Origin of the sequence: Enterobacter sp. 725m/11, from assembly GCF_011683705.1 — a bacterium.
In the GTDB taxonomy this organism is placed as follows: Bacteria; Pseudomonadota; Gammaproteobacteria; order Enterobacterales; family Enterobacteriaceae; genus Enterobacter; species Enterobacter bugandensis.
This window is the reverse complement of record NZ_JAAQOK010000034.1, coordinates 1-57,498: the sequence shown is the minus strand read 5'-3', so window position 1 is coordinate 57,498 and position 57,498 is coordinate 1. Positions and strand designations below refer to the sequence as shown.

The 57,498-nt window shown below is 55.8% G+C and carries 46 protein-coding genes; 23 read left to right on the top strand and 23 right to left on the bottom strand.

Annotation, left to right across the window (positions count from 1 at the left end):
* Nucleotides 1–191 precede the first annotated feature (191 nt).
* Nucleotides 192–1,220, top strand: a complete 1,029-nt coding sequence (gene murB / locus HBA26_RS15485; RefSeq protein ID WP_028014766.1) for a UDP-N-acetylmuramate dehydrogenase — start codon at nt 192–194, stop codon at nt 1,218–1,220.
* The gene (birA, locus tag HBA26_RS15480; protein ID WP_126345968.1) at nt 1,217–2,179 is read left to right on the top strand and encodes a bifunctional biotin--[acetyl-CoA-carboxylase] ligase/biotin operon repressor BirA; all 963 of its coding nucleotides are present in this window, start codon (nt 1,217–1,219) and stop codon (nt 2,177–2,179) included. The genes murB and birA overlap by 4 nt, the downstream gene beginning before the upstream one ends.
* A 191-nt stretch (nt 2,180–2,370) precedes the next feature.
* Here birA and bcsG read toward each other — a convergent pair whose 3' ends face one another.
* The 3 genes from bcsG to bcsE are packed head-to-tail and all read right to left on the bottom strand — an operon-like array spanning nt 2,371 to nt 5,796.
* Complete coding sequence (gene bcsG / locus HBA26_RS15475; protein WP_126345967.1) at nt 2,371–4,050, bottom strand: cellulose biosynthesis protein BcsG; 1,680 nt, start codon at nt 4,048–4,050, stop codon at nt 2,371–2,373.
* Nucleotides 4,043–4,237, bottom strand: a complete 195-nt coding sequence (gene bcsF, locus HBA26_RS15470; RefSeq protein ID WP_072201618.1) for a cellulose biosynthesis protein BcsF — start codon at nt 4,235–4,237, stop codon at nt 4,043–4,045. The genes bcsG and bcsF overlap by 8 nt, the downstream gene beginning before the upstream one ends.
* Complete coding sequence (gene bcsE, locus HBA26_RS15465; protein ID WP_126345966.1) at nt 4,234–5,796, bottom strand: cellulose biosynthesis c-di-GMP-binding protein BcsE; 1,563 nt, start codon at nt 5,794–5,796, stop codon at nt 4,234–4,236. The genes bcsF and bcsE overlap by 4 nt, the downstream gene beginning before the upstream one ends.
* 174 nt (nt 5,797–5,970) lie before the next feature.
* Here bcsE and bcsR point away from each other — a divergent pair, with 174 nt between their 5' ends.
* The 9 genes from bcsR (at nt 5,971) to HBA26_RS15420 (ending at nt 21,805) form a co-directional block, all read left to right on the top strand.
* Complete coding sequence (gene bcsR / locus HBA26_RS15460; protein WP_028014761.1) at nt 5,971–6,159, top strand: cellulose biosynthesis protein BcsR; 189 nt, start codon at nt 5,971–5,973, stop codon at nt 6,157–6,159.
* Between the two features lie 11 nt (nt 6,160–6,170).
* The gene (gene bcsQ, locus HBA26_RS15455) at nt 6,171–6,923 is read left to right on the top strand and encodes a cellulose biosynthesis protein BcsQ (RefSeq protein ID WP_028014760.1); all 753 of its coding nucleotides are present in this window, start codon (nt 6,171–6,173) and stop codon (nt 6,921–6,923) included.
* Nucleotides 6,920–9,535, top strand: coding sequence for a UDP-forming cellulose synthase catalytic subunit (gene bcsA, locus HBA26_RS15450; protein ID WP_028014759.1), 2,616 nt, complete (start codon nt 6,920–6,922; stop codon nt 9,533–9,535). Before bcsQ ends, bcsA begins: the two co-directional genes overlap by 4 nt.
* A gap of 10 nt (nt 9,536–9,545) precedes the next feature.
* A complete protein-coding gene (bcsB, locus tag HBA26_RS15445) occupies nt 9,546–11,966 on the top strand; it encodes a cellulose biosynthesis cyclic di-GMP-binding regulatory protein BcsB (protein WP_126345965.1) in 2,421 nt (806 codons plus the stop codon).
* Between the two features lie 6 nt (nt 11,967–11,972).
* Nucleotides 11,973–13,079, top strand: coding sequence for a cellulose synthase complex periplasmic endoglucanase BcsZ (gene bcsZ / locus HBA26_RS15440; RefSeq protein ID WP_048960028.1), 1,107 nt, complete (start codon nt 11,973–11,975; stop codon nt 13,077–13,079).
* Nucleotides 13,061–16,543, top strand: a complete 3,483-nt coding sequence (gene bcsC / locus HBA26_RS15435; RefSeq protein ID WP_126345964.1) for a cellulose synthase complex outer membrane protein BcsC — start codon at nt 13,061–13,063, stop codon at nt 16,541–16,543. The genes bcsZ and bcsC overlap by 19 nt, the downstream gene beginning before the upstream one ends.
* 119 nt (nt 16,544–16,662) lie before the next feature.
* The gene (gene hmsP, locus HBA26_RS15430) at nt 16,663–18,669 is read left to right on the top strand and encodes a biofilm formation regulator HmsP (protein WP_126345963.1); all 2,007 of its coding nucleotides are present in this window, start codon (nt 16,663–16,665) and stop codon (nt 18,667–18,669) included.
* Between the two features lie 159 nt (nt 18,670–18,828).
* Nucleotides 18,829–20,115 carry a dicarboxylate/amino acid:cation symporter gene (locus HBA26_RS15425; protein ID WP_028014754.1) on the top strand — a complete coding sequence of 429 codons (1,287 nt, stop codon included), beginning with the start codon at nt 18,829–18,831 and terminating at the stop codon, nt 20,113–20,115.
* Nucleotides 20,116–20,341: 226 nt separating this feature from the next.
* A complete protein-coding gene (locus HBA26_RS15420; protein ID WP_166720950.1) occupies nt 20,342–21,805 on the top strand; it encodes a pitrilysin family protein in 1,464 nt (487 codons plus the stop codon).
* A 76-nt stretch (nt 21,806–21,881) separates the two neighbouring features.
* Here HBA26_RS15420 and HBA26_RS15415 read toward each other — a convergent pair whose 3' ends face one another.
* A complete protein-coding gene (locus HBA26_RS15415; RefSeq protein ID WP_126345962.1) occupies nt 21,882–22,811 on the bottom strand; it encodes a sugar kinase in 930 nt (309 codons plus the stop codon).
* A gap of 229 nt (nt 22,812–23,040) precedes the next feature.
* On the opposite strand from HBA26_RS15415, the gene pdeH reads away from it, so the two are divergent.
* Nucleotides 23,041–23,814 (top strand): cyclic-guanylate-specific phosphodiesterase, encoded by a 774-nt coding sequence (gene pdeH, locus HBA26_RS15410; protein WP_041911854.1) that lies wholly within the window; start codon nt 23,041–23,043, stop codon nt 23,812–23,814.
* Nucleotides 23,815–23,879: 65 nt separating this feature from the next.
* Nucleotides 23,880–25,922 (top strand): AsmA family protein, encoded by a 2,043-nt coding sequence (locus HBA26_RS15405; RefSeq protein ID WP_166720949.1) that lies wholly within the window; start codon nt 23,880–23,882, stop codon nt 25,920–25,922.
* 59 nt (nt 25,923–25,981) lie between these two features.
* Here the strand turns inward: HBA26_RS15405 and HBA26_RS15400 are convergent, their stop codons facing one another.
* From HBA26_RS15400 to HBA26_RS15390, 3 genes are all read right to left on the bottom strand, one after another.
* On the bottom strand, nt 25,982–27,304 hold the full coding sequence (locus tag HBA26_RS15400) for an MFS transporter (RefSeq protein ID WP_028014749.1): 1,323 nt from the start codon (nt 27,302–27,304) through the stop codon (nt 25,982–25,984).
* 261 nt (nt 27,305–27,565) lie between these two features.
* Complete coding sequence (yhjD, locus tag HBA26_RS15395; RefSeq protein WP_048960793.1) at nt 27,566–28,591, bottom strand: inner membrane protein YhjD; 1,026 nt, start codon at nt 28,589–28,591, stop codon at nt 27,566–27,568.
* A gap of 51 nt (nt 28,592–28,642) precedes the next feature.
* Nucleotides 28,643–29,542 (bottom strand): LysR family transcriptional regulator, encoded by a 900-nt coding sequence (locus tag HBA26_RS15390; RefSeq protein WP_028014747.1) that lies wholly within the window; start codon nt 29,540–29,542, stop codon nt 28,643–28,645.
* Between the two features lie 119 nt (nt 29,543–29,661).
* On the opposite strand from HBA26_RS15390, the gene HBA26_RS15385 reads away from it, so the two are divergent.
* Both HBA26_RS15385 and HBA26_RS15380 read left to right on the top strand, forming a co-directional pair.
* On the top strand, nt 29,662–30,420 hold the full coding sequence (locus HBA26_RS15385) for an SDR family oxidoreductase (protein ID WP_126345971.1): 759 nt from the start codon (nt 29,662–29,664) through the stop codon (nt 30,418–30,420).
* Between the two features lie 173 nt (nt 30,421–30,593).
* Nucleotides 30,594–31,196: a response regulator transcription factor gene (locus HBA26_RS15380; RefSeq protein WP_045259401.1), complete on the top strand. Its 603-nt coding sequence runs from the start codon at nt 30,594–30,596 to the stop codon at nt 31,194–31,196.
* On the opposite strand, the gene HBA26_RS15375 is transcribed toward HBA26_RS15380, so the two are convergent.
* Together HBA26_RS15375 and HBA26_RS15370 are read right to left on the bottom strand one after the other, a co-directional pair.
* Nucleotides 31,175–31,513 (bottom strand): lysozyme, encoded by a 339-nt coding sequence (locus tag HBA26_RS15375; RefSeq protein ID WP_028014744.1) that lies wholly within the window; start codon nt 31,511–31,513, stop codon nt 31,175–31,177. The genes HBA26_RS15380 and HBA26_RS15375 overlap by 22 nt on opposite strands.
* A gap of 71 nt (nt 31,514–31,584) precedes the next feature.
* Nucleotides 31,585–32,124 carry a GNAT family protein gene (locus tag HBA26_RS15370; RefSeq protein ID WP_028014743.1) on the bottom strand — a complete coding sequence of 180 codons (540 nt, stop codon included), beginning with the start codon at nt 32,122–32,124 and terminating at the stop codon, nt 31,585–31,587.
* Nucleotides 32,125–32,271: 147 nt separating this feature from the next.
* Between HBA26_RS15370 and HBA26_RS15365 the strand changes: the two genes are divergently transcribed.
* A complete protein-coding gene (locus HBA26_RS15365; RefSeq protein ID WP_126345961.1) occupies nt 32,272–33,864 on the top strand; it encodes an STY4199 family HEPN domain-containing protein in 1,593 nt (530 codons plus the stop codon).
* 48 nt (nt 33,865–33,912) lie between these two features.
* On the opposite strand, the gene HBA26_RS15360 is transcribed toward HBA26_RS15365, so the two are convergent.
* The 3 genes from HBA26_RS15360 to HBA26_RS15350 form a co-directional block, all read right to left on the bottom strand.
* The gene (locus HBA26_RS15360; protein ID WP_126345960.1) at nt 33,913–35,562 is read right to left on the bottom strand and encodes an alpha,alpha-trehalase; all 1,650 of its coding nucleotides are present in this window, start codon (nt 35,560–35,562) and stop codon (nt 33,913–33,915) included.
* Nucleotides 35,563–35,745: 183 nt separating this feature from the next.
* Nucleotides 35,746–37,098: a glutathione-disulfide reductase gene (gene gorA / locus HBA26_RS15355; RefSeq protein WP_041911861.1), complete on the bottom strand. Its 1,353-nt coding sequence runs from the start codon at nt 37,096–37,098 to the stop codon at nt 35,746–35,748.
* A gap of 71 nt (nt 37,099–37,169) precedes the next feature.
* Nucleotides 37,170–38,012, bottom strand: a complete 843-nt coding sequence (locus HBA26_RS15350; protein WP_046889498.1) for a 23S rRNA (adenine(2030)-N(6))-methyltransferase RlmJ — start codon at nt 38,010–38,012, stop codon at nt 37,170–37,172.
* Nucleotides 38,013–38,191: 179 nt separating this feature from the next.
* On the opposite strand from HBA26_RS15350, the gene prlC reads away from it, so the two are divergent.
* Entirely contained in the window at nt 38,192–40,234 is a 2,043-nt protein-coding gene (gene prlC, locus HBA26_RS15345) for an oligopeptidase A (protein WP_166720948.1), read from the top strand.
* 7 nt (nt 40,235–40,241) lie between these two features.
* Entirely contained in the window at nt 40,242–40,994 is a 753-nt protein-coding gene (gene rsmJ / locus HBA26_RS15340; protein WP_088205122.1) for a 16S rRNA (guanine(1516)-N(2))-methyltransferase RsmJ, read from the top strand.
* 60 nt (nt 40,995–41,054) lie between these two features.
* Here the strand turns inward: rsmJ and uspA are convergent, their stop codons facing one another.
* Nucleotides 41,055–41,492 carry a universal stress protein UspA gene (uspA, locus tag HBA26_RS15335; RefSeq protein WP_003861223.1) on the bottom strand — a complete coding sequence of 146 codons (438 nt, stop codon included), beginning with the start codon at nt 41,490–41,492 and terminating at the stop codon, nt 41,055–41,057.
* 283 nt (nt 41,493–41,775) lie between these two features.
* Here uspA and uspB point away from each other — a divergent pair, with 283 nt between their 5' ends.
* The gene (gene uspB / locus HBA26_RS15330; RefSeq protein ID WP_003861224.1) at nt 41,776–42,111 is read left to right on the top strand and encodes a universal stress protein UspB; all 336 of its coding nucleotides are present in this window, start codon (nt 41,776–41,778) and stop codon (nt 42,109–42,111) included.
* A 53-nt stretch (nt 42,112–42,164) separates the two neighbouring features.
* Here uspB and pitA read toward each other — a convergent pair whose 3' ends face one another.
* Nucleotides 42,165–43,664 carry an inorganic phosphate transporter PitA gene (pitA, locus tag HBA26_RS15325; RefSeq protein ID WP_028014734.1) on the bottom strand — a complete coding sequence of 500 codons (1,500 nt, stop codon included), beginning with the start codon at nt 43,662–43,664 and terminating at the stop codon, nt 42,165–42,167.
* A gap of 228 nt (nt 43,665–43,892) precedes the next feature.
* On the opposite strand from pitA, the gene HBA26_RS15320 reads away from it, so the two are divergent.
* Complete coding sequence (locus tag HBA26_RS15320) at nt 43,893–45,089, top strand: NAD(P)/FAD-dependent oxidoreductase (protein WP_126345958.1); 1,197 nt, start codon at nt 43,893–43,895, stop codon at nt 45,087–45,089.
* A gap of 53 nt (nt 45,090–45,142) precedes the next feature.
* On the opposite strand, the gene HBA26_RS15315 is transcribed toward HBA26_RS15320, so the two are convergent.
* From HBA26_RS15315 to HBA26_RS15290, 6 genes are all read right to left on the bottom strand, one after another.
* Complete coding sequence (locus tag HBA26_RS15315) at nt 45,143–46,966, bottom strand: integrin alpha (RefSeq protein ID WP_063944074.1); 1,824 nt, start codon at nt 46,964–46,966, stop codon at nt 45,143–45,145.
* A gap of 107 nt (nt 46,967–47,073) precedes the next feature.
* On the bottom strand, nt 47,074–48,117 hold the full coding sequence (locus HBA26_RS15310; protein WP_126345957.1) for a fimbrial protein: 1,044 nt from the start codon (nt 48,115–48,117) through the stop codon (nt 47,074–47,076).
* 11 nt (nt 48,118–48,128) lie between these two features.
* Entirely contained in the window at nt 48,129–50,636 is a 2,508-nt protein-coding gene (locus tag HBA26_RS15305) for a fimbria/pilus outer membrane usher protein (RefSeq protein WP_126345956.1), read from the bottom strand.
* 36 nt (nt 50,637–50,672) lie between these two features.
* Nucleotides 50,673–51,356, bottom strand: coding sequence for a molecular chaperone (locus HBA26_RS15300; protein WP_041911869.1), 684 nt, complete (start codon nt 51,354–51,356; stop codon nt 50,673–50,675).
* Between the two features lie 55 nt (nt 51,357–51,411).
* Entirely contained in the window at nt 51,412–51,966 is a 555-nt protein-coding gene (locus tag HBA26_RS15295; RefSeq protein ID WP_028014728.1) for a fimbrial protein, read from the bottom strand.
* A gap of 364 nt (nt 51,967–52,330) precedes the next feature.
* Nucleotides 52,331–52,543 (bottom strand): hypothetical protein, encoded by a 213-nt coding sequence (locus HBA26_RS15290; RefSeq protein WP_126345955.1) that lies wholly within the window; start codon nt 52,541–52,543, stop codon nt 52,331–52,333.
* Here HBA26_RS15290 and HBA26_RS15285 point away from each other — a divergent pair.
* Complete coding sequence (locus HBA26_RS15285; RefSeq protein ID WP_028014727.1) at nt 52,542–53,567, top strand: TerC/Alx family metal homeostasis membrane protein; 1,026 nt, start codon at nt 52,542–52,544, stop codon at nt 53,565–53,567. The genes HBA26_RS15290 and HBA26_RS15285 overlap by 2 nt on opposite strands.
* Nucleotides 53,568–53,627: 60 nt before the next feature.
* On the opposite strand, the gene HBA26_RS15280 is transcribed toward HBA26_RS15285, so the two are convergent.
* Nucleotides 53,628–54,290 carry an HAD family hydrolase gene (locus HBA26_RS15280; RefSeq protein ID WP_028014726.1) on the bottom strand — a complete coding sequence of 221 codons (663 nt, stop codon included), beginning with the start codon at nt 54,288–54,290 and terminating at the stop codon, nt 53,628–53,630.
* A gap of 240 nt (nt 54,291–54,530) precedes the next feature.
* On the opposite strand from HBA26_RS15280, the gene HBA26_RS15275 reads away from it, so the two are divergent.
* Complete coding sequence (locus tag HBA26_RS15275) at nt 54,531–55,058, top strand: NlpC/P60 family protein (RefSeq protein ID WP_048960803.1); 528 nt, start codon at nt 54,531–54,533, stop codon at nt 55,056–55,058.
* 5 nt (nt 55,059–55,063) lie between these two features.
* Here HBA26_RS15275 and HBA26_RS15270 read toward each other — a convergent pair whose 3' ends face one another.
* Together HBA26_RS15270 and HBA26_RS15265 are read right to left on the bottom strand one after the other, a co-directional pair.
* Complete coding sequence (locus tag HBA26_RS15270; protein ID WP_028014724.1) at nt 55,064–55,858, bottom strand: SDR family NAD(P)-dependent oxidoreductase; 795 nt, start codon at nt 55,856–55,858, stop codon at nt 55,064–55,066.
* 32 nt (nt 55,859–55,890) lie between these two features.
* Nucleotides 55,891–56,772, bottom strand: a complete 882-nt coding sequence (locus HBA26_RS15265) for a LysR family transcriptional regulator (protein ID WP_126345954.1) — start codon at nt 56,770–56,772, stop codon at nt 55,891–55,893.
* Between the two features lie 99 nt (nt 56,773–56,871).
* Between HBA26_RS15265 and HBA26_RS15260 the strand changes: the two genes are divergently transcribed.
* A complete protein-coding gene (locus HBA26_RS15260; protein WP_028014722.1) occupies nt 56,872–57,378 on the top strand; it encodes a phenolic acid decarboxylase in 507 nt (168 codons plus the stop codon).
* Nucleotides 57,379–57,498 lie beyond the last annotated feature (120 nt).

The window sequence follows — 57,498 nt, the reverse complement described above, 5'->3', positions numbered from 1 at the left end:
AAGTGAAACGCCGTAGCGCCGATGGTAGTGTGGGGTCTCCCCATGTGAGAGTAGGGAACTGCCAGGCATCAATTAAGTGAAGAGGCCATCCGAAAGGATGGCCTTTTTGCGTTTCTGCGCTGCACAAACTAATCCCCCAACGCCCTGCTTATACGGTAAACTACCTGCGTTTTTGCATCAGGATAGCGTCTATGAACCACTCCCTTAAGCCCTGGAATACCTTTGGCATTCAACGTAATGCTAATCAAATTGTACGTGCCGATACTGCACAGCAGCTGCTGGATGCATGGCAAAGCGCAACAGAAAATAACGAACCCGTACTGATTCTGGGCGAAGGAAGCAATGTCCTGTTTCTTGACGATTTCGCGGGAACGGTGATCGTTAACCGCATCATGGGCATTGGTGTGGAAGAGCATGCCGATAGCTGGCATCTGCACGTGGGGGCCGGAGAAAACTGGCATCAGCTGGTGCAATTTACCCTCGAAAAAGGGATGCCGGGTCTGGAAAACCTGGCGCTGATCCCAGGCTGCGCCGGATCGTCACCCATCCAAAACATCGGTGCCTACGGCATCGAACTGAAACATGTCTGTGAATATGTCGACTGCATCGAACTGGCGACCGGAACGGCTAAGCGCTTAACGGCAGAACAGTGTCGGTTTGGCTATCGTGACAGTATCTTCAAGCATGAATATCAGGATCGCTACGTGATTGTCGCCGTGGGCCTGCGTCTGCCAAAGAACTGGCAGCCGGTGCTGACCTATGGCGATTTAACGCGTCTCGATCCGGCAACTGTCACTCCCCGCGACGTATTTGACTCAGTTTGCCATATGCGAATGACCAAACTTCCCGATCCGAAAGTAAACGGAAATGCAGGAAGCTTCTTCAAAAATCCGGTTATTAGCAGCGAAAATGCAAAAGCCTTTCTTGAAGGATGGCCCACTGCGCCACATTATCCTCAGGCAGATGGCAGCGTGAAGCTGGCCGCTGGCTGGCTGATCGATCAATGCCAGTTAAAAGGCACGTCCGTAGGTGGCGCTGCCGTTCACCAGCAGCAGGCTCTGGTACTGATTAATCAACGCGATGCGACCAGCGATGATGTTGTACAGCTGGCGCATTATGTTCGTCAACGTGTGGGCGAAAAGTTTAACGTCTGGCTGGAGCCAGAAGTCCGCTTCATTGGCCGCACAGGTGAAGTGAATGCCGTGGAGACCATTGCGTGAAGGACAATACCATTCCGTTAACCCTGATTAGCATCCTTGCTGACGGGGAGTTTCACTCTGGCGAACAGCTGGGCGAGCAGCTGGGCATGAGCCGTGCCGGCATTAACAAGCATATCCAGACGCTTCGCGACTGGGGCGTCGATGTGTTCACTGTGCCGGGAAAAGGCTACAGCCTGCCGGAGCCAATTCAATTGCTGAATGAAGACGTCATCCGCAGCCAGCTTGGATACGGCAACGTTGCGGTGCTGCCGGTGATTGATTCGACGAACCAGTACCTTATGGACCGGCTGAGCGAACTCTCATCCGGCGATGCCTGTGTTGCTGAATACCAGCAGGCCGGTCGTGGCCGTCGCGGTCGCAAATGGTTCTCGCCATTTGGCGCCAATCTCTATCTGTCCATGTACTGGCGTCTGGAGCAGGGGCCTGCCGCAGCCATTGGCCTGAGTCTGGTCATTGGTATCGTCATGGCGGAAGTGCTGCACGATTTGGGTGCCGATCGGGTCCGCGTTAAGTGGCCAAACGATCTGTACCTTAACGATCGGAAACTTGCCGGTATTCTGGTCGAACTGACGGGTAAAACCGGTGATGCGGCGCAAATTGTTATTGGCGCGGGCCTCAATATGGTGATGCGTACTGTCCAGGATGATGTGGTGAATCAGGCCTGGACCAATCTCCAGGAAGCGGGGATCGTCATCGATCGTAACACCCTTGCCGTGCGCATGATTAAAGAGCTGCGCAGTTCACTCACGCTTTTTGAACAGGAAGGCCTGGCACCGTTCCTGTCTCGTTGGGAAAAGCTGGATAACTTCATCAACCGTCCGGTGAAGCTGCTGATTGGTGATAAAGAGATTTACGGCATTTCCCGCGGTATTGACGCACAGGGCGCGCTGCTTCTGGAGCAGGATGGCGCGATCAAGCCCTGGGTGGGCGGTGAGATTTCCCTGCGAAGCGCCGAATAACCGGATGGAGTAAACGATGCGAAAATCCGTCTGCGCTACCCTGGCATTTAACGATGGGGCAGCCTTCCGGAGAGCCCGAAATCACCTCTAAAGACGACGATTCGGCAAGTCTGAAAATGCGGGTGTGGATTTCAGCGCAACAATGACGCACTGACTATCCCCTCTCCCCTGTGGGAAGAGGGGGAAATCAGTTACTGCGGATACGGTACCCAGTCCCCGCCGTTCAGGCGAACGTACGGTTTGTTCTGATACTGAATCACCACCGCGTTGGCGTTCTCGGAGACTTCTGCCGTTTGCGGCAGGTTGCTGGTGAGCTGATCCCAGTTCACGCTATCTTCCACAAACAGCTTCCCGTCAACGGCGCGGGCAACCAGTTCTGAAATCGCCAGATAGCTGCTTGGCTGGGTAATCTCAATTGGTGTGCCCTGGTGCGGTGCCTTCATACCAAAGAATTTAATGCCTGCAGGCACGTTGGTAATGGACGGGCTTGGGATATCGCGCAGGCCGGATACCTGCATTCTGTCGCCTTTCAGCGCGCCACCGTGCTCAGGTACCACGACCACCATCACTTTACGGCCAGATTTTTCCAGCTCCGTGAAGAACGCGTCCAGCTCGTCGAAGAATTTCTGCGCCCGCACTTTGTAATCCGCCGTTTTACTCACCCCCGGGAAGTGGTTACCGTCGTGAAGCGGCAGGGTGTTATAGAACGTTGCACTGCGCGGATTACTGTCTTTTTCGATGGTCTGCAGCCAGCGCTGCAGCACGGCGGTATCGTCATAAACCGGCGAGCCATCGAAGCCCAGCAGCGTAACGGGAAGACCGGTTTGATCCATCAGTGGCGCCTGCATGCCACCCTGTTCACGTACCTCTTTCAGGAAGTTACCGAACTGACCGTTATGCCCCAGCATCAGGTGCTGCGTAAAGCCCAGCTTCGCGAGATTATCGAACAAATAACACTGGTTGCCAGCGGGTTGATACAGGTTTTTATGCGATGCCTGACCGCAGCTTGCTCGCAGCAGGCGGATTGCCGCCGGGCCGCTGTATGAGGTGGCAGAGTTAAAATCTTTAAACTGGATGTCAAAGTGGGACCACAGCGGGTGAGACATCAAACCGGCGGCATCCACGTCAGCCCAGGAGAGGGAACAGATGTTAATCACCAGCAGCTCAAACGGCTGCGCATCGGCTGGCAGCGCATCCGGGAATTTCGTCTGTCGCTTATCTTCAGCGGTATAGAAGCTGGAGAGCCAGGCATTAAGATTGGTGGAGGTCGGCGGTGCAGTCTGCGTTGGAATATCGCCCACCACCGGCGTATCGCCTGCCGTTGTAACGGTAGCCGCTGCGCTTCCTCCCGTCGTGGTCACCGTTGTCGTCGGCTGGCCGGCAGGCCACAGGGAAAAGCTTGGCCCCGCCAGCGTCAGCACGTTAAGCCAGATCATAATGGCGACGACAAACACCGTGACGCGGATCCACTGAGACAGGAACAGCCAGGCAACCAGCAGGACAAAGACGGCGCCAATCATCTGCCAGTTAATGAAACGCTCAACCAGGTCAAGCATATAGTCTGCGCTGAAGCCCGCGACCTGCGATCCCTGGCTCATTATGCTTTCCGGACCAGGCAGCCAGGTATCGTGCCAGAACAGCGCAAAGCCGATGGGGATGGCCACCCAATGGCGTAAACGATGCAGCCTGATGTTCGGCAGAGGCATCAGCAGGAAGGCCATAAACACCAGGTTAAGCAGGGGATGGAAATTCAGATAACCTGCCCAAAGCAGGCCAAACTTCACCAGAAAGTAGAAGTTCCAGCCGGAAAGGCCGCGCCAGTATTGCCAGAGCGGCGAGGGTGACGAAGCGGTATAGGATGAATTAGTCATGTTTACGGTCTGCCTTGACGTGTGATGCCCGTGTCAGTGTTCCGGCTGGTTTTACATAGCGAGGTTTTACAAACATCACTCTGGCCGTATCACGGATACGGCGTATGGAATGGCGTGCATAGTAGCCAAGCGGGAAAAAGATCAGCGCGCAGAATACGACCAGTTGGATGATATCGCTGATATTCATGATGGTGCGTTCTCCCCGTTCTCAGTTAATAAGCGAAGGGGTTCCGGAACCCGACGCCAGACATGTCCGTCATGTCTGGCATTGAGGAGCGGTTTTACATCGCTCGTGATTGCGAGCGGTTTAACCCATTGTTCAGGCTGGAGAGCGCGCATTTGCACCAGCTCTGCGCTGATAGCATTATCTTCGAACCAAATCATACGGTTCGAGAAAATATCCCCGGTTGGCAGGGGGAAGATGTGGTTAAGCGCAGTATCAAGATCGTTGACCCGGCAAAACGACAAAAATAGCACCAGGCGATTGTCGCCAATGGTCATGATGTCCCCTGTACGGTTCGGGCGACACAGGGTGAGCGCCTGCTCAACGCGAATGCCCGGGACCGGCCGCAGGGCAACCATAACCCCTTTCCCGTCCGCCGGAAGTAACGTGTTGCTCATCATGTTGCCGACGGCATCGCAGAACGTATCCCATTTCTGGTAGCCACGCAGCTTCATCGGCTGGGTCATGGAGAGCAGCGTGGAGATATCTTCCGGGACATGGCGGCTGAACTGCTGACCCTGAACGCTTTCAATAAGCGTCAGGCAGCGTGACAGTGGCGCATTCCAGGGGATAACCATATTTGCCCCGCAGCCCAGAAGCAGACGCTCATCGGTAGCACGCAGGCTGGTATTATTTTCGCGCACCACAATTTTTAACGCGCTGCCGCGCTGGCGGCGCAGGGTATGAATTTGTCTCGCCAGCGTTTCAATCTGATTATTCTGCATCAACGAGAAAACGAGGGTGGCTGCCTGGGTGGTGCGGGCTTCATGAAAAAGCGCTTCGTTAGACTCAAACAGTGACCAGTTTTCCGAAAGCGCGGGCGCGCCCTCTAAAACCGCAATATGGCTCAGGATGCGCTTTTCATCGCTGCGCGGCTGCACCACGGTTTCTTCCTGCTGTGCCAGGTGCCATTTCCCCTCAATAGGTTTAAGAGTCAGCTGTTGCCTGGCGCTCACGCCCTTTTCATTGCACCAGAAGGCAATATCGTAGAGATAGCTGCCTGCCTGGTCACGAAGACTTGCCAGCCCGAACAGGGAGCGATATTCGCCCATCAAAAGTGAGAACAGCTTGTCATTATTACTGCCGGGGTTGACGACCAATAGCGTGCAATTTTGAAACTTTGCCCATTTATTGATTTTTTCCAGCCACGACAGCAGTTTTTCAGCAGGAATATTTTGCAGTATGTTATTTGCACATTTAAGAATCACTAAATAGTGATCCGGATCTATAGAGCACTGAACGTCGCGGGACAAAAAGTATAGACTATCCGCTTCCGCTGACATAGAAAACAAACGTACTTTCTGGGGGCCGCTGTCGCTTTCCAGCGTAATTATTTTCTTCGGCTCTTCGCCCATGCTAATGACGGCCACGCGGGAATCCTTATCCTGAGCGGCAATTGTCTGGTTTACCAGGCTGATAGCGTCTTCATTACGATCCGTATTAATCCACCAGACTCCACCGACTGGCATGTGGCTCAATTCGTCCCATAATGACTGGATGCCAATAGAAAATATGGAGTCCACGATGTCCCTCTTTTCGTCTAATTTGCCTGTATCTCAGTTTACTAGCGAAAGCGTAGAAATAAACCTAACATTGAAATTAAAGAACATCAGATTTAGCATGTAAATGAAATTTGTCAGGGCAGGATGCCCCGCAACTTCCGAGCGTGCGATTTTCCTCAAAGGGATGGAATAAGAATGGATAATAACGAACCTGCAACCCCAGTCGACTCGACTCTGGGTTACACATTCCAAAACGATTTTCTGGCGCTGGCGCAGGCCTTTTCTCTACCTGAAATAGATTACACCGATATTTCCCAGCGGGAACAGTTGGCTGCTGCTATTAAACGCTGGCCGTTATTAGCTGAATTCGCCCATCAACATTAAGGGAGCCATTGATGGCCATACTCGGATTACAGGGCGTCCGTGGCGGTGTGGGTACCACATCTGTTACCGCGGCGCTGGCGTGGTCATTACAGCTTTTAGGTGAATCGGTGCTGGTGATTGACGCCTGCGCCGATAATTTGCTGCGTATGTCGTTCAACGTCGATTTCACTCGCGAAGAGGGCTGGGCCCGCGCGCTGCTTGATGACAAAGACTGGCGGGATGCGGGGCTACGCTATACCTCCCAGCTGGATTTACTGCCTTTTGGCCAACTGACCACCACAGAACGCGAGAATGAAGCCGCCTATCAGCGTCTGTTTTCGCAGTTCACGCTTGCGCTGCAGAGCCTGAAAGAAAAGGGGCACTACCAGTGGATCCTGCTGGATCTGCCGCACGGCGCCGGGACGCTGACCCGGCAGCTCATCGCCCAGTGCGATCATGTACTTTCCGTGGTGAACGTCGATGCGAACTGCCATATTCGCCTGCATCAGCAGGGACTGCCTCAGAACGCGCACCTCCTGATTAACGATTTACGTATCGGTAGCCAAATCCAGGACGATCTCTATCAGGTGTGGCTGCAAAGCCAGCGCCGCCTGCTTCCCATTGTGATTCATCGGGATGAGGGGATGGCGGAATGCCTCGCCTCCAAGCAGCCGCTGGGCGAATACCGCAGCGACTCGCTGGCAGCAGAAGAGATCCTGACGCTGGCGAACTGGTGTCTGCTGAACTTCGCCAGCAAGGCGGAGCCTGCCGGGAGTTCGGTATGAGTCGACTCGCCAGCTGGCTTCTCATCCCGCCGGTCAGTTCGCGTTTGAGCGACCATTACCGGCACTTTCGCCGGCATGGTGCTCCGGCATTCAGCGCCGCGCTCGGCTGTTTCTGGCTGATTCTGGCCTGGACGTTCATTCCGCTCGAGCACCCGCGCTGGCAGCGCATCCGTGCGCGTCACGGCGAATTATACCCACACATTAACCCCGACCGACCACGGCCTTTGGACCCGGCGCGCTATCTTATTCAGGCCGTCTGGCTGGCAATATCGTCATCCCGAACGGAGAAAATAACGCCGCACTGGCGCAGCTATTCCCGCGTACAGCAGTTACGTGAACGCTATCATCAGTGGCTGGATAAACTGCCCGCTAGCGTCAGCGATAAGACCAGCCATCTGGATAACCATAAAGAGCTTGGGCATCTCCACCCAGGCTTGCGGCGTTTTATTCTCGGCGTGATTGTCGTGTTCTCGCTCATTCTGGCGCTGGTCTGTATTACGCAACCTTTCAACCCGCTGGCGCAGTTCATCTTCCTGATCCTGCTGTGGGGCGTGGCGTTGCTGGTTCGCCGTATTCCGGGCCGTTTCTCGGCGCTGATGCTGATTGTGCTGTCGTTGACGGTTTCCTGCCGCTACATCTGGTGGCGTTACACCTCAACGCTGAACTGGGACGACCCGGTCAGCCTGGTGTGTGGTCTGGTGCTGCTGTTTGCTGAGACCTACGCGTGGATTGTGCTGGTGCTAGGCTATTTCCAGGTGATCTGGCCGCTCAACCGCCAGCCGGTTCCGCTGCCTAAAGACACCACGCAGTGGCCGACCGTCGATCTCTTCGTCCCGACCTATAACGAAGACCTGAGCGTGGTGAAAAACACCATCTATGCCGCGCTGGGCATCGACTGGCCGAAAGATAAGCTCAAAGTCTGGATCCTGGATGACGGCAACCGTCCGGCGTTTCGCCAGTTTGCGGAAGAGGTCGGCGTTGAGTACATCGCCCGCCCGACTCACGAGCACGCGAAGGCCGGGAATATCAACAACGCCCTGAAGTATGCCTCCGGGGAGTTCGTCTCGATTTTTGACTGTGACCACGTGCCGACGCGCTCGTTCCTGCAGATGACCATGGGCTGGTTCCTGAAAGAGAAAGAGCTGGCGATGATGCAGACGCCGCACCACTTCTTCTCGCCGGACCCGTTTGAACGTAACCTTGGCCGCTTCCGCAAAACCCCGAACGAAGGCACGCTGTTCTATGGGCTGGTGCAGGACGGGAACGACATGTGGGATGCCACCTTCTTCTGCGGCTCCTGCGCGGTTATCCGCCGTAAGCCGCTGGATGAAATTGGCGGAATTGCTGTTGAAACGGTAACGGAAGATGCGCATACCTCGCTGCGCCTGCACCGCCGCGGCTATACCTCTGCCTATATGCGTATCCCTCAGGCCGCCGGTCTGGCGACGGAATCACTCTCGGCGCACATTGGTCAGCGTATTCGCTGGGCACGCGGCATGGTGCAGATTTTCCGCCTCGATAACCCGCTGATAGGCAAAGGGCTCAAGCTGGCGCAACGTCTCTGCTACGTCAACGCCATGTTCCACTTCTTGTCCGGCATCCCGCGGCTGATCTTCCTGACCGCGCCGCTGGCGTTCCTGCTCCTTCACGCCTATATCATTTACGCCCCCGCGCTGATGATTGCGCTGTTCGTTCTGCCGCACATGATCCACGCGAGCCTGACGAACTCGAAGATTCAGGGCAAATACCGGCACTCCTTCTGGAGTGAAATCTACGAAACGGTGCTGGCGTGGTACATCGCGCCGCCGACGATGGTCGCGCTGATTAACCCGCACAAAGGGAAATTCAACGTCACCGCGAAGGGCGGTCTGGTGGAAGAGGAGTACGTCGACTGGGTGATCTCCCGCCCGTATATCTTCCTCGTGCTGCTGAATATTGTCGGCGTGATAGCCGGTATCTGGCGCTACTTCTACGGCCCGGAAAACGAAATCCTGACCGTCTTTGTCAGTATGGCCTGGGTGTTCTACAACCTGATTATCCTCGGCGGCGCGGTGGCGGTGTCGGTAGAGAGTAAACAGGTTCGTCGCGCGCATCGCGTTGAAATCTGCATGCCTGCGGCGATCGCCCGTGAAGATGGTCACCTCTTCTCCTGTACGGTGCACGACTTCTCTGACGGTGGCCTGGGGATCAAAATCAACGGCCAGGCGAAAGTGCTGGAAGGGCAGAAGGTTAACCTGCTGCTTAAGCGCGGACAGCAGGAGTATGTCTTCCCGACGCAGGTTGTGCGTGTGGCAGGCAGTGAAGTGGGTCTGCAGCTGATGCCGTTGACCAAAAAGCAACACATTGATTTTGTGCAGTGTACGTTTGCCCGTGCGGATACATGGGCTCTCTGGCAGGACAGCTTCCCGGAAGATAAACCACTGGAAAGCCTGCTGGATATTCTGAAGCTGGGGTTCCGTGGCTATCGTCACCTTGCAGAATTTGCCCCGTCGTCGGTGAAATTAATTTTCCGGTCACTTACTTCGCTGGTTTCCTGGGTCGTGTCGTTCATTCCTCGTCGTCCCGAGCGGGATGAGACGAAGCAGGCGGACCCGGTTATGGCTCAACAATGATGATAACGCGATGAAAACAAAACTTTCCTGGTTATGTGCAGTGGCAATGGGAGTGAGTGCACTTCCCGCAACAATGGCTAACGCAGCACCCGGTAACGCAGCGGCGACGCCTGCGCCGACGGTACCTGTCGTCGCGCAGGCAACCGATCCGGTTGTTACGGCGGCACCCGGTCAAACAGAAAACATCATTCCGAACCAGCCAACGGAGGGGAACACCCTGCCGGCCGTGAATCCGGTCATCGGGCAGGTGATGCCGGGCGTGCGGGGGGCTAACGCGCCCGTTGTCGCAGATAATGTGCCGTCGCGGGACGTGAAGCTGACCTTCGCGCAAATTGCGCCGCCGCCGGGTAGCATGGTGCTTCGCGGCGTCAACCCTAACGGCAGCATTGAATTTGGTATGCGCAGCGATGAGGTTGTTTCAAATGCGGTACTGAACCTTGAATACACCCCGTCGCCATCCCTGCTGCCGACGCAGTCTCAACTGAAGGTCTACCTGAACGATGAACTGATGGACGTTCTGCCGGTGACCAAAGAGCAGCTGGGTAAGAAAACACAGGCGCAGGTGCCGATTAACCCGCTCTTCATCACCGACTTTAACCGTATCCGTCTGGAGTTTGTTGGTCACTACCGCGATGTCTGCGAAAACCCCGCCAGCAATACGCTGTGGCTGGACGTCGGGCGTAACTCCTCGCTGCAGATGACCTACCAGCCGCTGGCGCTGAAAAACGATCTGTCGGCGTTCCCGGTTCCGTTCTTCGACCCGCGTGATAACCGTCCGCTCACGCTGCCGATGGTGTTTGCATCGTCCCCTGACGTGACCGAGCAGCTGGCGGCGACCATTGTGGCCTCCTGGTTTGGCTCCCGCTCCGGCTGGCGCGGTCAGAACTTCCCGGTGATGTATGACAAAATGCCGGACAGGAACGCGATTGTCTTTGCAACCAACGCGAAGCGTCCGGGCTTCCTGCGCGACCACCCGGAAGTCAAAGCGCCAACCATTGAGATGGTAAGCCACCCGGATAACCCGTACGTGAAGCTGCTGGTGGTCTTTGGTCGTGATGATAAAGATCTGGTCCAGGCCGCGAAGGCGATTGCTCAGGGCAACGTCCTTTTCCGCGGCAACAGCGTGGTGGTGGACGAAGTTAAGCCGCTGCTGGCGCGTAAACCTTATGACGCGCCAAACTGGGTGCGTACCGACCGCGCCGTGACGTTTGGTGAACTAAAAACCTATGAAGAGCAGCTGCAGGCCTCCGGCCTTGAGCCATCGCCGATTAGCCTGTCGCTGAACCTGCCGCCGGATCTGTACCTGCTGCGCACCAACGGCATTGATATCAATCTCAACTACCGCTATACCGCGCCGGCGACGAAAGACAGCTCGCGCATGGATATCAGCCTGAACAACCAGTTCCTGCAATCGTTCAGTCTGCAAAGTACCCAGGACACCAACCGTCTGATGCTCCGCCTGCCGGTGCTGCAGGGGCTGCTGGACGGAAAAACGGACGTCTCTATTCCGGCGCTGAAGCTTGGCGCGATCAACCAGCTGCGTTTTGATTTCCAGTACATGAACCCGATGCCTGGCGGTTCGGTGGATAACTGCATCACCTTCCAGCCGGTACAAAACCACGTTGTGATCGGCGATGAGTCGACCATCGACTTCTCGAAGTACTACCATTTCCTGGCGATGCCGGATCTGCGTGCCTTTGCTAACGCGGGCTTCCCGTTCAGCCGCATGGCCGATCTCTCTGAATCCATTGTGGTGATGCCAAAAGCGCCAAACGAAGGTCAGGTGACGACCCTGCTCGACACCATGGCAACCGTAGGCGCGCAAACCGGATTACCGGCAGTTAACGTCACGTTGACGGACGATGGCAGTCAGATCCAGAACAAAGATGCGGATATCATGGTGATCGGCACCATCCCGGACAAGCTGAAGGATGAAAAACGTATCGACCTGCTGGTGAAAGCCACCGAGTCGTGGGTTAACACGCCGCTTCGCCAGACCGAGTTCCCAAGCATTATGCCGGACGTGAACGACCGTAAGGCCAGCGCGCAGACGGCCGTAACCTCTCAGGGGGCGATGGCTGCGGTGGTGGGCTTCCAGTCTCCTTACAACGATCAGCGTAGCGTGATAGCCCTGCTGGCGGACAGCCCGCGCGGCTATGAGCTGCTGAATACCGCGATGAACGACAGCGGCAAACGTGCCGCGATGTTTGGTTCTGTGTCGGTGATCCGCGAGTCCGGCGTCAACAGCCTGCGCGTGGGTGATGTGTATTACGTCGGCCATCTGCCGTGGTTCGAGCGCCTGTGGTATGCGCTGTCGAACCATCCGGTTCTGCTCGCCATCCTGGCTGCGGTCAGCGTGGTCTTGCTGGCATGGGTGCTGTGGCGTCTGCTGCGCATCATCAGCCGTCGTCGCCTTAACCCGGATGAGTAAGACGTGATGAAAGCCTTTCGCTGGTGTGTAGTCGCAGCGTTGATGCTGGCGGCGATCCCTCTTCGCGCCGCCTGTACCTGGCCTGCCTGGGAACAGTTTAAAAAGGATTACATCAGCGAGGGCGGGCGCGTCATCGATCCGAGCGACACGCGCAAAATTACAACGTCGGAAGGGCAAAGCTATGCGTTGTTCTTTGCCCTGGCCGCTAACGATCGCAAGGCGTTTGACCAGCTGCTGACGTGGACGCGCGATAACCTCGCCAGCGGCAATCTCAACGATCGTCTACCCGCCTGGCTCTGGGGACAGAAAGACAAAGAAAACTGGGGGGTGATTGACACCAACTCCGCCTCAGATGCCGATGTCTGGATTGCCTGGTCGCTGCTCGAAGCGGGCCGGTTATGGAAAGACCCGGACTATACCCAAACGGGCAAGGCACTGCTAAAACGCATTGCCAGCGAGGAAGTGGTGAAAGTGCCGGGGCTCGGCTCAATGCTGCTTCCCGGTAAAGTCGGTTTTGCCGAAGAAAACGCCTGGCGCTTTAACCCCAGCTACCTTCCTCCACAGTTAGCGAGCTATTTCACCCGCTACGGTGCCCCGTGGACCACGCTGCGTGAAACCAATCTGCGGCTGCTGCTGGAAAGCGCGCCGAAGGGATTCTCGCCGAACTGGGTGCAGTATCAGAAAAACAAAGGCTGGCAGCTACAGCAGGATAAAACGCTGGAAGGGGGGTATGACGCCATCCGTGTCTACCTTTGGGTGGGCATGATGAGCGATAAAGATCCTCAAAAAGCCCGGCTGCTGACGCGCTTCCAGCCGATGGCGGCAAAGACAATCAAACAGGGCGTGCCGCCGGAGAAAGTGGATGTGGCGACGGGTAAACACAACGGCAATGGCCCGGTCGGGTTCTCTGCCGCGATGCTGCCGTTTTTACAGCAGCGCGATGCCCAGGCGGTTCAGCGCCAGCGCGTGGCAGATCATTTTCCCGATAACAATGCCTACTACAGCTATGTATTGACTCTTTTTGGTCAGGGATGGGATCAGCATCGTTTTCGCTTCACCGCTAAGGGTGAATTAATACCGGATTGGGGCCAGGAATGCGCAAGTTCACAGTAAATCTACTCACTCTAACGCTTGGGCTGGCACTGATGCCGCTGGCGCAGGCCGTTAACTCTCCGCAGCAGAAACAGCTGCTGGAGCAGGTTCGGCTGGGCGAATCGACCCATCGCGAGGATTTGGTTCGTCAGTCGCTCTACCGTCTTGAGCTGATCGATCCGAACAACCCTGACGTCATTGCCGCCCGCTTTCGCTACCTGCTGCGCCAGGGCGATAACGCCGGAGCGCAAAAAGAGCTGGACCGCCTGAAGGGGATCGCCCCTGACTCCGGCGCGTACCAGTCCTCACGCAATACCATGCTGCTTTCCACCCCGGATGGTCGCCAGCAGCTTCAGCAGGCGCGCTTACTCGCTACGACAGGGCACACGCAGGAGGCGATTGCCGCCTATGACAAGCTCTTTGACGGTAACCCGCCGGGCGGCGACGTGGCGACGGAATACTGGAATGTGGTGGCGAAAGATCCTGCCCGTCGCGCTTCGGCCATCAACCAGCTGAAAAAAATAAACAGCAGCAGCCCCGGGAATACCCAGCTCCAGACGACGCTGGCCCAGCTTCTGTTCCAGAGCGGACGCCGTGATGAAGGCTTTGCGGTGCTGCAGGAGATGGCTAAATCCACCGGCGGCCGCGGCCAGGCCTCTGACATGTGGTATGAGCAGATCAAAGACCAGCCTGCCAGCAGCGCCAGCGTCACCGCGCTGCAAAAATACCTGACCGTCTTCAGCGACGGCGATAGCGTCGCGGCGGCGCGCGCCCAGCTTGAGGCGCAGCAAAAGCAGCTCGCTGACCCGGCGTTCCGCGCGAAAGCGGAAGGGCTGGCGGCGGTGGATGCCGGGCAGGGGAGTAAGGCGGTGGCGGAGCTGCAAAAAGCCGTCAGCGCCAACCATGCCGACAGTGAAGCGGTGGGGGCTCTGGGGCAGGCCTATTCCCAGAAAGGCGACCGCGCCCGCGCGGTGGCACAGTTTGAAAAGGCGATTGCCCTCGATCCGCAGAGCGATAACCGCGGGAAATGGGACAGCTTGCTGAAGGTTAACCGCTACTGGCTGCTGATCCAGCAGGGGGATGCGGCGCTGAAGGCGAATAACCCGGCGCAGGCGGAGCGTTACTATCAGCAGGCGCGCAACGTCGACAATACCGACAGCTATGCGGTGCTGGGGCTGGGAGATGCCGCTGCGGCGCGTAAAGATAACGACGCGGCGGAGCGTTATTACCGCCAGGCGTTACGTATGGACAGCAGCAACAGCAATGCGGTTCGCGGCCTTGCCAATGTTTACCGCGCGCAGTCCCCGGAGAAAGCCTCGCAGTTTATCCAGTCGCTCTCTGCCAGCCAGCGCCGGAGTATTGATGATATTGAGCGTAGCCTGACTAACGAGCAGCTTTCCGCCCAGGCAGAACAGCTGGAGAGTCAGGGGAAATACGCTCAGGCGGCAGAAATTCAGCGTCGCCGTCTGGCACTCTCGCCCGGTGACGTCTGGATAACGTATCGTCTCTCGCGCGATCTCTACAGCGCGGGCCAGCGCAGCCAGGCGGATACCCTGATGCGCCAGCTTGCCAGCCAGAAACCGTCTGACCCGGAGCAGGTGTATGCCAACGGGCTCTACCTGTCCGGAAACGATCAGGACCGGGCCGCGCTGGCGCATCTGAATACCCTGCCGCGCAGCCAGTGGAACGGCAATATTCAGGAGCTTGCCGACCGTCTGCAAAGCAATCAGGTGCTGGAAACCGCCAACCGCCTGCGCGACAGCGGCAAAGAGCAGGAGGCGGAAAATCTTCTGCGTCAACAGCCTGCCTCTACCCGCATAGACCTGACGCTGGCGGACTGGGCGCAGCAGCGTGGCGATCTGAACGCGGCGAAAACGACGTACAGCGCCGTCCTGCAGCGTGAGCCGCAGAACGAAGATGCGATCCTCGGTCTGACCGAAATTTACAGCGCGGAAGGTAACAAAGATGCCGCCCGTGCGGAGCTCGCGAAACTGCCCGCCGCGCAAAACGGCCAGCCGCTGTCGCTCAACATGCAGCGCCGGATCGCGATGGCGCAGGCAGGACTGGGCGATTCCGCTGCCGCAGAACAGACCTTCAGCAAAATCATTCCGCAGGCTAAATCGCAGCCCGCCTCCATGGAAAGCGCGCTGGTGCTGCGTGACGCTGCCCGCTTCCAGACGCAAAACGGCCAGCCGCAGCAGGCGCTGGAGACGTATAAAGATGCGATGGTGTCGTCCGGCATCACCACGACGCGTCCGGTGGACAATGACAGTTTCACCCGTCTGACGCGTAACGATGAAAAAGATGACTGGCTGAAGCGCGGCGTGCGCAGTGACGCCGGTGATTTGTACCGTCAGCAGGATGTTAACGTCACGCTGCAGCACGACTACTGGGGCTCCAGCGGTACGGGCGGCTATTCTGACCTGAAAGCGCATACCACCATGCTCCAGGTGGACGCCCCGCTCTCTGACGGGCGCATGTTCTTCAGAAGCGATCTGGTCAACATGGACGCCGGCACCTTTGATAACAATAACGGAACTTACGACCCTAAATGGGGGACCTGCTACGACACGCCGTGTAGCGGCAACACCAGCCAGAGCGACAGCGGCGCCAGCGTCGCCGTTGGCTGGCAGAATAAAACCTGGGCGATGGATATTGGTACCACGCCAATGGGCTTTGACGTCGTCGACGTGGTGGGCGGTATCAGCTACAGCAGCGATTTAGGCCCCATCGGCTACACCGTCAACGCCCATCGTCGGCCTATCTCCAGCTCTCTGCTGGCGTTCGCCGGGCAAAAAGATACCAATACCGGCACCACCTGGGGCGGCGTGCGCGCGACGGGCGGCGGGGTAAGCATCAGCTATGACAAAGGCGAGGCGAACGGCATCTGGTCAAGCCTGAACGCGGAAACGCTGACCGGTAAAAATGTGGAAGATAACTGGCGCGTCCGCTGGATGACGGGTTATTACTACAAGCTCATTAATAAAAACAACGAGCGCCTGACGGTCGGCGTCTCCAATATGCTCTGGCACTACGATAAGGATCTGAGCGGCTATTCCCTCGGTCAGGGCGGCTACTACAGCCCGCAGGAGTATGTCTCCTTCGCGCTGCCGGTGACCTGGCGTAAGCGTACGGAAAACTGGTCCTGGGAGCTGGGTGGCTCGGTGTCCTGGTCCCACTCCAAAACCAAAGACGAGCTGCGTTACCCGATCCAGAGCCTGATCCCGACCGATGAGCCAGGCCGCTATACCGACCGTGGCGCGATGGAAACCGGCAGCTCCTCCTCCGGGACGGGTTATACCGCGCGGGCAATTATCGAACGCCGGGTCACCTCCAACTGGTTTGTGGGTATGGGCGTGGATATTCAGGAAGCGAAAGATTACACCCCAAGCCATGCGCTAATTTATGTGCGCTACTCTGCTGCAGGCTGGCAGGGCGATATGGACTTACCGCCGCAGCCGCTTATTCCTTATGCGGACTGGTAATCGGATTTTCCTTAATCCATTTGTAAGTCTCTCTTAATAGCGCGGCAATCGGGTATACTCAGGCGCGCCAGGTTTACACCCTGGCGCGCCCTGCGCTTCGAGTTTTGTGGAGAGTCATTTTGCGTGTCAGCCGTTCCTTAACGATCAAACAAATGGCGATGGTCTCTGCCGTCACTATGCTGTTTGTACTGCTCTTCTGCGTAATTTTGCTGTTTCATTCCGTACAGCAGAATCGCTATAACACGGCTTCGCAGTTAGAAAGTATCGCCCGCTCGGTGCGCGGCCCGCTCTCCGCCTCGATCCTGAAAGGGGACATTCCCGAAGCGGAAACCATCTTAAAGCGCATTCAGCCTGCCGGGGTCGTTAGCCGCGCCGATGTCGTCTTACCCAACCAGTTCCAGGCGTTGCGGATGAGTTTTATCCCGGAGCGTCCCGTCCCGATGATGGTGATGCGCCTGTTTGAGCTGCCGGTGCAAATTTCTCTGCCTCTCTATTCGCTGGAACGTCCTGCCAATCCGCAGCCACTGGCCTACCTGGTTCTGCAGGCGGACTCGTACCGGATGTATAAATTCGTCATGAGTTGGGTGGTTACGTTAGTGACCACTTGCTTACTTATGACCCTGATCATCAGCGTAGCGCTGACGTGGTGTATAAACCGCCTCATTGTCCACCCGCTGCGCCGTATCGCCCGCGAGCTGAATGGGATTTCGCCGCAGGATCAACTGGGGCACCAGCTTGAGCTGCCGCGTCTGCACCAGGACGATGAGATCGGTATGCTGGTGCGCAGCTACAACCTCAACCAGCAGCGCATTCAGCGTCATCAGGATGAGCTAAACAACAGCGCCACGCGCTTCCCGGTGTCGGAGCTACCTAATAAAGCGTTTCTGATGGCAATGCTGGAGCAGACCGTTGCGCGGCAGCAAACCACGGCGCTGATGGTGATTGCCTGTGAAACCCTGCAGGACACGGCGGGCGTGCTCAAGGAGAGCCAGCGTGAAATGCTGCTGCTGACGCTGGTGGAAAAGGTGAAGTCTGTTCTTGCCCCGCGCATGGTGCTGACCCAGGTCAGCGGTTACGACCTGGTGGTGATTGCCAACGGCGTGAAAGAGCCGTGGCACGCTATCACATTAGGTCAGCAAGTACTTACTGTCATAAATGAGCGGCTGCCCGTGCAGGGCATCCAGCTTCGTCCGAGCGCCAGTATCGGTATCGCCATGTACTACGGTGATTTAACGGCGGAGCAGCTGTACCGCCGCGCGTTCTCGGCGGCGTTTACCGCCCGGCGCAAAGGGAAAAATCAGATCCAGTTCTTCGACCCGGAGCAGATGGAAAAGGCGCAGCAGCGCCTGACGGAAGAGAGCGATATCCTGACCGCGCTGGATAACCGTCAGTTCGCCCTCTGGCTACAGCCGCAGGTGAATTTACAGACGGGGGAAGTGAAAAGCGCCGAGGCGCTGCTCCGCCTGCAGCAGCCGGATGGCTCCTGGGAGCTGCCGGAGGGGCTGATTGAGCGCATCGAATCCTGCGGCCTGATGGTCACCGTTGGCTATTGGGTACTGGAGGAGTCCTGCCGCCAGCTTGCCGCCTGGCAGGAGCGCGGCGTAACGCTGCCGCTGTCGGTCAACTTGTCTGCCCTGCAGCTTATGCATCCGACGATGGTCTCCGAGATGCTGGAGCTGATCCACCGCTACCGGATCAAGCCTGATACGCTGACGCTGGAAGTGACGGAGAGCCGGCGCATTGACGATCCTAACGACGCGGTGGCCATCCTGAAGCCGCTGCGCAATGCCGGCATTCGCATCGCGCTGGACGATTTTGGTATGGGCTACGCCGGGCTGCGCCAGCTTCAGCACATGAAAGCCCTGCCGGTGGACGTGCTCAAAATCGATAAATCGTTTGTCGACGGGCTCCCGGAGGACAGCAGCATGGTGCAGGCCATCGTCCAGATGGCGCGCAGCCTCAAGGTGCATCTTATTGCTGAGGGGATTGAAACCGAAGCGCAACGCGTCTGGCTGGCAGAGGCGGGCGTCGAGAGCGGCCAGGGCTACCTTTTTGCCCCGGCGGTGCCGCCGGATGTCTTCGAGCAGCGATACCTTTCTGGCGCTGACCATAACGCAAAAGTGTAATTTTGTTGCTGGCTTGTGCGAGCCAGTTCAAAGTTCTTAACATTTGTGTTTCAAATTTGAACCGGGTTTATTTCTGTCCTGTTATACGGGTGTTATTTTAGAGCCGCAGGTTAACCATAACCTTACAAAGCCTGTGGTTTTTCTTCCCAAGGACACCCTATGAAAACCTCACTCTTCAAAAGTCTTTATTTCCAGGTCCTGACAGCCATCGCCATCGGTATTCTGCTGGGTCACTATTACCCGGAGCTGGGCGCGCAAATGAAACCGCTTGGCGACGCGTTCGTTAAGCTCATTAAAATGGTCATCGCCCCGGTGATCTTCTGTACGGTGGTAACGGGCATCGCTGGCATGGAAAGCATGAAGGCGGTGGGCCGTACCGGTGCAGTGGCGCTTCTCTACTTTGAAGTGGTCAGTACCCTTGCGCTGATTATTGGTCTGGTCATCGTCAACGTGGTACAGCCTGGCGCGGGTATGAACGTTGATCCCTCTACGCTGGATGCCAAAGCGGTTGCGGTCTATGCCGAACAGGCGAAGGATCAGGGCGTGGTGGCCTTCCTGCTGGACGTCATCCCTGGCAGCGTCATCGGCGCCTTCGCCAGCGGAAACATTCTGCAGGTGCTGCTGTTTGCCGTGATGTTTGGCTTCGCCCTGCACCGTCTGGGCAGCAAAGGCCAGCTTATTTTCAACGTGATTGAAAGCTTCTCGCAGGTCATCTTTGGCATCATCAATATGATCATGCGCCTGGCGCCGATCGGCGCCTTCGGTGCGATGGCCTTCACCATCGGCAAGTATGGCGTTGGCACGCTGGTGCAGCTGGGTCAGCTGATCATCTGCTTCTACATCACCTGTATTCTTTTCGTGGTGGTGGTGCTGGGCTCCATCGCCCGTGCGACAGGCTTCAGCATTTTCAAATTCATCCGCTACATCCGTGAAGAGCTGCTGATTGTTCTGGGGACCTCCTCTTCAGAATCGGCGCTGCCGCGTATGCTCGACAAGATGGAAAAGCTCGGGTGCCGTAAATCAGTGGTCGGCCTGGTGATCCCGACGGGGTACTCCTTCAACCTTGACGGTACCTCGATATACCTGACGATGGCGGCCGTGTTTATCGCCCAGGCGACCAACAGCCATATGGATATTTTCCATCAAATCACCCTGCTGGTGGTGCTCTTGCTGTCGTCTAAAGGGGCGGCGGGCGTGACGGGCAGCGGCTTTATCGTGCTGGCGGCCACCATTTCTGCGGTGGGGCATCTGCCGGTGGCGGGTCTGGCACTGATTCTTGGTATTGACCGCTTTATGTCTGAGGCGCGTGCTCTTACCAACCTGGTGGGTAACGGCGTGGCCACGGTGGTGGTCGCGAAATGGGTGAAAGAGCTGGATCACAAGAAGCTCAACGATACGCTGAATAATCGCGCGTCTGATAGCAAAAATCCTGGTTTAACCTCCTAATCTTGTCACAATTGCCCGCATTCCCTTGTCGGGATGCGGGCTCCTGCGCATAATAACTGTTCATACCTGTCATAATTCGACAAGATTTTTTTTGGGTATATTTCACTTCGGACCGTGACGTTTTGCCGAACGCGCGGTCTAATCGACGTGTTTTCATCGTCATCTTTTAGAGTGCAGCGCGTCGCGAGACACTCTTTTTAACCAGGAATGTTGATCAGGGGTTCACATGCAGGGCACAAAAATTCGACTCTTAACCGGCGGTTTGCTGATGATGGCAGCAGCCAGTTATGTGCAGGCAGATGCGCTCCAGCCAGACCCGGCCTGGCAACAAGGCACGCTAGCGAACGGTTTTCAGTGGCAGGTGTTATCCACTCCACAGCGTCCCAGCGATCGTATTGAAATCCGTCTGTCCGTAAATACCGGCTCCCTTACGGAAAGCACTCAGCAAACCGGTTTTAGCCATTTTATTCCCCGTCTGGCGCTCACGCAGAGCGGCAGCTTGCAGGCAGTACAGGTGCGTTCGCTGTGGCAACAGGCCATCGATCCGAAACGCCCCCTTCCTCCGGCTGTGGTCTCCTATGACTACACCATGTTTAACCTGAGCCTGCCAAATAACCGTAACGACCTGCTTAAAGAAGCCCTTACTTATCTCTCCGATGCCTCTGGCAACCTGGCGATTACGCCGGACACCGTGAACTATGCGTTGAGCAACGGCGACATGGTGGCGACCTGGCCTGCGGATACCAAAGAGGGCTGGTGGCGCTACCGTCTGAAAGGCTCAACGTTGCTGGGGCACGATCCGGCAGAGCCGCTGAAGCAGCCGGTGGACGTCGAACAGGTAAAATCGTTCTACCAGAAATGGTACACCCCGGACGCGATGACGCTGATCGTCGTCGGCAATGTGGATAGCCGCGCGGTGGTTGAGCAGATCAACAAAGCGTTTGGCGATCTGAAGGGCAAACGCGAAACGCCAGCCCCTGTCCCGACGCTCTCTCCGCTGCGCGCCGAGCCTGTCAGCATTATGACGGACACCGTGCGCCAGGACAGGCTCTCCGTGATGTGGGATAACGCCTGGCAGCCTATTCGCGAGTCTGCGGCGCTGCTGCGCTACTGGCGTGCCGATCTGGCGCGTGAAGCGTTGTTCTGGCACGTTCAGCAGACGCTCAGCAAAAACAACGTGAAGAACATTGGCCTTGGCTTTGACTGCCGCGTGCTGTTCCAGCGTGCGCAATGTGCCATTAACGTTGAATCGCCTGGCGATAAACTGAATGCGAACCTGGGTGTGGTGGCGAAAGAGCTGGCAAAAGTGCGTAAAGAGGGGCTCTCTGAAGAGGAGTTCAACGCGCTGCTGGCCCAGAAAAAACTGGAGCTGCAGAAACTGTTTGCCACCTACGCTCGCGCCGATACCGACATTCTGATCAGCCAGCGGATTCGCTCCCTGCAGAATCAGGTTGTCGACATCGCGCCTGAGCAGTACCAGAAGCTGCGTCAGGACTTCCTGAACGGTCTGACTGTGAATATGCTGAATCAGGATTTACGTCAGCAGCTGTCGCAGGATATGGCGTTGATCCTTCTGCAGCCGAAAGGCGAGCCGGAATATGACATGAAGGAACTTCAGAAGACCTGGGATTCCATTATGGCCACCGCGTCGCAGCCGGCGCAGGCTGCAACGGCTGATGATCTACACTAGGACGCGTCGGATATTCCGCAGGGGCAGTAATCCTCTCACCCCGGCCCTCTCCCCAAAGGGAGAGGGTTAGGGGAAACTAAACAGGCATCGCCTCGCGCGGAATAATCGCCCCGCGATACTGAATCACGGTGCTGGCCGTCAGGTGCCCACGCTGTGCCGCCGCTTCCGGCGTTCCCCCCGTCAGGCGTACCGCCAGGTAGCCCGCGCTGAAGGAATCCCCCGCCGCAGTGGTATCAATCACTTTCTCTTTGGCCAGCCTCACCGCAGGGACCTCAACCACCGCTTCACCCGCAATCGCGACCAGGCACGACTCCGCGCCGCGCTTAATCACCACTTCGCTCACGCCTGCTGCGTGCGTGCGGGCAATCACGTCCTCTACCGGCTTCTCACCCCACAGGGCGTCTTCATCATCGAGCGTCAGGAAGGCGATATCCGTGCACTGCAGCATCTGCTGATAAACCTGCTGCGTCTCTTCGCGGCTGGCCCACAGGCGCGGGCGGTAGTTGTTATCAAAAATCACCTTCCCGCCGTTGGCGCGGCATTCGCGCAGCAGCGAGAGCAGCTTTTCGCGGCTGGTCGGGCTTAAAATCGCCAGGCTAATGCCGCTCAGATAGAGATAGTCAAACGTCGCCAGCTCTTCGCAGATGGCCCCAGCGGCGTCGCTCTCCAGCCAGAATTTGGCCGCGGCTTCGTTACGCCAGTAATAAAACGTGCGTTCGCCGGTGCTGTCAGTTTCGATGTAGTACAGTCCAGGCAGGCGGTTTTCCATACGCTGGATCAGCGAGGTGTCAATATGCTCACTTTGCCAGGCTTCCAGCATCTGCTGGCTGAAGCTGTCCGTGCCGAGGGCGGTGACGTAGTTCACGGTGAGTGCCTCAGGCGCAACCTGACGGGCAATGTAAACCGAGGTGTTTAACGTATCGCCACCAAATCCGCGGCTGACTTCCGCGCCTTTTTGTGACAGCTCAATCATGCATTCGCCAATCACGGCAATTTTTTTGGACATAGTCGTGAACCTGAACAGAAGAATTTTCAGCAGTGTGCGCCGAGTGAATTAGATGGTCAACTATATTAAAACGGTGTTCCATTATTTTATTTGAGCCAGCGCGTGTTCCGGCAAATTTCTGTCATCTTAATTTCATTTTCACGGTGAATTGAACATAAAGTTCTCAATTATCGCGCCGATAATCCTGTGACGAGTCCAGAAAGGCTATCCCAACAACAGGACATCTGAAATGAAGTCAGAGCAGGTTATCCAGCGGCTGAGCACTACGCCTGAGGCAAGTATTGAGAACTTGCAGGAGCATCGCTACTGGCTGCAATGTGAGCGCGCGTACACCTGGCAGCCGATCTATCGAACGGACGGTCGGCTGATGGCAATTGAAATTTTGACCGTCGTTACGCATCCCTCAAACCCTACTCAGCGCATCGCGCCGGATCGCTACTTTGCCGAAGTTGCCGTTCGCCAGCGTCTGGACGTGCTGGAAGAGCAGCTCCGTATGCTGGCGACGAAACAGGCCTTTTTCGAGCAGCATACGATCCTCGCCTCGGTGAACGTGGATGGCCCAACTCTGCTGGCGCTGCGTCAGAACGCGAAGCTGCAGGAGCTGATCGCCACCCTGCCGTGGCTGCGCTTTGAGCTGGTGGAGCACGTGCGCCTGCCGCAGGATTCCTCGTTTGCGTCAATGTGTGAATTTGGCCCGCTGTGGCTGGATGACTTTGGCACCGGTATGGCGAACTTCTCGGCCCTCAGCGAAGTGCGCTACGACTACATCAAGGTGGCCCGCGATCTGTTCATCATGCTGCGCCAGACCCCGGAAGGGCGGAATCTGTTTACGCTGTTATTGCAGTTGATGAATCGCTATTGCCAGGGGGTGATCGTTGAAGGCGTGGAAACGCTGGAAGAGTGGCGTGATGTGCAAAACTCTCCCGCAGCGGCGGCGCAAGGCTATTTCCTCTCTCGCCCCGTGCCGATGGATCTCCTCGAAAGCGCCAGAACGACCCTCTGATAACCCCGTTTCCCTTTGTCTGGACTATAGTTTTACAGGACAGGTCATCAGGAAAGGGGATAACAATGACAAAAACAACCAGGGTCATTTCCTGGATTACAGGGATTTTCTTGTTGTTGATCGCGATCGTCGTCATCATTATCGCGACGTTTGACTGGAACCGCCTTAAGCCGACCATCAACCAGAAAGTCTCAACTGAGCTGAACCGTCCCTTCGCCATTCGTGGCGATCTGGGTGTGGTATGGGAGCGTCAGAAAGAGGAGACCGGCTGGCGAAGCTGGATCCCCTGGCCGCACGTCCACGCCGACGACATTATTCTCGGCAACCCGCCGGATATCCCCGAAGTGACTATGGTGCATCTGCCGCGCGTGGAAGCCACGCTGGCGCCGCTAGCGCTCCTGACCAAAACCGTCTATCTACCGTGGATCAAGCTCCAGCAGCCCGATGCGCGCCTGATCCGCCTCTCTGAAAAAAACAATAACTGGACGTTTAACCTTGCCAGCGACGGCGAAAAAGATCCGAATGCCCAGCCCTCTTCATGGTCATTCCGTCTGGACAATATTCTTTTCGATCGCGGGCGGATCGCCATCGACGATAAGGTCAGCAAGGCAGACGTGGAGATCCTGGTCGATCCGCTGGGTAAACCGCTGCCGTTTAGCGAAGTCACGGGCAATAAAGCGAAAGGCGATAGCGCCAAAGCGGGTGATTATGTCTTCGGCCTGACGGCAAAAGGGCGCTACAACGGTCAGCCGCTTAACGGGAAAGGGAAAATCGGCGGCATGCTGGCGCTCCGGAGCGAAGGCACGCCATTCCCGGTGCAGGCGGATTTCCGCTCGGGGAATACGCGCGTGGCGTTTGTGGGGACGGTCAACGACCCGATGAACATGGGGGGCGTCGACCTGCAGCTCAAGTTCGCCGGTGACTCGCTTGGCGAACTGTATGAACTGACTGGCGTACTCCTGCCGGATACCCCACCGTTCGAAACGGACGGGCATTTGGTTGCCAAAATTGATACCGAAAAATCGTCCGTTTTTGACTACCGGGATTTCAACGGCCGCATCGGCGACAGCGATATTCACGGCACGCTGACCTACACCACCGGAAAACCACGGCCAAAACTGGAAGGGGATGTCGAAACCCGCCAGCTGCGTCTGGCCGATCTTGGCCCGCTGATAGGCGTGGATTCGGGCAAAGGGACAAAGTCAAAAGAGGTTAAGAAGGACGTTCAGCCTGCGGGAAAAGTGCTGCCTTACGATCGCTTTGAAACCGATAAGTGGGACGTAATGGACGCAGATGTGCGCTTCAAAGGACGCAAGATTGAGCATGGCAGCACGCTGCCGCTGAGCGATCTCTCGACGCATATCATCCTGAAAAATGCCGACCTGCGCCTGCAGCCGCTGAAGTTTGGCATGGCGGGCGGGACGATTTCCTCCAACATTCACCTGGAAGGCGATAAAAAGCCGATGCAGGGGCGGGCGGAGATCCAGGCGCGTCGATTGAAGCTGAAAGAGCTGATGCCGAACGTGGAGCTGATGCAGAAAACCCTCGGTGAAATGAACGGCGATGCGGACATTCGCGGGGTGGGGAATTCCGTTGCGGCACTGCTGGGCAGCGGCAACGGTAACCTGAAACTGCTAATGAACGACGGTCTGGTCAGCCGCAACCTGATGGAGATCCTGGGGCTAAACGTCGGTAACTTTATCATCGGGCAAATCTTTGGCGATGACGAGGTGCGGGTGAACTGCGCGGCGGCGAATGTGGATCTGGTTAACGGCGTGGCGCGTCCGCAGATTTTTGCCTTCGACACGGAAAACGCGGTGATTAACGTGACCGGTACCGCCAGCATGGCCTCCGAGCAGCTGGATTTGACCATCGATCCGGAAAGTAAGGGGATTCGTATTATTACCCTGCGCTCGCCGCTTTACGTGCGTGGGACCTTCAAAAATCCGCAGGCGGGCGTCAAGCCCGGGCCGCTGATTGCGCGTGGCGCGGTGGCCGCAGCCCTCGCGACGTTGGTCACCCCGGCCGCCGCGCTGCTGGCGTTGATTTCGCCGTCAGAAGGCGAGGCGAATCAATGCCGGACGATTTTGTCGCAGATGAAGAAGTAACGCCTTTCTCCCTCTCCCTGTGGGAGAGGGCCGGGGTGAGGGCATCAGGCCGCAATGAATTACAGCGCCTGATGCTTAGTCTCATGCGTCAGCAGCAGCGCAATCAACGTCAGCGCCGCCATGGCCGCCAGATAAACGCCCACGTAGAACAGACCATAATTTGCCTGCAGCCAGGTGGCGATATACGGTGCCACGGACGCGCCCAGAATAGACGAGACGTTATAGGAGAACGACGCGCCGGTATAACGCACTTCCGTCGGGAACAGCTCCGGCAGCAGCGCGCCCATCGGGCCGAAGGTCAGCCCCATCAGGCTCAGGCCAATCAGCAGGTACGCCATCACCAGCGCCGGGCTACCTGAACTCAGCAGCGGCGGGAAGACGAACAGAGCAAACAGAATGATCAGCGTGGTGATCGTAATCATGCTCGCACGACGACCAAACTTATCCGCCAGCAGGCCGGCAATCGGTACCATCACGCCAAACCCAATCACCGCCATCATCAGCATCCACAGCACTTCGTTACGCGGCAGGCCCAGCCCAACCGGTGCGGCAGCGGTACTGTAGGTCATGGAATACACCGTCATGATGTAGAACAGCGTGTAGGTCGCCAGCATGATAAACGTGCCCAGCACGGTCACGCGCACGTGTTTGGTCAGCAGGGTGCCCAGCGGCACTTTTACCTGTTTTTTCGCCGCGGCTACTTTTGCGAACACCGGCGTCTCATGCAGGGAAACACGCACATACAGGCCAATCAGCACCAGCACGGCCGAGAAGACAAACGGAATACGCCAGCCCCAGCTCATGAACTGTTCGTCCGTCAGCAGCCAGGAGAGCAGCAGGAAGGTCCCGTTGGCAAAGAAGAAGCCAATCGGCGCGCCAAGCTGCGGGAATGAACCGTACAGCGCACGTTTACGCGGCGGGGCGTTCTCGGTAGCCAGCAGCGCCGCGCCACCCCATTCACCGCCCAGCCCCAGACCCTGACCAAAACGCGCCAGCGCCAGCAGGACCGGCGCCAGAATGCCGATGGTTTCGTAGGTCGGCAGCAGGCCGATCGCCACGGTGGAGATGCCCATTGTCAGCAGCGAGGCCACCAGGGTGACCTTACGCCCAATACGATCGCCGAAGTGTCCAAACAGCGCGGAGCCAATCGGACGCGCCACAAACGCGATAGCAAAGGTCGCCAGAGACTGTAGCGTCGCCGCCGTCGGGTCTCCCTGCGGGAAGAAAATATGCGGGAAAACGATGACCGCTGCGGTGGCGTAAATGTAAAAGTCGAAGAACTCAATGGCGGTGCCAATCAGCGATGCGACGACAACTTTATTGCGCGAGTTTACCGGGACGTTTTCCGCACCAGAGTCGAGTGTTGTGGCTGTTGATTGCATAATATTTTCTTATTTTTTGTCGAACGAAAGGCCATATTACGCACAGCAAAAGCGACATTTCAATCTGTAACAAAATAGCTTCCTGATTATAAAATCAACAAAAAGCGGATAATGTTCAGGCCAGCCAAAATGCTTCCATGAAATGCTTCACGTTTTTTAAATATTGGTGGATAAAACTGGTTTTCGGTTAAATAAAAGTTACGGACTGGATTTATATGCTGAAATGATGAGTCGGGCTGAAATATCAGCCCGAGAGCGGAATTAACGATGTGTTTTTCCGGGCATTCGCGTGTCGCCTTTGTACTCGGCGGTGGCAATCCACGCCGCGCAGAACAGGGTTAAACGCGCGAAGAAGTAGAAGAACGCCATCAGCCCCAGCACCGAGCCAAATGCCGCGCCGGATGGGGATTTCACCAGCGACGGCAGGGTGTAGGTCATCACGATCTTAATCACTTCAAAGCCGATCGCCGCAATCAATGTGCCGCGGAGTAGCGCCTTCTTACGCGGACGATGCCGAGGCAAGCGCCAGAAAATCCAGAAGAACAGCAGGTAGTTGGCGAAGATGGAAATCGCCAGCCCGATGCCGCGCCAGGCGGGCTTCAGCCATTCGATGTAATCAAGATAGAGCGCAGAAATAATCATCTGCTGCGCGGAGCCCGCCACGGAGGTAATGGAGAGCGTGACGACGAGCGCGATAAGCAGGCCTATCAGCGAAACAAAGTCGCGGAAATATTTAACCCAAATTTTCTCCTGATCCTGCGGTTTACGCTCCCACACCTCGCGCGACTGGGCGCGAATAGCTTCGCGGAGGTTGCCCATCCAGTTAACGCCGGAGTAAAGGGCGATGAGCAAACCGACGATCCCGACGGTGGTGCGCTGCTGAACGGCGGTGTTTATCGTGCTTTTCAGCGTGGTGGCGAGGGTTGGGTCACTGACGTTATTCAGGATCTTATTGAAAATATCCTGCAGCAGCGTTGGATGCGACGCGAGTACAAAACCTGCCGCAGCAAACGACACCATCAGGATGGGGATCATCGACAGGAACGAAAAATAGGTGATCGCGGCACCGAACTGGTTCCCCATGCGGTCATTAAAGCGCTCGGTCGCACGTATAAGATGCGCAACCATGGGAAACTGCTGAATTCTCTCCGCCAGGCTGGTGACGGTGCCCAGCGCCTTGCTGGCTGTACCAGGGGCTTTAGCCTCTTCCGGCTCGGTTTCCATCTTCTTGATGGGTTCATAATCTAAATGTTGGGTGGGTCGTTGCGGGTTATTTTCCGGCGTCACGCGTCTTTTCCTTTTTCGTTTGGCTGGATGTTACTGAATTATAGCTTGCGACTAGTCCACGTAAGCTTTTGTGAGTTCGGTTAGCCACTCCATAAACAGGTGAACCCGGCGAGAGAGGTTGCGCCGGTGGGGGTAAATCAGGGAGACAGGCATCGGTTCCGCGCGATACTGCGGGAGGATCTCAATCAGTTTCTTTGCGCGCAGCAGGTCGCGCACCCCAACGCGCGGGGCCTGAATGATCCCCAGCCCGGCAAGGCAGGCGGCCTGGTAAGTTTCCGTGCTGTTGACGGTTAGCACCCCGCCCGTTTTTATCCACTGCGTCGTGCTTCCGTTATAAAATTCAAAGCCCTGAGGGCGGCTTCCCAGCATCGCGGCATAATGAATCACGGCGTGCGAGCCCAAATCGTCCAGCGTGTCAGGGTAGCCAAAACGCGCCAGATAATCCGGGCTGGCGCAGTTGATCACCGACAGCTTGCCCAGCGGACGGGCTATCAGCCCTGAGTCCTTCAGGGAACCCACGCGGACGACGCAATCAAACCCTTCCCGGACCACATCCACCAGACGATCGCTGCTGCTGAGCTCCAGTTCGATACCCGGATACTGCTGTAAAAACGCAGGCAGTTTGGGGATGACGACATTTCGAGCAACGCCAACGGGCATATCCACGCGCAGCCTTCCGCTGATGCTGGAGGGATCGTGCTGAAACATACCGTCCAGCTCATCCAGGTTCGCCAGCAGATCTTTTGCCCGTTCGTAATAGACCATGCCGTCCTGCGTCAGGCTGACGCGGCGCGTGGTACGGTGCAGTAGCTGGGTGCCAAGCCGGTTTTCCAGTGCCTGAATTTGCCGGGAAACGCTGCCTTTCGGCAGCGTTAATGTCTCTGCCGCGCGGGAAAAACTCTCCAGTTCCGCGACGCGAACAAACAGCTGCATTGCGTGAATTTTATCCATAGATGAAGCTCATTGTTGTTTGCACTGAAACAGTGAAGCGTTATTACCCATCTTTATTGATCTTCTATCACCTAATAAGCTCTTTCTCAATCTCCATAACAGCCAAAACGAGGTTTATGATGACTGAACGTATCGCATTAGTGACGGGTGGTAGCCGCGGCTTAGGTAAAAACGCTGCGTTAAAGCTGGCTGCTGACGGCACGGGAATTATCCTGACCTACAATCGTAGCCAGCAGGAAGCGCTGGAAGTTGTGCGCGAAATTCAGGAAAAAGGCGTCAAGGCGGCGGCATTAAAGCTCAACGTCGGGGATATCGCCAGTTTCGAAAATTTTGCTCAACAGCTTCAGGAGATCCTGAAGAGTGTCTGGCAGCGCGAAACATTTGATTATTTATTGAACAATGCCGGAACAGGTTTATACGCACCCTATACCGAAACGACGGAAGCGCAGTTTGATGAGGCGCTGAACATTCACTTCAAAGGGCCTTTCTTCCTGACGCAGCGCCTGCTGCCTCTGCTTAACGACGGGGGGCGGATCCTCAATGTCTCCAGCGGACTGGCCCGCTTCACCCAGTCAGGCTCAGGAACCTACGCGGCCATGAAAGGGGCGATGGAAGTGCTCACCCGCTATCAGGCGAAGGAGCTTGGAGCGCGCGGTATCTCCGTCAATATTATCGCACCAGGCGCGATCGAAACCGACTTTGGCGGTGGGCGCGTGCGCGACAACGCGCAGCTTAACCAGATGCTGGCGTCGCAGACGGCGCTGGGGCGGGTAGGTTTGCCGGACGATATCGGGAATGCCATTGCGGCGCTGCTTAGCGATAAGCTTGGCTGGATGAACGCGCAACGTATTGAAGTGTCAGGCGGTATGTTCCTGTGATGTCTGATGTTAAGGGGAGGGAACCCCTTAAGGAAATCCTTAATATGGATGTGTCAAAATGCGGGTAAATATAAAAACCACTGGCGGATTTGTAACCTCTCCATTCATTGAGTTTTTTCTTAAATAGCGCCTATGTAGAATCCCCCTTCGCTATTCTCAGAGGGAGAAATACGATGCGAGTAATCATGTTTGACAGGCAGTCGATATTTATTCATGGAGCGATACACGGTTTGCAGAAATTAATTCCTGAAATAAATATAACGGGGGCTTGTCAGGCAGACGATTTATGGACGCAAATATCCGCGTCACCGTCTGCTATCGTCATGATTGACGGCAATTTAATTCAGGATGAGGGGAGTTCTTTCCTGGATGAAATCATGCATCGCTTCCCGTCGGTACGGGTGATGATGGTTCTGGCAAAAAAAGAGACCCGATGGGTTGAACAACTCATGCAGCGAAACGTGATGGCTATTATCCCCCGTAACGCTAACCCTGAGCGGTTTGCCGCCGTGCTGGATTCCGTGTCCAGAGGGATGGTCTGCTTTCCCGCTGAGTGGGTCAGCCAGCAATCGTCAGCGCAGGCGTTACTTTCCTTAAGCGAGCGTCAGCGTGAGGTGCTGAAGCTGCTGGCGGCGGGCGAATCAAACAAAGAAATTGGTCGCAATCTCAACATCAGTGCGGCCACGGTAAAAGCGCATCTGGAAGCGCTTTTTCGCCGGCTGGAGGTAAAAAACCGAACCCAGGCAGCCATGTACTACACCCGGGCGACGGCCTGAAGCAGCGCTTTCGGGAGTGAAGACGTCACGCCGAAACTCAGTATCATCAGTACCAGCGCGTCATGCTGCTGCTGGGTTAATGGATGTATACACTTTTCCCGCAGCAGCGTTTCACACAGCTGAATATCTTCATGGAGTAAATATTCCGCCTGAAGAGGCGTGATAAGGCCGTGAAAATTTTCCCGTTCGCGGATCACATGCCCATAGCCGATAACCCATACACCCTTTTCATCACGATATTTCTCCAGTGAAAGCCCTTGATGTTTCTTTATTAATTCTATGGCGGCAGAAGATATATTTAGCGCATGACCGTTCATATTCGTTTCCTCTTAATGGCGATACTGTAGAGGAATCGCGGTACGAGCAATATCCGCCAAATGGCTGTTGATCAGGAATTATTGTTCAGGTATTCCTGCCGTAATAACCCAAATAACCAGTCATTTTGCCAGCGACCGGAAAGGTAATAGCTTTCACGTAGCTCGCCTTCCAGCTGGAAGCGAGCTTTTTCCAGCAGGCGCCTGGAGGCGACGTTTCCCGCGGTGACGGTGGCGGTGAGCCGACGAATACCGCCCTGATGAAAGGCGTAATCGCAAAGCGCCTGCAGGGATTCGAAGCCGTAACCTTTGCCCTGCGCCTCGGGGGCAAAAAGAAAGCCCACTTCGGCGCAATCTTCTTCCCGATGAATATACCCGGTAACGCCCAGCGGGGCCTGTGAGAGGGCATCACGTACGACGAGGCACAGCCAGTGCGCGCTGCCTGGCGTCCAGGGCGTCAGGCGCGAATCAAACGCCTCCCGGATCGCTGCGACGGGGCGGTTCTCCGCCACAAAGCGCATGACTTCGGGGTGTTGCTGCAACGCCAGAAAAAAGGGCCAGTCTTGCTCCTGCAGGGGCGAGCAGTTCAGGCGTGAGGTCATTAAAACTGGCATTAAGATTCTCCTGAAGCATTTTAAATGATTTTAGGGTTGTCACTTTATTTCAACAGAAAGTCAGGTATGGTTAAGCGCGTATAAATAAAAAGAAAAACGGCCGTTAGTGCCCATTCCGGATGTCTTCGCTGTCGCTTAAGGAAAACAATGACTCTCAGCACATCACATCATATCCGCGAACAGTTTGAACACTGTCTGGCGGTCATTCGCCAGGCGTCGGTGGAAATCTTGCTTCTTCTGAATGTACATGTTTCTGAGGGGAAAGATCCACGCTGGTTTCTGGAACAGCTGGACAGCGCGCGTTTAGGCCTCGGGGGATGGGCTACGGTTGCGAAGAAGCTTAACCTGAATGATGCCGAGATGTCGGAATTTACGCTGCAGCTGCGCCTGCTGCAGCAGCGCGTCCCGCAGTACGAAAGCGGGCAGGATGTCAGTGAAAACCAGCTCATTGCGGCGATGCGGTTTGTGACTACGCTGGAACATCTTCGTCTGCAGCAGCCGCTTCTGACCTACAGCACCGAGCTGGCCCCGGGAAGCGAACTCCAGCAACAGCAGGCGCACAAGCAGGTACGCGCAATTGAGTTAATGATTAAAGGCCTCATTCAGCAGGCCTGGCCCGATCAGCTGCGGCTCAATAATCATCTTAAAACCTTATTTAACGCTGACCGCGTACGGCGCTGGCTGAAGCATGGCGAAATCAACGATGTCCTGAGCGGCATGATGTTCAGTGAACTGGCGCAAATGCTGGTGGATAAAAAAGAGTTCAGCCGCTATTACGCCTCGCTGTTTAACGACCCGTCCATGCTGACGCTCCTGGTGGAGCCGCGCAAAACGCTGCAAACCTTCCTTGACGACATTCGACAAATTCGCAACAGCATTACGGTGCAGAAAACGTTAAGTTCGGCGCAAATTCAGCTGCTGGATAACTACTACATGCAGATCTCCCGTCCGGTTCAACGCGCGTTTGAAGAGGGGAGAACGCGCGTCAACCCGGCCGGATTCATGGCGGTGGATGCCAGCGAGCTGCACGCGTTCTGGGAAAAGGCGCAAAAAATGGATCGGGTTACCGGTGGGGATCTGTTTGAAGTCCGCGACACGATTGAAAAGCCGACCCAGCGCGCCCCGCGCACGCCCGAACAGCGTGAGCAGCTTATCTCCGGTGCGCTATGGGGAGCGGTCGGCGTGATGGTGATTGCCATCGTGGTAGGCGGCTTCTGGCTGGTGACCAGCAGCAAACCGCAGCCTGCGGCCGAAAATACGGCGCAAGCGGCGGCTCCGCCGCAGGAGATGCGCGAAACCCCTTCTTCGCGCGAGACGCTGACGCGCATGGGAGTGACCTGGGACGAGAGTAATTTCCGTTCGGCGATTAACCGCAACGATACCCGCGTGGCGCTGCTCTTTTTGCAGGGTGGGATGGACTGGAAGCTGTCATGGACCGAAGAGGCGATGTCGGCAGGCTATGACGACGTTCTGGAGCTTATGCTGCGCTATCGGCAGAACATGGCAGAAGAGAAGCCGTGTCGTCGTTTCATCAATACGCTCAGCCACGCCATGTCAAACGGCGAGTCCCTGACGTCAATACGTAAAGAGTATCTGAAAGCGTTCTGCACCGTGCCGGCCGTGGTGAAGCGCCAGAAGCACGATCTTGAGATGGCAACGCGACGCGCGCAGTCACAGCCGGATGCCACCACAAAAAAATGGCAGTCTATTCAGACCGCCATTTATGAGGTGATTCGCTAAAGTTTTCCCCCTCTCCCCGGAGGGGAGAGGGGCCAGATCGCCCCCCTCTCAAGGCTCCCCATACAACCCAATCAACCGTCGCGCCACGCCGTTCGTCCAGCCGAACCCATCCTGTAGCGGATACTCCCCGCCGCCCCCTTCGCGCGGCGTACTGCTGGCGATGTGGTACTTCTCAATCAGCTTGTGGTGCGTCTTGTAGAAGTGGTTCACCGTATGCAGCCAGCTCCAGGCGATTTCATCCCCCAGCGAGTCGTTGCCGTACTGCTTGAACCCCTGGATCGCCATCCACTGCAGCGGCGCCCAGCCGTTGGGTTTATCCCACTGCTCGCCGGTTTCGTATTCGGTTGCCAGAATCCCACCCGGCGTCAGCAGACGCGCTTTTACCGCGTCAGATAAACGTTCTGCCTGCTCGTGCGTCGCCATTCCAACATACAGCGGCACAATGCTGGCGGCAGAAAACAGCGCCATCTGCTCGCGTCGCCAGTCGTAATCGCGGTAACAGCCACTCTCCTCGTCCCACAGATAGCGGTTCACCGCCGCGCGGCGATCGGTGGCCTTCTGGCGGAACAGCTCGGCCGTCTCTTTATCCCCTTTCGACGCCGAGATATTGGCAATCGCGCTCTCCAGCTTAAACAGGAAGGCGTTCAAATCGATGGGGATAAATTGCGTCGTGCGAATGCTGGCGAGCCGCGCCGGATCGCGCAGCCAGCGGGAGGAGTAATCCCAGCCAGACGCTGCCCCCGCACGCAGATCGCGATAGACCTCATTCGGCGGACGGCCCGAGTGGCGGGCGGTTTCCACGTCCTCAATCCACGATTCGTCGCGCGGGGTGTCACGGTCGTCCCAGTATCGGTTCAGCAGCGAGCCGTCCGGCATGCGCACCGCGCTGCGGTAGGCCTGATTAAGCAGTAACGACTCCGCGCCGTCCATCCAGAAGGCATGCTCCATTTTGAGATGGTCGAGGTAACGCTTCGCGCCGCGCACGCCGTCTTCTTCAAACAGCTCCACCATCAGGGCAAAGACCGGCGGCTGCGAGCGGCTGAGATAATAGGTGCGGTTGCCGTTAGGGATATGGCCGTAGCGTTCGATCAGCCACGCGAAGTTATCCGCCATGCACTTCAGCAGATCGTTACGGCCACTTTCCGCCAGCCCCAGCATGGAGAAGTACGAATCCCAGTAGTAGGTCTCGCTGAATCGCCCGCCGGGCACGATATAGGCCTGCGGCAGCGCCAGCAGGGACGACCAGGGAATATGGTCCTGCGGTTCGCGCGTCAGGACGGGCCACAGGCTATCAATGTGCTCTTTCAGCGACAGTCCGGGGTCGGAGACATATTCCGTGCTGTAGGTTTCAGGCAGCCAGAAGTGGTTCTCAACGAACTGGCGCAGGTCGAAATCCCGGTGCCGTCTGACCTTACGGTAGCGGATCAGAATATCCAGCGGATCCATCTTCGGCGCGCAGTCGGGGAAGGTTTTGCTGTCCGCAAACAGCCGCGTCGACTGGACGTGCTCGAACAGTTCAAGGTAGCGATCGGCGGGCGTCAGGGCATCGGAGGCGGGTAGCCCCTCGATCATTTCGGGTTCCGGCTCCGCCTCAATCATCTCATCCAGTTTTAACTCGCAGGGATCGGTCTCGTAGCGCAGCTCTTCTGCAATCTCGAATTCGATGTTCTCGGTAGCCTGTAGTTTCTGGTTGAACATGGTGATAGGGACCTCCGGTTGTATGTTCTGAAGACAGGTTTCTCCGGGCGTCCTATAAGCGTAGACATTCGCTTCGGTAGATGTGGAGGGATATGTGCGGTAGATCACTCTTTTCGGAGCATTCGTTTTGCAACGATTTATGTATGTGAATAAAAAAAGCCCCTCCGGAGAGGGGCTTCTGCATTATCGCATGGTGACAAACTCTTCCGCCGCCGTTGGGTGGATAGCCACGGTGTTGTCGAAGTCTTTCTTGGTCGCACCCATCTTCAGCGCCACCGCAAAGCCCTGCAGGATCTCATCCATGCCGAAGCCGATGCCGTGGATACCGACAATCTTCTCTTCCGGGCCCACGCAGACCAGCTTCATGCGGCACGGCTGACGGTGAGAGGTGACGGCGGTATACATCGCGGTGAACGCGGATTTATACACTTTCACCTGGTCATCGCCGTACTGCTCGCGCGCCTGCGGCTCGGTTAAGCCGACGGTGCCGATTGGCGGGTGGCTAAAGACCACGGTCGGGATGTTGCTGTAGTCCAGATGCTCGTCCGGCTTGTTGTTGAACAGACGCTCGGAGAGACGACGGCCCGCCGCAACGGCCACCGGCGTCAGTTCAACCGCACCGGTGTTATCACCGACGGCGTAAATGCCCGGTACGCTGGTGTTCTGGAACTTATCGACGACGATGTAGCCTTTTTCGTCGGTTTTCACGCCGGTCACCGCCAGGTTAAAGCTGTCGTTCGCCGGTTCACGGCCAATCGCCCAGATCAGGCAATCAACGGTCTGGCTGCGGCCATCTTCCAGCTCAAGGGTCAGGCTGCCGTCCGCGTTTTTAACGACCGCTTTAGGCACGGCGTTGGTGTGCAGAGTTGGGCCTTCGGTGTTCATCACTTCGACCAGCGTATCGACGATCAGCGGGTCAAAGCTGCGCAGCGGTGCGTGCTTACGCACGAACAGGTGCGCTTCTGCGCCCAGGCCGTTAATCACGCCAGCCAGCTCAACCGCGATATAGCCCGCGCCCACCACGGCAACGCGCTCAGGCAAGGCAGGCAGCTCGAAGAAGCCGTCAGAGTCGATACCGTATTCCGCGCCCGGAATATTCGGGTGGCTCGGACGGCCGCCGGTGGCGATCAGGATATGATCGGCGGTGATCGTCTCGCCGTTCACTTCGATCGTTTTCGCGTCCACAAAGCGGGCGAAGCCGTGAATCACGTCGACGTTATTTTTGCCCAGCACGTTGTCGTACGAGGTGTGAATGCGGTCGATGTAGGCGGTACGGCTGGCGATCAGCTTGTCCCAGTCGAAATTGTTGATGGTGGTGTCAAAGCCGTAGTCCGGACCGTACATATGGATCGCTTCACGAATTTGCGCCGCGTGCCACATCACCTTTTTCGGTACACAACCCACGTTCACGCAGGTGCCGCCCAGCGCTTTGGCTTCAATCAGCGCACATTTCTGGCCGTACATGGCCGCGCGGTTGATGGAGGCGATGCCGCCGCTGCCGCCGCCGATGGCGATGTAGTCATAATGCTTAGTCATAGCTTTTGTCCTTAATCGTGAATTGCCGCGATTGTATACCTGAAATCAATAGTTTCCACCGATGGCTGCAATTACTCCGGCACGATCCAGCTGACGGTGGCGTGGCCCGTTCCGGCTGGAACCAACGTTTTGTGCAGCCACGGCAGCACGTTGTTCATCTGCGCTTCCAGCTTCCACGGCGGGTTAATGACGATCATGCCGGAAGCGGTCATGCCGCGCTGGTCGCTGTCCGGGCGTACCGCCAGCTCAATCTGCAGGATTTTACGAATGCCGGTCGCCTCAAGGTCTTTGATCATGCGCTTGATCTGCGCGCGCAGCACTACCGGGTACCACAGGGCATAGGTTCCGGTCGCAAAACGTTTGTAGCCTTCGTTGATGCCGGTCACCACCGCCTGATAGTCGGTTTTGATTTCGTACGGTGGGTCGATCAGCACCAGGCCGCGACGGGAAACCGGCGGCAGCTTGGCTTTCAGTTGCTGGTAGCCGTCGGCTTTGTCGACGCGGGCGCGGCTGTCTTTCTGAAATTCTGAACGCAGCAGCGGGAAGTCGCTCGGGTGCAGTTCGGTCAGCTGGAGGCTGTCCTGCTCGCGCAGCAGCTGGCGGGCAATCAGCGGTGAGCCAGGGTAGTAGCGCAGCTGGCCGTTGCGGTTGAAGTGATTCACCACGCCAATGTAAGGCTCCAGCTCGGCGGGCAGGTCGTCCTGCTGCCAGATGCGGGCGATGCCCTCAAGGTATTCGCCGGTACGCTCGGCATGCTCGCCGCTCAGCTGATAACGGCCTGCGCCCGCATGGGTGTCCAGATAGAGAAACGGCTTCTCTTTCTCTTTAAGCGATTCAATGATCAGGCTCTGAACGGTGTGTTTGAGGACGTCGGCATGGTTGCCAGCGTGGAAGCTGTGGCGATAACTGAGCATGGGTAATGGTATTCCGCTGAATTGACGATTTGCCACAGTTTACAGCAGAACGGCACAGATTACCCGCAGGCCCGGTAAGCGCAGCTATTGAAATCCTCTACACTTAACCCCATTACTGAAAACAATATGCACAGCGCCGGATGCGCGCTTCATTCACCTATTTCAACAGGACAGCGTTTATGACCAATCCATTACTGACGCCTTTTTCGTTGCCACCGTTTTCTAAAATCCTCCCTGAGCATGTGGTTCCAGCCGTTACCCAGTCGCTGGACAACTGCCGCGCGGCGGTAGAAAGCGTGGTTGCGCAGGGCGCGCCGTACACCTGGGAGAATCTGTGTCAGCCGCTGGCCGAAGTGGACGACGTGCTGAGGCGTATCTTCTCCCCGGTGAGCCATCTGAACTCGGTGAAAAACAGCCCGGAACTGCGTGAAGCCTACGAACAAACCCTGCCGCTGCTCTCTGAGTACAGCACCTGGGTCGGCCAGCACGAAGGGCTGTACAAAGCCTACCGCGACCTGCGCGACGGCGACCATTATGCCGAACTGAACACGGCGCAGAAAAAATCGGTTGATAACGCCCTGCGTGATTTCGAACTGTCCGGTATCGGTCTGCCAAAAGAGAAGCAGGTTCGCTACGGTGAAATCGCTGCGCGCCTGTCCGAACTGGGTAACCAGTACAGCAACAACGTCCTTGACGCCACCATGGGCTGGACGAAGCTGATTACCAACGAAGCCGAGCTGGCGGGTATGCCGGAAAGCGCCCTGGCGGCGGCGAAAGCCCAGGCCGAAGCGAAAAAGCAGGAAGGCTTCCTGTTAACGCTGGATATCCCGAGCTATCTGCCGGTGATGACCTACTGCGACAACCAGGCCCTGCGTGAAGAGATGTACCGCGCCTACAGCACCCGCGCCTCCGATCAGGGGCCGAATGCAGGTAAATGGGACAACAGTCCGGTGATGGCGGAAATCCTCGCCCTCCGTCACGAGCTGGCTCAGCTGCTGGGCTTCGACAGCTACGCGGATAAATCCCTCGCCACCAAAATGGCCGAGAACCCGCAGCAGGTGCTCGATTTCCTGACCGATCTGGCCAAACGTGCTCGTCCTCAGGGTGAGAAAGAGCTGGCCCAGCTGCGCGCCTTCGCGAAAGCGGAGTTTGGCGTGGACGAGCTGCAGCCGTGGGATATCGCGTACTACAGCGAAAAACAGAAGCAGCACCTCTACAGCATCAGCGACGAGCAGCTGCGCCCGTACTTCCCGGAAAACAAAGCCGTCAACGGCCTGTTTGAAGTGGTGAAACGCATTTACGGCATTACCGCTAAAGAGCGTACTGATATTGACGTCTGGCATCCGGACGTGCGCTTCTTCGAACTGTATGACGAGAAAAACGAACTGCGCGGCAGCTTCTACCTCGATCTCTACGCGCGTGAGAACAAGCGCGGCGGGGCGTGGATGGACGACTGCGTGGGCCAGATGCGTAAAGCAGACGGTTCCCTGCAAAAACCGGTCGCCTATCTGACCTGTAACTTCAACCGTCCGGTGAGCGGCAAGCCTGCGCTGTTCACCCACGACGAAGTGATCACCCTGTTCCACGAGTTCGGTCACGGCCTGCACCACATGCTGACCCGCATCGAAACCGCCGGCGTCGCCGGTATCAGCGGGGTGCCATGGGATGCGGTCGAGCTGCCAAGCCAGTTTATGGAAAACTGGTGCTGGGAGCCGGACGCGCTGGCGTTTATCTCCGGCCACTATGAGACCGGCGAACCGCTGCCGAAAGAGCTGCTGGATAAAATGCTGGCGGCGAAAAACTACCAGGCGGCGATGTTTATCCTGCGTCAGCTGGAGTTCGGCCTGTTCGATTTCCGCCTGCACGCCGAGTTCAGCCCGGAGCAGGGGGCGAAAATCCTCGAAACGCTGGCCGAGATTAAAAAGCAGGTTGCCGTTATTCCAGGGCCAACCTGGGGCCGCTTCCCGCACGCGTTCAGCCACATTTTCGCGGGCGGCTACGCGGCGGGCTATTACAGCTACCTGTGGGCCGACGTGCTGGCGGCGGATGCCTTCTCTCGCTTCGAGGAAGAGGGGATTTTCAACCGCGAAACCGGCCAGTCGTTCCTTGACAACATCCTGACCCGCGGCGGTTCTGAAGAGCCAATGGTGCTGTTCAAACGCTTCCGTGGCCGCGAGCCGCAGCTGGATGCGATGCTTGAGCATTACGGGATCAAAGGCTGATTGTTACGTGAAGATCTGCTTAGTGGATGAAACGGGCGCCGGAGACGGCGCCTTATCTGTTCTGGCGGCCCGCTGGGGGCTGGAGCACGATGAAGAGAACCTGATGGCGCTGGTAATGACGACAGCACATCTCGAATTACGCAAGCGCGATGAACCGAAGCTCGGCGGGATTTTTGTCGATTTTGTCGGTGGCGCGATGGCGCACCGGCGTAAGTTCGGCGGCGGTCGCGGCGAAGCGGTGGCCAAAGCGGTCGGCATTAAGGGGAGCTATCTCCCGGACGTGGTGGACGCCACGGCGGGGCTGGGACGCGATGCGTTTGTGCTGGCGTCGGTGGGCTGCCGGGTGCGGATGCTGGAGCGTAATCCGGTTGTTGCCGCGCTGCTCGACGACGGGCTGACGCGAGGCTATGCGGACCCGGAAATCGGCCCGTGGCTGCAGGAGCGTTTGCAGCTTATCCACGCGTCAAGCCTGACGGCGCTGACGGACATCACCCCGCGTCCGCAGGTTGTCTACCTCGACCCGATGTTCCCGCATAAGCAGAAAAGCGCGCTGGTGAAGAAAGAGATGCGGGTATTTCAGTCGCTGGTGGGGCCGGATTTAGACGCAGACGGCCTGCTGGAGCCGGCTCGTCAGCTCGCGACGAAGCGGGTCGTGGTGAAGCGTCCGGATTACGCGCCGCCGCTGGCGGACGTCGCGACTACTAACGCGGTGACCACGAAAGGGCATCGGTTTGATATTTATTCGGGTACGCCAGAATAAAAAAAGCCGGGTGGCGGCTTCGCCTTACCCGGCCTACTTTCAGTGCCGCTTTTTTTGCACTTACTCGTCTTCTTCGTCGCGCAGCGGAACAATCAGCATGTCCACGTGAACGGTGTTAATCAGCTGGCGTGCTGAAGACATCAGCTTGCTCCAGAAGTCCTGATGGTGACCGCATACCACCAGATCCATATCGTATTTCTTAATCGCATCAACCAGCACCTGACCCAGGTCGCCGCTGCCGCTCAGGGTTTCGGTGATCGGATAGCCCGCGTTGGTGGAGAGCTCGCTCAGCGCGTGATGCGTTTCTTCAGAGATGCGTTTCTGCATATCGCCCAGATTGACGTCGATCAGACCGGTGTAGAGGTCGGAGTAATTCACATCAACGTGAATCAGGGAGACTTTCGCGTTGTAGGGACGTGCCATAGATACTGCTTTATCAACCAGCACTTTGCTCTCCGGGGAGAGATCTACCGCGATAAGAATGTGTTTGTAAGCCATAGTGTTACTCCTTCCTTAAGTTATCGATGACTAAATGGGAAAGCCGTCGTCTGATGCTTTCATTACGGCCCAGTTAAACATATTTTTCAAGCTTTGGTGTTGATAACGATTAACCTTGTGGCAAAAAAATTAACGGATCTCCTACACTATTTAATGAGCCGTTCGGATATTAAAACGCGAACCGGATCGACTTTTAGTCATTCTTTCACTGAACTGTCTGTCAGGGCATTGGGGTGCGGTAGCTCAGGAGCCTTGCTTCGTGGGCGGACGCCGGGGAGGATGTATGATTAGCACCGTCGCATTGTTTTGGGCGTTATGCGTAGTTTGCATAGTGAATATGGCGCGCTACTTCTCATCGTTACGTGCGCTGTTAGTGGTACTTCGTGGTTGCGATCCGTTGCTGTATCAGTATGTGGACGGTGGAGGGTTCTTCACCTCGCATGGACAGCCCAGCAAGCAGATGCGTCTGGTGGGGTATATCTACTACCAGCGCTACCGCGATCATCACGATGAAGAGTTTATCCGTCGCTGCGAGCGTCTGCGTCGTCAGTTCATTTTAACCAGCGCCCTGTGTGGGCTGGTCGTGGTCAGTATGATTGCGTTGATGATTTGGCACTGAGCATAAAAAAAGCGGGTCAGTTTCCTGACCCGCTTTTTGTCGCCTTCAGCCAATTAAATCAGCTTCAGCGAAATCCAGTACAACCCGCCTGACAGCAGGATAGAAGCCGGAAGCGTAAACACCCAGGCCATCAGAATGTTGGTCACGGTTTTGCGCTGCAGACCGCCGCCGTCAACAATCATGGTACCTGCCACGGACGAGGAGAGTACGTGGGTGGTGGATACCGGCATACCGGTGTAGCTCGCCAGACCGATAGACACTGCCGCCGTCATCTGCGCGGACATACCCTGCGCATAGGTCATGCCTTTCTTACCGATCTTCTCGCCGATGGTGGTCGCCACACGACGCCAGCCAATCATCGTACCGATACCCAGCGCCAGCGCGACGGCCATGATGATCCAGATTGGCGCGTACTCAATGGTATTGAGCATATCGCTTTTCAGTTTCTTCAGCAGACGCTTGTCGTCACCATTCACCTCTGGCAGCTTCGCGACTTTATCGGTCACGTCGGAGATACAGAGCATGATACGACGCAGCTGACCACGCTGTTCAACGGCCAGTTTATCGTAGCTTTCGATGTTGCCCAGCATACCTTTGGCACGTTCCAGCGCGTTAATCGCGTTAGCCGGATGGCAGTGGAATTCGCCAGGCGCGGTGGTGGCACCGGCTTCCGGAGAAGGGATCAGCTGGTCAACGCCGGTCGCTTTTTTCAGCAGCTCAGGGTGCTGCTGGAAATAGGTTTCAACGTTGTTGACCGCATCACGGGTACGGGTGATTTCGTAACCCGAGGCGTTCATATTCACCACGAAGCCCGCCGGTGCGACACCGATCAGAACCAGCATCACCAGACCAATGCCTTTCTGCCCGTCGTTCGCGCCGTGAGAGAAGGCCACGCCGATAGCAGAAATGATCAGGGCGATACGCGTCCAGAATGGCGGCTTTTTCTTGCCGTCTTTCTTCTCACGCTCTGCTGGCGTCAGGTGGATACGCGCACGTTTCTTCGTGTTGCTCCAGTAGCGACGCAGGATGAAAATCAATCCACCCGCAACCACCAGACCCACGATAGGGGAGACGATGAGAGAAGCGAAAATGCCCAGTACTTTAGGCAGATTCAGCGCATCAACAACCGATGTCCCGGTCATCAGGGCGTTGGTTAACCCGATACCGATAATCGCGCCGATGAGGGTGTGAGAACTGGATGCAGGCAGGCCAAAATACCAGGTACCGAGGTTCCAGATAATGGCAGCAAGCAGCATTGAGAACACCATGGCGAGGCCATGACCGGAACTCACGTTAAGCAGCAGATCCGTTGGCAGCATATGCACGATCGCATACGCAACGCTCAGTCCGCCCAGGAGGACACCAAAAAAGTTAAATACCGCCGCCATAACAACCGCAAGCTGCGATCGCATTGCGCGAGTGTAGATAACCGTTGCTACTGCGTTTGCAGTGTCGTGGAAGCCGTTGATCGCTTCGTAAAACAGTACAAAAACCAGAGCAAGCAATAGTAAAAGCCCGGTATGTAAATCCAGGCCGGCAAACAAATGTAGCATAGGACGTTACGCCATTTTGAGGACATGAACGCGGCGCATTATCCAGGACAAATGCGCAACGGGCAAAGTGAAATATAGACTTTTTTTGACATACCACCTGATTTGGGAAAAGTGCCTGAAAGGATAATCGTTAAATTTCAATGGAATGGCTTTGTAATATCTTTTTACGCTGGTGTGACCACAGAGGAAACTTTACAATCCGCGGCAGTTAACGAAGAGGGTTTTGACGTGGAAAGGTTTGATGCCGTGGTTATTGGCGCCGGTGCGGCGGGTATGTTTTGTGCGGCGATGGCCGGACAGGCGGGTCGTCGCGTGCTGTTGCTGGACAACGGAAAAAAGCCAGGCCGCAAGATCCTGATGTCAGGCGGCGGGCGCTGCAACTTCACCAATCTTTATGTCGAACCCGCGGCCTATTTGAGCCAGAACCGCCATTTTTGCAAATCTGCGCTGGCGCGTTACACCCAGTGGGACTTTATCGACCTGGTGGGTAAGCACGGGATCGCGTGGCATGAAAAGACGCTCGGGCAACTCTTCTGCGACGACTCCGCGCAGCAGATTGTCGATATGCTGGTGGCCGAGTGCGAGAAGGGCGGCGTGGTCATGCGCCTGCGCACTGAAGTGCTGGAGGTGGCCCGCGACGAGAAGGGGTACACGCTGCAGCTGAACGGTGACACCGTCAGCGCCGATAACCTGGTGATCGCCAGCGGCGGTCTGTCGATGCCGGGGCTGGGCGCGTCACCGTTCGGCTACAAGATTGCCGAGCAGTTTGGCCTGAAGGTGCTGCCAACCCGCGCCGGGCTGGTGCCGTTCACGCTGCATAAGCCGCTGCTGGAACAGCTTCAGACGCTGTCCGGCGTCTCTGTTCCCTCCGTTATTACTGCCGAAGACGGGACGGTGTTCCGCGAAAACCTGCTCTTTACCCACCGCGGTCTCTCCGGCCCGGCGGTCCTGCAAATCTCCAGCTACTGGCAGCCGGGGGAATTTGTCTCGGTGAATCTGCTGCCGGACAGCGATCTGGACGCGTTCCTCAACGAACAGCGCGCCGCGCACCCGAATCAGAGCCTGAAAAATACCCTGGCGATGCAGCTGCCGAAGCGTCTGGTGGAGTGTTTGCAGGGGCTGGGGCAGATCCCGGATGTGTCGCTCAAGCAGCTTAACAGCCGCGAGCAGGAGACGTTGGTGGATACGCTAACGAACTGGCGCGTTCAGCCAAACGGTACCGAGGGGTATCGCACGGCGGAAGTGACGCTGGGCGGCGTTGATACGAATGAGCTTTCTTCACGCACGATGGAAGCGCGTAACGTACCGGGGCTCTACTTTATTGGCGAGGTAATGGACGTGACCGGCTGGCTTGGCGGATATAATTTCCAGTGGGCGTGGTCGAGCGCCTGGGCGTGCGCGCAGGCGCTGCAAAATGCGCAATAAATTGCCGGGGAGTCTCTTCCCCGGCGGTGTTGCCCATTCAGATGATGTAAGCATTAATCCGGTATAGCGTAATCCGCAATGCGGAAGGTGACCTTACCCGTCCAGGTGTTATCACGGTAAGAACCAATGGCGAGACTGTCCTGAGTGAAGCCATTGAAGCTCCCGGCCGCAATGGACGCGCCGAATTTTTCATACTGATTTTTACCCCAGTAGACTTTCGCAACGCCTTCTCTCACCAGCGTATTAATATTGATCATGCCTTCTTCATCGTCAGCGTAGTCATCCAGGCTTTTACCGCCGTTGATGACGTACACGGCGCCCACCTGCGTGCCGCTGCCGTTTACCGCATTCGGATCGCCGATCACCAGGTCTTTTTTACCGTCGCCGTTCAAGTCCACATTACCGAGAATGCTGTTCCCGAACCCTGCCAGCTTGCTGCCAGGCCTTTCGGCGTAAATAGCATAGCCATCGTGTACGCTAAATGTTTTGTTGTAGTTCAGCCGGGTGTGCGCCGCATCGAGGAACAGAGACGATGGCAGCTTACTGCCGTCGGCCTTACCTTTAATAATCCAGACCAGCCCGGAACGTTTTTTATCAATACCCATGTCGGCAGGGGCGCTAATCGCAAAAGCGTTAGCGTGAGCATTAAGGAAATTACCTAATGGCGTAATGGTGCCGTTATTGGGCTTATCCTGCGTATACGCGCTATGATCGTTACTTCCTTCACCTCCGCCGGACTGACCACCCAGGAAAGCCGCCCCCATACCGTGAATGCGGGTTGCCTGCGTCGCGTTTAGCGAGGCGATGTCGAGATTCCCCTGGTTGAAGCTGCTGCCGTAGACGAGATAGGCCGTGCCGCGTCCATCAGTGCCGCTGTTCTCTGATTTACGGCCTTCATTGACCGATTCCGGGTCGACGATCAGGTAATCACTGAAGCCGTCGCCGTTAATATCCCCGACATCGCTGATCTGCTGCCCAAGATTGTAGTTAAGGGGTTTATCCGGGCCGTTGGTGGCGGTCATCTGCGGACGAATATAGGCGCCGGTCGCGGCAGGGATCTCCCAGTCGCCCAGGTTGTTGCGCTTAATATCAATGTTCTGCCACTGATCGCCTGGCTTTTGAGCGCCGTAGATAATGACGGCGCCGCCGCGTCCGCCCGTGCCTTCGATATCGCCGATAGCAAGATCGACCATCTTGTTAGCCACGGCAGAATTTTTATATTTAATTGGGCCTACCGCGGCGCCAAACCAGCCGCCGGTATTCGCATTGCCTGAAGAATTCACCGTACGGATGCGAATACCCAGGCGAGCGTCGCCGTTGTCGATATCATTGAGGTCAATCTGATTAGAAAGACGCGCGCCGGTACGGTGATGCGGTCCGCCCCAGATAATATAGACCTGATCATGCCAGTGGGAGGCGATGACTAAATCATCATATCCATCGCCGTTAATATCACCTATTTTACGTACCGCGACGCCCATCCATTTTGTCGTCACTGAGCCAGGCTTATTCGCTTTATTGCTGTGGATAATTTTAAGCGCGTTTTGCGGATCGAATTCACCTACGTTATTGACTTGCTGCATGGGTTTCCCACCGGAAGTCCCGAAAATGACGTACGCGATCCCTTTTGCGCCATCCCCCCAGGGGGCCGTAATGACAATATCTTCACCCGCGATATGCGAACCATTGTCCTTATCGGAAAACTTACCGATCGTGGTCATCGTCATACCGAAATAGTCTTTTTGTTTTTCACCCTTAATAGATACAGGGACAGAATAAGGCTCGATATCGCTGGCGATAACCTGTGATGCCGTGATGCCAGTACCTGATAAAGCTGCAACGCAAAGCGCTACACGCGTTTTCGTTTTGAGTTTCATAGTATATATCCTTATACAAATCCATTTTTCATACCCGGCAACTCATTTGTATAGCGCTATGTGTTGCCGGGAAATAAGAGGTTTCTACGCTGTATTAAGTTTTTTCTTTATTTAAACTCGAAATCCAGCGTGGATGTGGCTTCAAATTTTCCCGGTTGTGGAGACTTTTCTCCTTGTTGGACAGGTGTTGCTATAATAGTGACATTCCCCTCCTGCGTTGGTACGGCCGAACTGCTGCCATCAATTTTATTCCCGTTGTGTTCAAGTTTTATCCCTAAATCATTGCGCTCACCTTCATCATTATGGGTCTTGATAAAACCAGAGCCATTAAAATCGGACGCGCGGAACTTAATACTCACCTTGCTTTCATCTTCAGGATTTTTGCAAGTCACACGAATATCCACGCTTTTTTGCTTACCGGTGGCCTCGGGCTTAAATTCATTCGCGGTAATATTGCCAAACGGGACCTTGATGGTTTGCCCGTCATTAATCATGCATTGTGGTGGAATATCAATTGACAGTTGGAAATTAAGTGTGACAAAAGGTCTGGAGGTGTCATAACTCCCCGTCTGTTTTTTGGCAAAAATGGTCACTAATTCCTGCATAGGAATATCAATGCGGCCTGAAGGAAGCGGTTTAGTTAATTCCAGAGAGACAGTCCCGCTGGAGCCGGTTGCGAACAGAGTATGGTCGTTTTTATCATCACAGTTATTTGTCGCAGGACGTCCATTATCAACACCGGCGGTATTACTCAAATCAACCGGGATATACCGCAATTCATCCTCGCCACCAAGAACGACATTTATACCGATATTAATACCCTTTTCCGCATCCAGAGGATAATAGATAAAGTCTGCGTTACGTTTGCCGCCTCCTGTGCCCAGTTTCGTACTGGTAAATCGAAATAAGATACTTTCTGGCACGCTGGAGTCCTGACAGAGGCAGATACCATTAAAATTACCTTTATTATTCCATGTGGATTGGGTTGTGCCGGGTACGTCGTCGGCAGTAAGGTTTTCGATAATATCAAACTTGTGCGCCTGACCAGATACGGTTGATGTCGGCCAGCAGCTTCCTACAACATCAGCATAAGCTGGCGCGCCCATCAATCCCCCTGCTGCCAGGCACGCGAGTAACGTTAATTTTTTCATTTTTAATTCCTTTATTTATTAACGGATGATTTGCAGGTCTGCGTTAACTGCACAATTCCGCTAATCGTGGGTTCCTGGCCAGAAAGCTGATAGTGAACCTGGCAACGCTGATCGGGTTTCTTACCCCAGCTCACGTCTAACGTCCCTTTTTCTGCCATCCCGGTGAGGAATACGCTGCCTTCATCACCCACAATGCTGGTGGCTGTATTCTGAGAAACAATGGCACCGAACGGAACGGGTTTGCCCTGCGCATCTTTCAGCGTCATCATCAGGCGTTTACCCACCGCCGTGGTGAAACGTGCCCGAACGATAGCCCCCCGGGTGGGAACGACTTTATGGCTGTTACTTTCCAGCTCGACATCGTCAGGTAATGTATCGGGACGCAGCTGGATATTGCTCTCCTGATAAGGTGTCAGGTAAGGCACCACCGCATAGCCCCAGGGGTCGGTGCGCACGCCCGTGTGGTTACGGACGCTGACACCTGCGGCATCCGGCGCTTCAACCAGAGCGACCGTTTCACCCAGCGACTGCGCCAGCGTGACGCCATGAGGATGAACCAGCACGCCCCCGCGCAGGCTGTAATTCAGCCGCTGCGCGTCCCGGCTATAGCCATACCCGGCGCCAACCTGCGCATAGCGTCCGTTATAGCTAAGCGAGGCATCGCTGCTGTTTGCCTGGCTCCCTGGGTTGATATTCTGCTGTACGCTCCAGTTCAGGTTATTGTCCTCAAGGGCGCTGCCGCTCAGGGAAACACTGTGGCCTGGCGAGCGTTTTTCCGCCGCAGAGAAGGTGTAACCGGCACGCGTGGAGCGGAGCCATTTGTCCAGAGGGACGCTCACGCTCAGGCTGAACAGATTGTCCTGGTTATAGAGACGCTGGTTATCCTCTTTTGTCACGTTCAGATAGTGGTTGTAATTCAGGCTATAGCTGATCCCGTTCCAGCTGTTGCCATAGCCCAGCGTGGCGGAGGTCGTGCGTTTTTGGCTCGTGTGGTAGTCTTCGCTGACCAGCATGGCGGAGAGATAGCCGAGGTTTTCTCCCAGGTTTTGGTTTAGCGTCAGTTCTGTACGGCTACGGCGTCGATCCAGGCGCGAGGGTTGCGAGTGATAGCTGCTCAGGGTTTCACCGAGCGTGTAGAAATCGGACGTCGAGTAGCGATAGCCCGCAATCGCAACGTTAGTGCCGGTAGACAGCAAATTTTTGTTATAGCGCAGGCGTAGCGACTGTCCCCGGTTTTTCTCTGCCTGTTTAGTGGTGGCCCAGGCCTGGGTAATATCAAATGACAGTGCGCCAAAATCGCCCATGTTTTTACCCATGCCAAAAAGCAGGGACTGATATTGACTGGCAGCCTGCATGCCTCCGTATATCGAGGTTTCCCACGGCAGACCGTAAATCAGGCTCCCTTGTGAAAACAGGGCATTCTCAGCATCGCTGCTGCTGGAACGATAGCTGCCGCTAATGACTTCATATTTGTATTGCCCTTCCCGCTGCATAACCGCTAACGACGCGTAAGGCACTAAAGAGACTTGTTCGCTGCCATCCGCCTCTTTCACCACAACTTTCAGCTCGCCGCTGCTGCCGAGGTAAAGATCGTTGATGACAAATTCACCGGGCGGGACATAGCTTTGATAAATGCTGTAGCCGTTCTGAAAAATAGTGATCTGGGCATTAGTACGAGCAATACCGCGGATCACCGGCGCATAGCCTCGCAGGCTGCCCGGAAGCATCTGTTCATCCGAGTAAAGCTGAACGCCGCGAAACGGGGTGCTATCAAAGACTTCTGCGGTAGAACTGTTATCCCCGACAATCAGCTGGCTATTCAGGGCGCTGATATCACGCTGCAAATAGGTATAAACCGATTCCCAGCGCCCAGCTTGCCCCTGGCTGTTACTCCAGGTCGAGAAATTGCGTAAACGCCAGGGTCCAACGTTCAGTCCCGGACGCAGGCTGAGGTACTGGCTATCGGTTCCCGTCCCGTTGTGCGAGGTCCACGTGGCGCCGCTGTAGTTGTAGCTGAGCATCAGGCCCGGAATACCCTGTTCCCGGCGCGCAGGATCGATGTAGCCGTGAGCGTGGCTGTCCAGGGCCGCCTGGGGAATGCTGAGCCTTAACGCCTGCTCGCTGAAGTCAAATTCGCTGCTTGCGAGAGGGATCGCCGACAGATTCGCGCAGCCCTGGGTATCGTCCCGGAGCAACGGGAATGCCGCCGTTTTAACACCAAACGACTGGAGCGTCTCCTCGCTGAGGCAGGGTGCGAGGATATTTTTATGCTGCGCGTTCTCTTCGAGTCGAAACGTGATATCGCGCGTGTCGAACATTTTATTGTTAATAAACAGGTCAACACGATAAACGCCGGGTGTCTGGCTCTCTTTGTTCTCAAAGAGAGAAAGATCGACGGCGGTACGCGGCGCGCCACCCGTTTCCAGAAAGGCCGGGTCGAAGTAATCACTGGCGTATAATGCGCTGGGTAATATCCAGGCAAAGCAAAGCGCTGGACGAATGCCCCAAAATATAGTCATGAAAAATACCCCTGTGAGGTTATTGTTTTAAAATCGTTATTCTATTTTTTGTGTGATTAACTGGCTGTTGCCGCCATAATCATTGATATATTTCCATTGTACGGTGGCATTGTTTTTTAAAAGCGTGTTTCTGAGCGTGAATGTTGTGCTGCTTTTAGGCGCGAGCATGTCAATCTCTGACCATGCTTTGTTATTGATCTTCACCTCCGCAAAGGAAATGTAATAAGACGAGTTGTTGCGTACGATGAGTTCGTTATTTTTAACAGACCATTGCACATTCTTACTAATATCCGTGGGTTCATCCATTAAATTTGACGGACGATAAAATAATTTGATTCGGGTATTTACCGCTATCTGCAGTTTATTAATGTCCTCTCTGGAAGAGGAGGGGATCGATTTTACGTTGATCCAGAAAAGCGACTCGCGATCCTGCGGTAAAGGCGCGCCGTTATAGATAATACGTAGCGCGTTGGACTTACCTGCATCCATGCGAAAAAGCGGTGGCGTCACAATAAACGGGGCTTTGGTGCCCTGTGAATCTTTGCCCTGTACCCAGCTCTGTACCAGGAACGGGCTGGCAGTATTATTTCTGACTGTAATATTGCTCTCTTTCTTGTCCGCATGATATACCACTCGCGTATTGGATAAGGTCACACTGGCGTGTGACATACAAGAGCCAAAGAGCAGAGCCAGCAGCGTCAGATAGCGTTTCCTTAACATAAAACGTCCTTGCGTTCCGGGCTGTTATTCATTGCCCGGAACTGAGTTGAATGATTTATTTATAGATAATGGTGTAATCCGCAACCGCATCTGCCTTACCGGCGGTCACAGCATCCAGGGATGATTTATAACGGGCTGAATACAGCAGGGTGGCTGCCCCCGTGGTGCCATCACCGGTAATAGGAACAAATTTATTCGGGTTGTCGCCCAGTTTTAACGATGTCCCATCTTCATTCAGGAATTCAATACCCAAACCCGTTGCGGCGTCGCCACCGGTTTTAAGCGCGAGCAGATTATTATCATTAGCATCATAGGCACCGCCAAATCGTGCTCCAGCTGATTTAAGGACGGCGGTATCGCAGTTAGACAGTTCTATCTGGATACGGTGAATACCCGCAACGTCACCTTTTTCTTTAAATGCTGAAGACGAGATGGTACCCATATCGATCGTTGGGTTCCCGCCCTGACCGTTAATATCGACATCACAGGTGCTCGCGGTAATCATACCCGTGAATTCAATGGTCCCTGCGCCTTTACCTGGCGCTGCATGGCTGGAAGGACTGGCAATTGCAGCCAATAAAAATCCCATGGTAATAACGGATTTATTCATTTTTTAAAATATTCCTCAGTGTGTAAAAGGTAGAACAGTATTATTTCGGGTTAGTCACTCGAAAGCGTTGTTGTGGTCACGGGATGTGGATATTCCGTTAATATGAAACATTAAGGTGGATATTCATCATCGCTTACCAGTCCATGTGAAAAACTTCCATCACAAGAAGTCTGAATATTTTTCTGGGTCAGGTTAACAAGCGTTTAAAAAAAATAAAGTGAGAACGTCATGATTTGTCTTTGGTTGTTTTAAAATCAATGAGTTAGGTTGTTTTTATCAGGGTTTTATCAGCAATTCAGTGTGAGAATTTTACGGCTTATTTACTACTTGCCGTATGTCAGGTTCAGCTCAGATAATAAAACTTTCATAATAATGAAAGAATAATCTCCGGAAGAACACGTTGCCTTCCCGGAAGACGTAAGAGAAATCCTGGCACTTTTAACATCACATTTACATTGCCGGGCTGGCGCGAAGAAGTGTTATTATTATTCTCTTGCCCGGTGATACGGGCGTTTTCTTTTTTTGTTGCAAACGTTGCCTCTGCCAGCGCGCAGATGAAGGTTAAGGATAGATTCATGGCTTCTGCTCATCTCGGTTTCCCGACTGAAACCGTTGTTGTCTTTGTGGTGATGGCCGTTGGGGCGATGTTTATCGACCTCTTCATGCACCGTCACGATAAACCTGTTTCGCTGAAAAGTGCGGCCATGTGGTCCGTTTTCTGGTTCTCGATGGCGATGGCCTTCGCCGGTTTTCTGTACATCCACCACGGCGCCGAGATGGCGAGCCTGTTCCTCACCGGTTACGCGCTGGAAGAGGTGCTCTCCATCGATAACCTGTTCGTGATGATGGCGATCTTTGCCTGGTTCGGCGTGCCGGATAAGTACCGTCACCGTGTGCTCTACTGGGGCGTGCTGGGGGCGATTGTCTTCCGCGGTATTTTCGTGGCGATCGGCACCAGCCTGCTGAGCCTGGGGCCGTACGTGGAGGTTATTTTTGCGCTGGTCGTCGGCTGGACGGCGGTGATGATGCTCAAGCGCAATGAAGAGAGTGACGAAGTGGAAGATTACTCGGGTCACCTTGCCTATCGCCTGGTGAAACGCTTCTATCCCGTCTGGCCCAAAATCAGCAGCAACGCGTTTATCCTGACGCAGAAAGAGGTGGATGCGGAGCTTGAAAAGCCGGAAAACCAGGACGTAACGGTTGGCCGCGTGAAGAAGGCGAAGCGCTATGCAACGCCGCTGCTGCTCTGCGTGGCGGTGGTGGAACTCTCTGACGTGATGTTCGCGTTTGACTCCGTACCGGCGATTATTGCGGTAAGCCGCGAGCCGCTGATTATCTACAGCGCCATGATGTTCGCCATTCTCGGCCTGCGTACCCTCTATTTTGTGCTGGAAGCACTCAAGCAGTATCTGGTGCACCTGGAGAAAGCGGTGGTGCTGCTGCTGTTCTTCGTGGCGTTCAAGCTGGGTCTGAATGCGACCGATCACTTCTGGCACCACGGTTACAGCATTGGCGCGACGGCCAGCCTGTTTGTGGTGTTAGGTGTGCTGGCGCTGGGGATTATTGCGAGCGTGATGTTCCCGGGGAAACGTGAGGCCTGATGCACCGCTTTTCTCCCTCTCCCTGTGGGAGAGGGCTGGGGTGAGGGCAACAGACCGCACCTAACCCTTAATCGGTGAATTCCGGCGCTTGCGCGGGTGATGGAAGTGCCGCCAGTGTGGATCCTGCGCCGCGGCCAGCAGTTCGTGGTCGCCGCGGGTGTCGCCCCAGGCTCGCAGATGATAGTCGTTCAGATCGCCATACACCTTCTCCAGCCTTGCCACTTTCTGGGCGCAACGGCAGTTATTGCCCGTAATGCGTCCCGTCAGCTTGCCGTCCTTCACTTCCAGCTGCGTGCCAATCAGCTTAATGCCGAGCCTGTCCGCCCACGGCTGGAGCACCAGCGCCGGCGACGCAGAGCAGATGGTCACTTCCGCGCCGGAATTCACCTCAGCCGCCACCGCCAGAACCCCTTCGGGGCGCATCAGCTTGTTCCAGTATTTTTCGCAAAAGGCTTCCGCCTGCTGGCGTAGCCAGTGTTCGTCCACGCCTGTCAGGAACGTTTTAATCAGCACTTCCTTCAGCTCATCACGCGTCAGCTTGCGGCGCACGCAGTGGAGCGTGGGCAGCGCCATGCGCACCAGACGACCCGCAAAGTAGCGTTTCCCAAAGGCAAAACGCAGGAAAGGGATAAAGCTGTCGTGGTGCGTGAGCGTCCCGTCAAAGTCAAAGACAGAGAGCACGCTGGATTTCGCCACCGTCTCGTCGGCAATCATATTGGTCATAAATACGTCTTAGCTGAATTACACATTCTGTCGATCAGTTTACCTGCTTTATCTGAACAGTCCTTACATCACCACCCTTTTTTTTCTCAATCTTGCGATCTGAAAGTGAGTCCAATTTTGGCCTCAATAATGATTGGTGAAAAAGTGAGCAGTCTATATTATCGCCACATCGAAAGATATTTCGGGGGAACGTTGGCCTCCACAGGTAAGGAAAAATTCACTCTTAGCTCCTGTTTAGATATGACATTCAGATCGCTTATTTCAATCCTCACGTTAAGTTTTGCTTCGTTTTCCGCACTGAGTTTTCAGTTGCCCGCATCGATGATCTCCGCCGATAGCACATTTGCGGAATCGCCGGTGAAGTCGGCCCTGCTTCACCAGGAGACAGGCCCACTCCGCTCCCGGATACTGGATCAATACCAGAAATGGAAAGGGACTCACTATCAGTGGGGCGGCACCACGCACCGCGGAGTGGATTGCTCCGCGCTTATGCAGCATCTGTTCAGCGATGCGGCGCATCTTTATCTGCCGCGCACGACGAGCGAGCAGATCCATCGCGGTGTACAGGTAGCGCAATACCGTCTGAAGGCGGGAGATTTGGTCTTCTTCCAGACGGGCCCGAACCGCAGACACGTTGGTGTGTATATCGGTAACAGCCAGTTTATTCATGCCTCCAGCAGCCAGGGCGTAACGGTCTCAACCCTGACTGATGACTACTGGCAGGAGCGTTACATTACCGCCCGTCGTGTCGCGGGCAGCGCCGCCTGACGACATTAAATAATGTCATCCACCACGCCACCATCGACGCGCAATGCCGCGCCTGAGGTGGCGGAGGCCTGCGTCGAACAGACATAAATCACCATATTAGCCACCTCTTCAACGGTGGCGGCGCGCTGGATAACCGAGCTGGGGCGGTTGGTCATGACAAATTCTTTCGCCAGCTGCTCCAGCGATTTACCGGTTTTCTCGATCTCATCTTTCATCATTTCAGCGAAACCGTCGGACATCGTCGGGCCCGGCAGCACGCTGTTCACCGTCACGCCGCTTCCCGCCACGAACTTCGCCAGCCCGCGCGCCAGCGAAAGCTGTGCCGTTTTGGTCACCCCGTAGTGGATCATGTCTGCCGGGATATTGCAGGCTGACTCGGAGGAGATAAACACCACGCGGCCCCAGCCTTTTTTCACCATGCCCGGCAGCAGGGCGCGGGAGAGGCGCACGCCGGACATCACGTTGGTCTGCCAGTAGCGCTCCCAGGTTTCATCGTCGGTGCCATAGAAATCCTGTGGGCCGTAAATCCCGGCGTTGTTCACCAGAATATCGACGTCGCTCGCAACCTTCAGCAGCGATTCAACCCCTTCCGCGGTGCTGAGATCGGCAATGGCTGCACGCACCTGCACGCCAGGCACAACCTGCTGCAGCTGCTGAATACCTTTGTTCACCGAGTCGGTGCTGCGGCCATTAACGATCACTTCCGCGCCGCTTTCTGCCAGGCCTCTGGCAATGGCAAACCCGATCCCGCCGGTTGAGGCGGTGACCAGGGCCACTTTCCCCGCAAAGTCGATTTTCATCATCAGCTCCTTATCGTTTTAACGTTCGGACCTTAAAGCGTAGCAGGTGATGATGACGGCTCCTGGCTAAAAAGGCGCAGCAGGGTTTCAACCTGCTCATCCAGCGGGGCGAGGGTGCGCTTCACGATCAGATGCAGCGGCGTGGCCCGACGAACGCCGTGGCTCAGCGGGAGGAGTTTCAGTACGCCTTGCTCCAGCTGGGGCTGAATGCGTTCCTCTGGCAGCCAGCCGTAGCCGACCTGCGAGACGACCGCCTCTATGGCAGCGTCGATGGTCGAGAACGTCCACGACTCGCCTGCAGCCCGCGCGGCGTTCTGGCTGTCCGCAATCTGGATTAGCGGCCACGGGCGCAGCATCTCATCATTCAGCGGCGCGTCGAGGCTAAAGAGGGGATGCCGGTGATGCGCCACGGCGACAAAGTCAATGTTCATCAGCCATTCGCCGAGCCCGGTAATGTCCTGGCGGCGGGTTAAAACCATCACATCGGCCTCGTTGTTCATGGCATCGGCGCGGGTATTTTCCAGCACCTCCGTGAGGCGGACCTGAGTTTGCGGATACCTCTGCTGGAACTGACGCAGAATGGCGAACAGGCGGCGGCGTGGGAAAATCGAGTCCACCACCAGGTCCAGACGCGTGCGCATCCCGTTACGAAGGGTCGCCGCACGCGTCTCGACATACGAAAACGCTTTCAGCAGCGGTTTCACCTGGCCGAGAAGCAGTTCTCCGGCCGGGGTCAACACCGCCCTGCGCCCCTCCGGCGCCAGCAGCGCCACGCCCAGCCGCTCCTGCAGCAGCGACAGGTTATAGCTCACCGAGGACTGACTGCGGTGGGTTTCTTCCGCAGCTTTGGCAAAGCTGCCCGCATCCACCACTTTTTCCAGTAAGGCCCACTGTTCCAGCGTCGTCTTGTGCATAATTTATCTAAAATTTGGATGAATTTGATTAAAAAATAGCGTTATTCATTCATTTTTTGAAGGCTTAAGATCGTCTCATCAAAACGAAGGAGACATCTTATGAACACATTCGACAAACACGACTTAAGCGGCTTCGTTGGCAAACATCTGGTTTATACCTATGACAACGGCTGGAATTACGAAATTTACGTCAAAAACGAGACTACTCTCGACTACCGTATTCACAGCGGTCTGGTGGCGAACCGTTGGGTTAAAGATCAGCAGGCTTACATCGTGCGGGTAGGGGAGAGCATCTATAAAATCTCCTGGACCGAGCCAACCGGTACGGACGTTAGCCTGATTGTGAACCTGGGCGACAAACTGTTCCACGGCACCATCTTCTTCCCGCGTTGGGTCATGAACAACCCGGAAAAAACCGTCTGCTTCCAGAACGACCATATTCCGCTGATGAACAGCTATCGCGATGCGGGGCCGGCCTATCCAACAGAAGTGATTGACGAATTTGCCACCATCACCTTTGTACGCGACTGCGGTGCGAACAACGAAAGCGTGATTGCCTGCGCAGCCAGCGAGTTACCGAAAAACTTTCCCGATAACTTAAAATAAGCGCGACAATTAACTAAAAAGAAAAGTTCCCGGTTATTTCTTCTTTCTCTGAAATAACCGGGATTTTTTTTGTTTGTTTATGTCTGTCTCTTATACACATCTGACGCTGCCGACGACGGA

Coding starts and splice junctions, on each gene's coding strand:
- murB (WP_028014766.1), top strand. CDS start 192: ATGAACCACTCCCTTAAGCCCTGGAATACCTTTGGCATTCAACGTAAT.
- bcsG (WP_126345967.1), bottom strand. CDS start 4,050: ATGACTAATTCATCCTATACCGCTTCGTCACCCTCGCCGCTCTGGCAA.
- bcsF (WP_072201618.1), bottom strand. CDS start 4,237: ATGAATATCAGCGATATCATCCAACTGGTCGTATTCTGCGCGCTGATC.
- bcsR (WP_028014761.1), top strand. CDS start 5,971: ATGGATAATAACGAACCTGCAACCCCAGTCGACTCGACTCTGGGTTAC.
- bcsQ (WP_028014760.1), top strand. CDS start 6,171: ATGGCCATACTCGGATTACAGGGCGTCCGTGGCGGTGTGGGTACCACA.
- bcsA (WP_028014759.1), top strand. CDS start 6,920: ATGAGTCGACTCGCCAGCTGGCTTCTCATCCCGCCGGTCAGTTCGCGT.
- bcsB (WP_126345965.1), top strand. CDS start 9,546: ATGAAAACAAAACTTTCCTGGTTATGTGCAGTGGCAATGGGAGTGAGT.
- bcsZ (WP_048960028.1), top strand. CDS start 11,973: ATGAAAGCCTTTCGCTGGTGTGTAGTCGCAGCGTTGATGCTGGCGGCG.
- bcsC (WP_126345964.1), top strand. CDS start 13,061: ATGCGCAAGTTCACAGTAAATCTACTCACTCTAACGCTTGGGCTGGCA.
- HBA26_RS15425 (WP_028014754.1), top strand. CDS start 18,829: ATGAAAACCTCACTCTTCAAAAGTCTTTATTTCCAGGTCCTGACAGCC.
- HBA26_RS15420 (WP_166720950.1), top strand. CDS start 20,342: ATGCAGGGCACAAAAATTCGACTCTTAACCGGCGGTTTGCTGATGATG.
- HBA26_RS15415 (WP_126345962.1), bottom strand. CDS start 22,811: ATGTCCAAAAAAATTGCCGTGATTGGCGAATGCATGATTGAGCTGTCA.
- pdeH (WP_041911854.1), top strand. CDS start 23,041: ATGAAGTCAGAGCAGGTTATCCAGCGGCTGAGCACTACGCCTGAGGCA.
- HBA26_RS15405 (WP_166720949.1), top strand. CDS start 23,880: ATGACAAAAACAACCAGGGTCATTTCCTGGATTACAGGGATTTTCTTG.
- HBA26_RS15400 (WP_028014749.1), bottom strand. CDS start 27,304: ATGCAATCAACAGCCACAACACTCGACTCTGGTGCGGAAAACGTCCCG.
- HBA26_RS15390 (WP_028014747.1), bottom strand. CDS start 29,542: ATGGATAAAATTCACGCAATGCAGCTGTTTGTTCGCGTCGCGGAACTG.
- HBA26_RS15385 (WP_126345971.1), top strand. CDS start 29,662: ATGACTGAACGTATCGCATTAGTGACGGGTGGTAGCCGCGGCTTAGGT.
- HBA26_RS15380 (WP_045259401.1), top strand. CDS start 30,594: ATGCGAGTAATCATGTTTGACAGGCAGTCGATATTTATTCATGGAGCG.
- HBA26_RS15375 (WP_028014744.1), bottom strand. CDS start 31,513: ATGAACGGTCATGCGCTAAATATATCTTCTGCCGCCATAGAATTAATA.
- HBA26_RS15370 (WP_028014743.1), bottom strand. CDS start 32,124: ATGCCAGTTTTAATGACCTCACGCCTGAACTGCTCGCCCCTGCAGGAG.
- HBA26_RS15365 (WP_126345961.1), top strand. CDS start 32,272: ATGACTCTCAGCACATCACATCATATCCGCGAACAGTTTGAACACTGT.
- HBA26_RS15360 (WP_126345960.1), bottom strand. CDS start 35,562: ATGTTCAACCAGAAACTACAGGCTACCGAGAACATCGAATTCGAGATT.
- gorA (WP_041911861.1), bottom strand. CDS start 37,098: ATGACTAAGCATTATGACTACATCGCCATCGGCGGCGGCAGCGGCGGC.
- HBA26_RS15350 (WP_046889498.1), bottom strand. CDS start 38,012: ATGCTCAGTTATCGCCACAGCTTCCACGCTGGCAACCATGCCGACGTC.
- prlC (WP_166720948.1), top strand. CDS start 38,192: ATGACCAATCCATTACTGACGCCTTTTTCGTTGCCACCGTTTTCTAAA.
- uspA (WP_003861223.1), bottom strand. CDS start 41,492: ATGGCTTACAAACACATTCTTATCGCGGTAGATCTCTCCCCGGAGAGC.
- uspB (WP_003861224.1), top strand. CDS start 41,776: ATGATTAGCACCGTCGCATTGTTTTGGGCGTTATGCGTAGTTTGCATA.
- pitA (WP_028014734.1), bottom strand. CDS start 43,664: ATGCTACATTTGTTTGCCGGCCTGGATTTACATACCGGGCTTTTACTA.
- HBA26_RS15315 (WP_063944074.1), bottom strand. CDS start 46,966: ATGAAACTCAAAACGAAAACGCGTGTAGCGCTTTGCGTTGCAGCTTTA.
- HBA26_RS15310 (WP_126345957.1), bottom strand. CDS start 48,117: ATGAAAAAATTAACGTTACTCGCGTGCCTGGCAGCAGGGGGATTGATG.
- HBA26_RS15305 (WP_126345956.1), bottom strand. CDS start 50,636: ATGACTATATTTTGGGGCATTCGTCCAGCGCTTTGCTTTGCCTGGATA.
- HBA26_RS15300 (WP_041911869.1), bottom strand. CDS start 51,356: ATGTTAAGGAAACGCTATCTGACGCTGCTGGCTCTGCTCTTTGGCTCT.
- HBA26_RS15295 (WP_028014728.1), bottom strand. CDS start 51,966: ATGAATAAATCCGTTATTACCATGGGATTTTTATTGGCTGCAATTGCC.
- HBA26_RS15285 (WP_028014727.1), top strand. CDS start 52,542: ATGGCTTCTGCTCATCTCGGTTTCCCGACTGAAACCGTTGTTGTCTTT.
- HBA26_RS15290 (WP_126345955.1), bottom strand. CDS start 52,543: ATGAATCTATCCTTAACCTTCATCTGCGCGCTGGCAGAGGCAACGTTT.
- HBA26_RS15280 (WP_028014726.1), bottom strand. CDS start 54,290: ATGACCAATATGATTGCCGACGAGACGGTGGCGAAATCCAGCGTGCTC.
- HBA26_RS15275 (WP_048960803.1), top strand. CDS start 54,531: ATGACATTCAGATCGCTTATTTCAATCCTCACGTTAAGTTTTGCTTCG.
- HBA26_RS15270 (WP_028014724.1), bottom strand. CDS start 55,858: ATGAAAATCGACTTTGCGGGGAAAGTGGCCCTGGTCACCGCCTCAACC.
- HBA26_RS15265 (WP_126345954.1), bottom strand. CDS start 56,772: ATGCACAAGACGACGCTGGAACAGTGGGCCTTACTGGAAAAAGTGGTG.
- HBA26_RS15260 (WP_028014722.1), top strand. CDS start 56,872: ATGAACACATTCGACAAACACGACTTAAGCGGCTTCGTTGGCAAACAT.